Source organism: Duganella levis, from assembly GCF_009857605.1.
In the GTDB taxonomy this organism is placed as follows: Bacteria; Pseudomonadota; Gammaproteobacteria; order Burkholderiales; family Burkholderiaceae_D; genus Rugamonas; species Rugamonas levis.
The window spans coordinates 115,344-158,866 of record NZ_WWCT01000020.1 but is presented as its reverse complement, the minus strand read 5'-3'; the positions used below and the strand labels follow the sequence as shown (position 1 = coordinate 158,866).

General features: G+C 63.2%; 44 protein-coding genes (1 of these 44 only partly in view). 25 read left to right on the top strand and 19 right to left on the bottom strand.

Going from position 1 to position 43,523, the window contains the following annotated elements:
- Positions 1-38 precede the first annotated feature (38 nt).
- Together GTP69_RS22305 and GTP69_RS22300 are read right to left on the bottom strand one after the other, a co-directional pair.
- Positions 39-1,031, bottom strand: a complete 993-nt coding sequence (locus GTP69_RS22305) for a DUF58 domain-containing protein (protein ID WP_161056914.1) — start codon at positions 1,029-1,031, stop codon at positions 39-41.
- Positions 1,032-1,952: an AAA family ATPase gene (locus GTP69_RS22300; RefSeq protein ID WP_161056913.1), complete on the bottom strand. Its 921-nt coding sequence runs from the start codon at positions 1,950-1,952 to the stop codon at positions 1,032-1,034.
- A gap of 84 nt (positions 1,953-2,036) precedes the next feature.
- Here GTP69_RS22300 and GTP69_RS22295 point away from each other — a divergent pair, with 84 nt between their 5' ends.
- A complete protein-coding gene (locus tag GTP69_RS22295; RefSeq protein WP_161056912.1) occupies positions 2,037-2,963 on the top strand; it encodes a histone deacetylase family protein in 927 nt (308 codons plus the stop codon).
- A gap of 52 nt (positions 2,964-3,015) precedes the next feature.
- Here the strand turns inward: GTP69_RS22295 and GTP69_RS22290 are convergent, their stop codons facing one another.
- Positions 3,016-5,004: an OPT family oligopeptide transporter gene (locus tag GTP69_RS22290; RefSeq protein ID WP_161056911.1), complete on the bottom strand. Its 1,989-nt coding sequence runs from the start codon at positions 5,002-5,004 to the stop codon at positions 3,016-3,018.
- Between the two features lie 122 nt (positions 5,005-5,126).
- On the opposite strand from GTP69_RS22290, the gene ylqF reads away from it, so the two are divergent.
- A complete protein-coding gene (gene ylqF / locus GTP69_RS22285; RefSeq protein ID WP_161056910.1) occupies positions 5,127-6,077 on the top strand; it encodes a ribosome biogenesis GTPase YlqF in 951 nt (316 codons plus the stop codon).
- Here ylqF and GTP69_RS22280 read toward each other — a convergent pair whose 3' ends face one another.
- Positions 6,078-6,884: a DODA-type extradiol aromatic ring-opening family dioxygenase gene (locus GTP69_RS22280; protein WP_202424526.1), complete on the bottom strand. Its 807-nt coding sequence runs from the start codon at positions 6,882-6,884 to the stop codon at positions 6,078-6,080.
- A 148-nt stretch (positions 6,885-7,032) separates the two neighbouring features.
- Between GTP69_RS22280 and GTP69_RS22275 the strand changes: the two genes are divergently transcribed.
- The 4 genes from GTP69_RS22275 (at position 7,033) to GTP69_RS22260 (ending at position 10,824) form a co-directional block, all read left to right on the top strand.
- Positions 7,033-8,964 (top strand): TonB-dependent receptor, encoded by a 1,932-nt coding sequence (locus GTP69_RS22275; RefSeq protein WP_161056908.1) that lies wholly within the window; start codon positions 7,033-7,035, stop codon positions 8,962-8,964.
- Positions 8,965-9,059: 95 nt separating this feature from the next.
- The gene (locus tag GTP69_RS22270; protein ID WP_161056907.1) at positions 9,060-9,722 is read left to right on the top strand and encodes a thiol:disulfide interchange protein DsbA/DsbL; all 663 of its coding nucleotides are present in this window, start codon (positions 9,060-9,062) and stop codon (positions 9,720-9,722) included.
- 22 nt (positions 9,723-9,744) lie between these two features.
- Entirely contained in the window at positions 9,745-10,077 is a 333-nt protein-coding gene (locus GTP69_RS22265) for a hypothetical protein (RefSeq protein WP_161056906.1), read from the top strand.
- Entirely contained in the window at positions 10,078-10,824 is a 747-nt protein-coding gene (locus GTP69_RS22260; RefSeq protein ID WP_161056905.1) for an SDR family oxidoreductase, read from the top strand.
- On the opposite strand, the gene GTP69_RS22255 is transcribed toward GTP69_RS22260, so the two are convergent.
- Genes GTP69_RS22255 through GTP69_RS22225 form a run of 7 tightly spaced genes read right to left on the bottom strand, consistent with a single transcriptional unit; the run spans position 10,821 to position 17,226 of the window.
- Positions 10,821-11,720, bottom strand: a complete 900-nt coding sequence (locus GTP69_RS22255) for a LysR family transcriptional regulator (RefSeq protein ID WP_161056904.1) — start codon at positions 11,718-11,720, stop codon at positions 10,821-10,823. The genes GTP69_RS22260 and GTP69_RS22255 overlap by 4 nt on opposite strands.
- A complete protein-coding gene (locus GTP69_RS22250; RefSeq protein ID WP_161056903.1) occupies positions 11,713-12,573 on the bottom strand; it encodes an efflux RND transporter periplasmic adaptor subunit in 861 nt (286 codons plus the stop codon). The genes GTP69_RS22255 and GTP69_RS22250 overlap by 8 nt, the downstream gene beginning before the upstream one ends.
- 28 nt (positions 12,574-12,601) lie before the next feature.
- Positions 12,602-12,814 (bottom strand): DUF1656 domain-containing protein, encoded by a 213-nt coding sequence (locus GTP69_RS22245; RefSeq protein WP_229261092.1) that lies wholly within the window; start codon positions 12,812-12,814, stop codon positions 12,602-12,604.
- On the bottom strand, positions 12,792-14,933 hold the full coding sequence (locus GTP69_RS22240; protein ID WP_161056902.1) for an FUSC family protein: 2,142 nt from the start codon (positions 14,931-14,933) through the stop codon (positions 12,792-12,794). The genes GTP69_RS22245 and GTP69_RS22240 overlap by 23 nt, the downstream gene beginning before the upstream one ends.
- A gap of 16 nt (positions 14,934-14,949) precedes the next feature.
- Positions 14,950-15,447, bottom strand: a complete 498-nt coding sequence (locus GTP69_RS22235) for a MarR family winged helix-turn-helix transcriptional regulator (protein WP_161056901.1) — start codon at positions 15,445-15,447, stop codon at positions 14,950-14,952.
- Between the two features lie 56 nt (positions 15,448-15,503).
- Complete coding sequence (locus GTP69_RS22230; protein WP_371868061.1) at positions 15,504-16,943, bottom strand: efflux transporter outer membrane subunit; 1,440 nt, start codon at positions 16,941-16,943, stop codon at positions 15,504-15,506.
- A gap of 10 nt (positions 16,944-16,953) precedes the next feature.
- Positions 16,954-17,226: a DUF4148 domain-containing protein gene (locus tag GTP69_RS22225; protein ID WP_161056900.1), complete on the bottom strand. Its 273-nt coding sequence runs from the start codon at positions 17,224-17,226 to the stop codon at positions 16,954-16,956.
- 168 nt (positions 17,227-17,394) lie between these two features.
- Between GTP69_RS22225 and GTP69_RS22220 the strand changes: the two genes are divergently transcribed.
- Positions 17,395-17,748, top strand: a complete 354-nt coding sequence (locus GTP69_RS22220) for a hypothetical protein (RefSeq protein ID WP_229261091.1) — start codon at positions 17,395-17,397, stop codon at positions 17,746-17,748.
- 8 nt (positions 17,749-17,756) lie between these two features.
- Here GTP69_RS22220 and GTP69_RS22215 read toward each other — a convergent pair whose 3' ends face one another.
- The 7 genes from GTP69_RS22215 to GTP69_RS22185 form a co-directional block, all read right to left on the bottom strand.
- Positions 17,757-18,659, bottom strand: coding sequence for a LysR family transcriptional regulator (locus GTP69_RS22215; protein WP_161056899.1), 903 nt, complete (start codon positions 18,657-18,659; stop codon positions 17,757-17,759).
- Positions 18,660-19,700: an L-glyceraldehyde 3-phosphate reductase gene (mgrA, locus tag GTP69_RS22210; protein WP_161056898.1), complete on the bottom strand. Its 1,041-nt coding sequence runs from the start codon at positions 19,698-19,700 to the stop codon at positions 18,660-18,662.
- A 54-nt stretch (positions 19,701-19,754) separates the two neighbouring features.
- Entirely contained in the window at positions 19,755-20,069 is a 315-nt protein-coding gene (locus GTP69_RS22205; protein ID WP_161056897.1) for a hypothetical protein, read from the bottom strand.
- Positions 20,050-20,256, bottom strand: coding sequence for a hypothetical protein (locus tag GTP69_RS22200; protein ID WP_161056896.1), 207 nt, complete (start codon positions 20,254-20,256; stop codon positions 20,050-20,052). Before GTP69_RS22200 ends, GTP69_RS22205 begins: the two co-directional genes overlap by 20 nt.
- A gap of 66 nt (positions 20,257-20,322) precedes the next feature.
- A complete protein-coding gene (locus GTP69_RS31130) occupies positions 20,323-20,859 on the bottom strand; it encodes an alpha/beta fold hydrolase (protein WP_202424525.1) in 537 nt (178 codons plus the stop codon).
- 62 nt (positions 20,860-20,921) lie between these two features.
- Positions 20,922-21,500: a superoxide dismutase [Fe] gene (gene sodB / locus GTP69_RS22190; protein WP_110846821.1), complete on the bottom strand. Its 579-nt coding sequence runs from the start codon at positions 21,498-21,500 to the stop codon at positions 20,922-20,924.
- A 121-nt stretch (positions 21,501-21,621) separates the two neighbouring features.
- Positions 21,622-22,599 carry a LacI family DNA-binding transcriptional regulator gene (locus tag GTP69_RS22185; protein ID WP_110846820.1) on the bottom strand — a complete coding sequence of 326 codons (978 nt, stop codon included), beginning with the start codon at positions 22,597-22,599 and terminating at the stop codon, positions 21,622-21,624.
- 252 nt (positions 22,600-22,851) lie between these two features.
- Here GTP69_RS22185 and glk point away from each other — a divergent pair, with 252 nt between their 5' ends.
- Complete coding sequence (gene glk / locus GTP69_RS22180; RefSeq protein ID WP_110846819.1) at positions 22,852-23,844, top strand: glucokinase; 993 nt, start codon at positions 22,852-22,854, stop codon at positions 23,842-23,844.
- Here the strand turns inward: glk and xseA are convergent.
- A complete protein-coding gene (gene xseA / locus GTP69_RS22175; RefSeq protein WP_161056895.1) occupies positions 23,841-25,190 on the bottom strand; it encodes an exodeoxyribonuclease VII large subunit in 1,350 nt (449 codons plus the stop codon). The genes glk and xseA overlap by 4 nt on opposite strands.
- Positions 25,191-26,282: 1,092 nt before the next feature.
- On the opposite strand from xseA, the gene GTP69_RS22170 reads away from it, so the two are divergent.
- From GTP69_RS22170 to GTP69_RS22090, 17 genes are all read left to right on the top strand, one after another.
- Positions 26,283-26,888 carry a MotA/TolQ/ExbB proton channel family protein gene (locus tag GTP69_RS22170; protein WP_161056894.1) on the top strand — a complete coding sequence of 202 codons (606 nt, stop codon included), beginning with the start codon at positions 26,283-26,285 and terminating at the stop codon, positions 26,886-26,888.
- A 9-nt stretch (positions 26,889-26,897) separates the two neighbouring features.
- Positions 26,898-27,332: an ExbD/TolR family protein gene (locus tag GTP69_RS22165; protein WP_161056893.1), complete on the top strand. Its 435-nt coding sequence runs from the start codon at positions 26,898-26,900 to the stop codon at positions 27,330-27,332.
- A gap of 79 nt (positions 27,333-27,411) precedes the next feature.
- Complete coding sequence (lpxK, locus tag GTP69_RS22160; RefSeq protein ID WP_308494453.1) at positions 27,412-28,398, top strand: tetraacyldisaccharide 4'-kinase; 987 nt, start codon at positions 27,412-27,414, stop codon at positions 28,396-28,398.
- Positions 28,379-28,555: a Trm112 family protein gene (locus GTP69_RS22155; RefSeq protein WP_008446346.1), complete on the top strand. Its 177-nt coding sequence runs from the start codon at positions 28,379-28,381 to the stop codon at positions 28,553-28,555. Before lpxK ends, GTP69_RS22155 begins: the two co-directional genes overlap by 20 nt.
- 1 nt (position 28,556) lies before the next feature.
- Positions 28,557-29,303, top strand: coding sequence for a 3-deoxy-manno-octulosonate cytidylyltransferase (kdsB, locus tag GTP69_RS22150; RefSeq protein WP_161056892.1), 747 nt, complete (start codon positions 28,557-28,559; stop codon positions 29,301-29,303).
- Positions 29,304-29,479: 176 nt separating this feature from the next.
- Positions 29,480-30,136, top strand: a complete 657-nt coding sequence (gene adk, locus GTP69_RS22145) for an adenylate kinase (protein WP_161056891.1) — start codon at positions 29,480-29,482, stop codon at positions 30,134-30,136.
- A gap of 126 nt (positions 30,137-30,262) precedes the next feature.
- A complete protein-coding gene (locus GTP69_RS22140) occupies positions 30,263-32,383 on the top strand; it encodes a sodium-translocating pyrophosphatase (RefSeq protein WP_161056890.1) in 2,121 nt (706 codons plus the stop codon).
- Between the two features lie 70 nt (positions 32,384-32,453).
- Entirely contained in the window at positions 32,454-32,894 is a 441-nt protein-coding gene (locus GTP69_RS22135) for a hypothetical protein (protein ID WP_161056889.1), read from the top strand.
- Between the two features lie 215 nt (positions 32,895-33,109).
- Positions 33,110-33,883, top strand: a complete 774-nt coding sequence (locus GTP69_RS22130; RefSeq protein ID WP_161056888.1) for an FxDxF family PEP-CTERM protein — start codon at positions 33,110-33,112, stop codon at positions 33,881-33,883.
- Between the two features lie 46 nt (positions 33,884-33,929).
- Positions 33,930-34,742, top strand: a complete 813-nt coding sequence (locus GTP69_RS22125; RefSeq protein WP_161056887.1) for a sterol desaturase family protein — start codon at positions 33,930-33,932, stop codon at positions 34,740-34,742.
- 78 nt (positions 34,743-34,820) lie between these two features.
- Positions 34,821-35,579 carry a 3-hydroxyacyl-CoA dehydrogenase gene (locus GTP69_RS22120; protein WP_161056886.1) on the top strand — a complete coding sequence of 253 codons (759 nt, stop codon included), beginning with the start codon at positions 34,821-34,823 and terminating at the stop codon, positions 35,577-35,579.
- A gap of 91 nt (positions 35,580-35,670) precedes the next feature.
- Positions 35,671-37,461: a gamma-glutamyltransferase gene (ggt, locus tag GTP69_RS22115; protein WP_161056885.1), complete on the top strand. Its 1,791-nt coding sequence runs from the start codon at positions 35,671-35,673 to the stop codon at positions 37,459-37,461.
- Positions 37,462-37,553: 92 nt separating this feature from the next.
- The gene (locus GTP69_RS22110) at positions 37,554-39,143 is read left to right on the top strand and encodes an ArnT family glycosyltransferase (protein ID WP_161056884.1); all 1,590 of its coding nucleotides are present in this window, start codon (positions 37,554-37,556) and stop codon (positions 39,141-39,143) included.
- Between the two features lie 13 nt (positions 39,144-39,156).
- Positions 39,157-40,140, top strand: coding sequence for a UbiA family prenyltransferase (locus tag GTP69_RS22105; RefSeq protein WP_161056883.1), 984 nt, complete (start codon positions 39,157-39,159; stop codon positions 40,138-40,140).
- 1 nt (position 40,141) lies between these two features.
- On the top strand, positions 40,142-40,807 hold the full coding sequence (locus GTP69_RS22100; protein ID WP_161056882.1) for an HAD family hydrolase: 666 nt from the start codon (positions 40,142-40,144) through the stop codon (positions 40,805-40,807).
- A 30-nt stretch (positions 40,808-40,837) separates the two neighbouring features.
- Positions 40,838-42,013, top strand: a complete 1,176-nt coding sequence (locus tag GTP69_RS22095) for a patatin-like phospholipase family protein (RefSeq protein ID WP_110846802.1) — start codon at positions 40,838-40,840, stop codon at positions 42,011-42,013.
- Between the two features lie 4 nt (positions 42,014-42,017).
- Positions 42,018-43,523, top strand: partial view of a two-component regulator propeller domain-containing protein gene (locus tag GTP69_RS22090; RefSeq protein ID WP_161056881.1) — the 5' portion only. The gene runs 3,429 nt beyond the window's last position; only the first 1,506 of its 4,935 coding nucleotides appear in the window; its start codon is at positions 42,018-42,020; the stop codon falls past the right edge of the window.

Below are 43,523 nucleotides of genomic sequence, written 5' to 3'. Positions count from 1 at the left end.
GCCAGCGGCGGATGGGCTGCCGGGCGGGCGCGCGCTGCTCATCGTTGGTCCTGGCCGAACAGCGCCAGCGCGTGCAGGCAGGCGGCGCGGTGGGCTTCGCCGAGCGCCGGGCCGTAGTCATGCTGGGCGAGGCGGAAGCGGTAGGGCAGCGCGCGCTGTTCGGCCTCCAGCACCCAGCTGGTCATGCGCGACAGCTTCTGCTCCAGATCCATCTGCAACGGCAGCGCGGCAAAATCCAGCGCCAGCTCGGCCACCGCGCCGCCCTCGAAATGCTTGGTCACCAGCTGCCCGCCCAGCGCCGGATCGTGGCGCGCAATCTGCCGCCAGGCCAGGTGCCGCATCGGATCGCCGGCCTGATACGGCCGGATGCCGGCAAAATTATCCAGTCCCACCGTGCCATGCCCGTCCTCGCTGGCCGCACCCGACGACGGCAGCGCCACCGCCGGCCACTCCGGCACCGGATACACCAGCACCCGCGCGTCCGGTTGCCAGTAGCTCCACGCCTTGAACAGCCCAAGCGGAAAGCGCGTCACCAGCCGCACGCGTGGCGCGACCAACCAGCCACGTTCCTGCGCCGATGTGGACAAACTCACCGCACTGTCGCCACCCGCCACCACATCGACCGCCTGGCGCGGTTCGCCGTCAGCCTGAAAGCCTAGCCACACCGCATAACGGTCGCGCCGGCTGCGGTTGCGCAGATATAGTTCGAATTGCGCCTCCTCGCCGGCAAACACCGGCGGCACGCGGCCCGGCAGCAGTTGTAGCATCGCCAGGTTGCGCGCGGTGAGCACCATATCGGCCACCGCGCAGGCGCCGGCGAAGAAGGTCAGCGCAAAGCCCAGACCCAGGTTGTAATTCAGCGCGCCGACCAGCATCACCAGCAGCAGCAAGGCAAACATCATCCCGGCGCGGGTCGGCACGATGAACACGCGGCGCATGGTGAGCGTCACCGTGCCCGGTTCACTGTCGCGCAACTGGAACAGCCACTGGTCGCGGCCTTTTCGATACAGCGCGTGCAGCACGCCGGCCATTTACACCGGCACCGACGCTTGCAGTTGCAGCACCAGGTCGCGGCTGGCCAAGGCCACGCCGTGCGCCGATTTCAACGGTCGCAGACGGTGCGCGCAGACCGGCACCAGCACCGCCTGCACATCCTCCGGCAGCACATGATCGCGGCCTTCCAGCGCCGCCCACGCGCGTGCCGCCTGTAACAGCGCGATCGCCGCGCGCGGACTCAGTCCCTCTGCAAACATGCCGTTCTGGCGCGAGGCCGCCGCCAGCGCCTGCACATAATCGATCAGCGCCGCCGACGCGTGAATCTGGCGCAGCGCTAGCTGCGCCTGCATCAGCTCATCCGCCGTCATCGCCGCCGGCAGGGTTTTCAGCAGCGCGCGCCGGTCCTCGCCCATCAGCAGCGCGCGCTCGGCGGCGGCATCCGGATAACCCAGCGACAGGCACATTAAAAAGCGGTCGAGCTGCGATTCCGGCAGCGGGAAGGTGCCCACCTGGTGGGCTGGATTCTGGGTGGCGATGACGAAGAACGGCTCCGGCAGTGCGCGCGTGACACCGTCGGCGCTGACCTGGCGCTCCTCCATCGCTTCCAGCAAGCCCGATTGGGTCTTGGGCGTGGCGCGGTTGATTTCGTCGGCCAGCAACACCTGCGTGAAGACCGGCCCCGGATGAAACACAAAGCCGTTGCGCTCACGCTCGAAAATCGAAATGCCATTGACATCGGCCGGCAGCAAATCGCTGGTGAACTGGATGCGGTTGAAGCGCAGACCGAGCGAAATGGCCAGCGCGTGCGCCAGCGTGGTCTTGCCCACGCCCGGCACGTCCTCCACCAGCAAATGGCCGCCGGCCAGCAGGCAGGCCAGGGCCTGGCGGATCTGCAAATCCTTGCCGACGATGATGCTGCCCACCTGGCGGGCTACCGCATGCAATTTTGTGGTCATGATATGTATGGTAGATTAGCGCCTAGAAGCGATTCTATGCGAGAAACCGCTTGTCGCAGCAAAAAAACGAGACACCAAAGTCACATGAGCACAGCCATTTACACGCATCCCGACTGCCAGCGCCACGACATGGGCGACTGGCATCCCGAATCCCCGGCGCGCCTGCAAGCCATCGCCGACCAGTTGATTGGCTCGCACATCAGCGACCTGCTGGATCACCGCGAAGCACCGCTGGTCGATCCGGACGACCTGGCGCGCAACCACACTGCCAACGCCATCGCCATCGTGCGCGACAACGTGCCGGCCGAAGGCGACACCTACCCGATCGACGGTGACACCTCGCTCAACGCCTGGAGCTGGCGCGCCGCCCAGCGCGCGGCCGGGGCGGCGGTGGCGGCCACCAATGCTGTCATCGACGGTGAAATCGACAACGCGTTTTGCTCGGTGCGTCCGCCCGGCCACCACGCGCGGCCGGTTGAGCCGATGGGCTTCTGCCTGTTCAACAACGTCGCCATCGCCGCCAAGCACGCGCTGGACGTGCGTGGCTTGCAGCGGGTGGCCATCGTCGACTTCGACGTCCACCACGGCAACGGCACCGAAGAAGCGTTCAAGAACGAGCCGCGCGCGCTGATGGTCAGCTTCTTCCAGCATCCGCTGTATCCATATTGCGATCCGCAGCCGATCACCGACCACCAGGTCAACGTGCCGGTGCCGGCCCACACCAAGGGCGACGTGGTGCGCCAGATCGTGACGGAAAAATGGCTGCCGGCGCTGCACGCCTTCCAGCCGGAGATGATCTTCATCTCGGCCGGCTTCGACGCCCACCGCGAGGATGACATCGGCGGCATGGGGCTGGTGGAGGCGGATTACGCGTGGATCACGGAGCAGATGATGGACGTGGCCAGGCTATACGCCAAGGGCCGCATCGTCAGTTGCCTGGAAGGTGGCTACAACCTGTCGGCGCTAGGCCGCAGCGTGGTCGCCCATTTGAAGGCGCTGGCCGAGATTTAAGCCAGCGCCGGCACCGGCCGCCTCCATCGCATGATGTCGGCGACCGAACGCATTATTGCTGATGCACTGCCTGGCCGTTCTTGGCCGACCAGCGGTACAGGCTCCAGACGATGGCGGTGCCGACTACCAGCGCGATGGTCATGGTGGTGCCTTCGCTCATGCTGTTGGCGACGGCCAGCGGCTCACCTTTGCCGGACAGCACGATGAGGCCGGCCAGCGCGACGTTGAACAAGCTCTCGCCGACGATGAAGCCGGACATCACCAGCACGCCGATGCGCTTGGCCGACTCGCCGCCGGCACGCTTCTCGACCGCGCGGTCGAACACCCAGCCGGCGACGGCGCCGATCACCACCGGGGTGATGACTGCGCTCGGCAGGTAAATGGCCAGGCCCACGCCCAGCGGCGGCAGGCTGTATTTGTCGTTGCTGGATTTTTTCAGCACGAAGTTAATCAGTACCAGCACCAGGCCGATCAGCACGCCATAGCCCAGCAGATTCCATTGCAGGTTGCCGCCGATGACGCCTTTGGCCAGCGTCGAAATCAGCAGCGCCTGCGGCGCGGCGAGCGGTTCGTTGGAGATCGCATCCAGATTCGGCGCGCCGACGAAACCGTTGGCGTGGTTCAGCAGCTCCAGCACCGGCGGCACCACGCACGAACCGGCGGCAACGCCGATCAGCAGGCCGACCTGTTGCTTCCATGGGGTCGCGTTGACCAATTGACCGGTCTTCAGATCCTGCAGGTTGTCGTTGCCGATCACGGCCACGGCCAGCACCACGGTGGTGACGAACAGCGCGAAGGCGATCAGCGCCTGCGCCACTTCCGGACCCATCACGCTGCGGCCGACGAAGCCCACGCTCAGCGCGGCGCCGAGAATGGTCAGGATGGCGATGCCGGATACCGGCGAATTCGACGAACCGATCAGGCCCGCCATGTAGCCGCAGACGGCAGCGGCAAAGATACCGGCGATCAGGATGTAGCCCACGCCCACCGCCACCAGCGGCACGGCCAGCGACATCAGCGGGCCACCTTGCAGGAAGCTGGCCAGCAGCCAGCCAGCCGGCACCAGCGCGATCAGCGTCACCAGACCGACGACGAAGATCGGCATATCCATTTCGGTGCGATCCAGTACCGCGCCTTCCAGCTTGGCTTTGCGCGCGGTGTCCATGGCCGACTTCAGGCCGCCCAGGATAGGCTTGGCCAGGCCGGCCAGCGTGATGATGGCGGCGATGCCGATCACGCCGGCGCCGATCATGCGCACTTCCTTGGACCACACGCCCAGCGCGTGGCCGGCGGCGTCGACACCGGCAGCAGCCGGCGTCAGAGACGTCATCAGCGGCACCAGCACGCCCCAGGCGATGATGGTGCCGACACCCATGGCGACACCGACGGTGATGCCCATCAGGTGGCCGGCGCCGATCAGCGCCAGCGAGCTCGATGCGCCGATGCCGGTGGCTCCGGTGCCGGTACGGAAGTAGATCGACACTTCGGCGGCCAGCAGCTTGGCGGCGGCGCCGGCGGCGAACAGCGCCGACGTCAGCGCGCCCCAGATCACGGCGCGCAGGCCGGCCTTGCCTTCAGCAGCGCCGGCACGCGAAGCCATGCCGACTTTCAGCACCTCAGCAGCGGCCACGCCTTCCGGATACGGCAGGTTCGATTGCGATACCAGCGCGCGGCGCAGCGGCACCGTGTACATCACGCCCAGCACGCCGCCGATGGCGCAGGCGCCAAAGGTCGGCCAGAACGGAACGTGGGCCCACCAGCCGATCATCAACAGGCCGGGCAGCACGAAAATCACCGACGCCAGCGTGCCGGCGGCCGAGGCGATCGTCTGCACGATGTTGTTTTCCTGGATGGTGGCATCCTTGAATGCGCTCAGCAGGGCCATCGAGATCACGGCGGCCGGGATCGAGGTGGCGAAGGTCAGGCCGACCTTCAGGCCCAGGTAGACCTGGGCTGCGGTAAATACCAGCGTAATCAGAATGCCCAGAATAATGCCGCGAAGGGTGATTTCCTTCGGGTTGGACGGTGCAGCTATGCTCATCTTCAGCACTCCGGAGTTGTTGTTTGTATAATTTTGAAAGTAAGGCGCCCCATGATAAACGAATACCGGGCTGGTTAGCAGGTAAAATAGCGGGTTGTCAGAACGTTTTTGAAGGTCAGAGCATGTCGATACAATGGTACCCAGGGCATATGAACGCCGCCAAGAAGAAGGCGGCGGAACAGATGGAAAACACCGATCTGGTGATCGAAGTGGTCGACGCGCGCCTGCCGGAAGCCAGCACCAACCCCATGGTGGAGGAGCTGCGCAAGTTCCGCCAGCGTCCATGCCTGAAGATCCTCAACAAGATCGACCTGGCCGATCCGGCCGCCACGGCGGCCTGGGTGGCGTACTACAACGCCCAGGAAGGCGTGACCGCGTATGCGATGACCACCAAGAAGCCGGCCGACGTGGCCCGCATTCCGGACCTGGCCAAGCAGCTGGCGCCGCATCGCGGCGTGCCGACCAAGCCGCTGCGCATCATGATCATGGGGATACCCAACGTCGGCAAGTCGACGCTGATGAACGCGCTGCTGAAAAAACGCGTTGCCAAGGTGGGCGACGAGCCGGCCGTGACCAAGCAGCAGCAGAAGCTGTACCTGGACAAGAACACGGTGCTGGTCGATACGCCCGGCATGCTGTGGCCGAAGATCGCGCTGCCGAGCGATGGTTTGATGCTGGCGGCCAGCCACGCGATCGGCTCGAACGCGCTGATTGAAGAAGAAGTGGCGGAGTTCCTGGCCGGCGAGCTGCTGGTGCACTACCCGGAACTGCTGGTGGCGCGCTATGGCTTTAAAGACATCGAAACGTTTGATGCGATCGGCGTGGTGGAAGGTGTCGGCATGAAGCGCGGCTTCCGTCAGAAGGGCGGCGACCTGGATTACGAAAAGGCGGCGCACACCTTCCTGGGCGACTACCGCAGCGGCATCCTGGGCCGGATCTCGCTGGAGACGCCGGAGACGCGCCGCGTGCGGCTGGAGCTGCACGAAGCTGAAATGGCAGCGAAGGCAGCTGAAAAAGCCGCCATCGCCGCCGAAAAAGCCAAAGCCGCCGCCAACGGCAAGCGCGGTACCTGATTACGCGGCAGCCTGGCCGAAGCGGAAACTGCTGACGGCCAGTCCGCCCATAAACGCATCTTCGTGATACGGCATGGCGGCGGCTTCCTGCTCCGCCGCACCCAGCACCACCATCAGCGGCAGCAGATGCTCTTCACGCGGATGCGCCATGCGCGCAGCCGGCGCTTGTTCCCACTGCATCAACTGCGCCGCGCGCTCCTGTGGCGGCAAGGCCATGGTCTGCTGCAGCCACGCATCAAACGCATGCGAGGCCGACGCCCCGGCCGCATTGAACGCGCGCAGATTGTGGAAACTCAGCCCGCTGCCGATAATCAGCACACCCTGGTCGCGCAATGGCGCCAGCAAACGGCCGATCTCCAGATGCTCCTTCGGATCGAGGCCATAGCGCAGCGACAGCTGCACCACCGGCACATCGGCCTGCGGATAAATCGGATACAGCGCGCTGAAAGTGCCATGGTCGAAACCACGCTGTGCATCCAGCACCGCCGTGTGGCCGCCGGCTTCCAGCAAGTCCTTCACCTGCGCCGCCAGCTCCGGCGACCCTGGCGCGGCATACTGCACCTCATAGGTATGCGGCGGAAAACCGCCGTAGTCGTAAATCATCGGCGGCTTCGGCGAGGACGACAGCATGAAATCGCGGCCCTCCCAGTGCGCAGTAATCACCAGCAGCGCTTTCGGCGTGACGCCGATCTGGCGTGGAATGTCGCGCAGCGAAGCATCCAGTTTGGCGTACAGATGGCCAACCTGGTCCATCATGAATGGCCATGGGCCGCCGCCGTGGGACAGGAAATAAGTAGGGAGTGTCATAGGAGTTCCTTTCATCCTTCACTATAAGTACGCCAGCCTCCCGTATCAATGGGGTAAATATAGATGGATCGTATCGAAATCCTGAATGATCGATGGCGCGCCTTGTCAGGCGTATAATGCCGGCTCCCCCATATTGAAGACCCATATCATGCTCCGTCCTTGCCTGCTTGCCGCCGCCGTTTCCCTGTGCTTTAGCGCGATGGCGGAAAATGTCGATACCGTGGTCGTCACCGGCGCCCGTTTCGACGCCGAGCCGTCGCTGGCGCCGATCGGCGCCACCATCATCAGCGCCGACGAGATCCGCCGCGCCGGCTCCAGCGACGTCAACGCGGCGATCCGCAAGATCGGCGGCGTGTATGGCCGCCAGAGCCTGGACGGCAGCCCGGATTACGGCCTCGATCTGCGCGGCTTCGGCACCAACAGCAGCCAGAATATGGTGATCGTGGTGGACGGCGTGCGCCTGTCGGAAAATGAACTGAGCAACGCCATCCTGTCGACCATCCCGATCGACACCGTGGAGCGCATCGAAATCCTGCGCGGCGGCGCCAGCGTGTTGTACGGCGACGGCGCCACCGCCGGCGTGATCAACATCGTCACCAAGCGTCCGGGCCAATATAGCAGCCGTGGCAGCGTGTTCCTGCAGGGCGGCCAGTTCCACGCGGGCGAGGCGCGCATTTCCGCCGCCCAGGCCTGGAACGGCTTCGCCGCCGACGCCACGCTGGACCACCAGCGCACTGACAACTACCGCGACAACAATGAATTCAAGCAGACCAACTTCAGCGGCGGCGCGCAGTGGTACGCCAATGAATTCGACCGCATCGGTTTCCGCTACGAAGGCGCGCGCCAGGACATGCGCTTTGCCGGTTCGCTGAAAGAAACGCAGTACATCGCCAACCCGCGCCAGACCAACACCCCGGACGACAACGGCTCGCTCGACAGCGACCGCCTGACCGTGTCCGGCCAATACCGCCTGTTCGGCCACGATGTCGCGGCCGACCTGTCGTACCGCAAGAAGACCGTGGATTCGGTCTACATCGCCGATGGCTACCCCTACGCCACCACTGCGGAGAGCAAGCAGTTGCAGTTCTCCCCGCGCGTGCGCAAGCTGGGGGCGATCAACGGCATGGTCAATGAGCTGGTGGCCGGCGTCGACTTCATCAAATGGGAACGCAGCACGTCCGGCTCCGCGGTGGCCGAGGCCAACCAGAAATCCAAAGCCATTTACGTGCGCGATGAACTGCGCTTCGATCCGGTCCATGAAGGCCGCGTCTCGGCCGGCGTGCGCCGCGAGATCTTTGACAAGGACTTTTCCTCACCGCTCAACTACGCCAGTACCGGCTACGATGTGGTGCAGGGCCTGAACGCATGGGAACTGCAAGCCAGCTACATGCCGGTGACCAGCGTGACCGTGTTCGGCAAGCTGGGTCAGAGCTACCGCGTGGCCAACGCGGATGAAAACGCCGTGACGCCGGTGTTCAACAAGGCGCTGGCGGCGCAACAGTCGCATGATGCGGAAGTCGGCGCCAGCTACGCCAACGCCACGCAGAAAGTCACCGCGCGCGTGTTCCGCAACAACCTGACCAACGAGATCTTCTACGATCCAACGTTGAACGGCTTTGGCGCCAACACCAACCTGGACCCGACCCGTCGCCAGGGCTTCGAGCTGAATGCCGAGCAGCGCATCGCCGCCGCCTGGACCATCAATGGCCACTACCAGCACGTGCAGGCCAAGTTCCGCGCAGGCGTCAACAACGGCCGCGAAATGGTGCTGGTGCCGAAGAACGTGCTGACCGCGCGCCTGAGCTGGACCCCGGGCAGCGGCCAGACCGCCGATGTCGGCGCGCAGTGGGTCGATAAACAGCGCTATGGTTCGGACTTCGACAACAGCTGCTCGGGCGAGATGCCGTCGTTCACCACGCTGGACGCCCGCTATGCGCGCAAGTTCGGCCAGTGGGAGTGGGCGGTGTCGGGCCAGAACCTGGCGGACAAGCACTACTTCTCGCAGGCGTTCGACTGCAAGGGCAGCATTTATCCAGCCGATGGCCGCCAGTTGAAACTGTCGGCCCGCTACGAGTTCTAAGCAGGGCTTAAGGCTGGCTTAATACCCCGGCCGAAGCCTTGGAAAAGTGGTAATCTCCCCGCGTTTGCCACTTATTTCACACTTGAAGGATAGTTATGCGTCTGCTCAATTTGCTGCGTCCACTGATTGCCACCGTTGCCTTTATGGCCGCTGCCGCCGGCGCATCCGCCGCCGACTTCAAGGATGGCCTGGATTACAACTCGGTCAACGGCCCGGCGCCGGACACCGGCAAGAAAGTTGAAGTGCTGGAGTTCTTCATGTACCACTGCCCGCACTGCAACGCGCTGGATCCGGATCTGGCCGCATGGGTCAAGAAGAACAGCGACAAGATCGTGTTCCGCCGCATGCACATGGGTGATGATCCGCAGGCCAAGGCGTTCTACACGCTGGAGTCGATGAACCTGCTGGGCAACGGCCTGCATGAAAAAATCCTGCGCGCCATCCACGTCGATCACAACCGCCTCAACACCGATCAGGCTTTGCTGGACTTCCTGGTCAAGAACGGTGTGGACAAGGCCAAGTATCTGGAGACCTTCAACTCCTTCGGCGTGCAGACCAAATTGAAACGCGGCCAGCAAGTGGCAAACCAGTATAAACTCGATAGCGTGCCGGCAGTGGTCATCGACGGCCGTTACACCACCTCGCCAGCGGTAGCAGGCCATGGCCTGACTTCGGCGGCCGCGGCACATACGGCGATGTTTGCGGTGATGGATAGCCTGGTGGCGAAGTCGCTGCAGGAACGCGCCGGCAAAAAGTAATCAAGGAAGGACGGGTAGGGCAATGAAATTTCCACGCAACGATCGTGAAGAGGCCGAGCAGCAGGTCATGAAGATTTACAAGGAATCTTCGCCTGCGTTGGAGACCTTGTTTGAATGGTCCTACGTCAACCACGTGGCGTGGAGCCTGGTGATTGTGTTCCTGGGGCTGATCCTGTGGATGAGCGTGGCCCTGGTGAACGCCGAGAACCAGCGCAATGCGCTGATCACCAAGCAGTGCCGCGACCCGGTCTTCAAAACTGAGCTGGATAAAAAGTGCCTGCGCAGCGTGCAGTCGCGCGATCACTGGTGGGAACATCTGACGTATGCGATGTCCCACCTCAGCCCTGAGAAGTAAATGAAGCAAGTGCTCCTGGTGACCGGCAGCAGCCGTGGCATCGGCGCCGCGACCGCGCTGCTGGCCAGCCGGCGCGGCTATGCGGTGTGCATCAACTACGTCAGCAACGCCGCCGCCGCCGAGCGCCTGCGCGCGCAGATCGTGGCGGAGGGCGGCGAGGCCATCGCGGTGCAGGCGGACGTCGGCATTGAGGCCGATGTGCTGCGCCTGTTCGCCGCCATCGACGCTGAACTGGGAACGTTGACGGCGCTGGTCAACAACGTCGGCGTACTGGAACAGCAGGGCAAGCTGGCCGATATGTCGGCCGAACGCCTGCAGCGCGTGTTGAATACCAATGTTCTGAGCTACTTCCTGTGCAGCCGCGAGGCGGTGCGGCGCATGTCCACCGCGCGCGGCGGTCAGGGCGGCGGCATCGTCAACGTGTCGTCGGGCGCGTCGCGCCATGGCGGCGGCAATGTGTACGTCGACTACGCGGCGTCCAAAGGCGCGGTGGATGTGCTGACGCTCGGCTTGTCCAAAGAAGTCGGCCCGGAAGGCATCCGCGTCAACTGCGTGCGGCCGGGGATTATCTACACCGAGATCCACGCCAGCGGCGGCGATGCGGACCGCGTCGACAAGCTGGCCTCCAGCGTGCCGCTCGGACGCGGCGGCCAGCCGGAAGAAATCGCCGAAACCATCCTGTGGCTGCTCAGCGAGCAGTCTTCCTACGTCAGCGGCGCCATCATCGACGCCGGCGGCGCGCGCTAGGCCAGGTCCGCAAAGCGCTGCATCAAAAACGCAATGAGCAGGGCGATGCGCGGAGGTTGATAGCGGTTGCGGTGGTAGAGAATATTCAGCGGCGCGCTGTCGGTGAAGTATTCGTCCAGCACCGTCGCCAGCCGTCCGCAGCGCAGGTCATCCGAAATATCCAGGATCGATTTGTAGGCATAGCCCTGGCCCGCAATTGCCCACTTGCGGATGATTTCACCGTCATTACTCTGCTGCGTGCGGCGCACGCGTACCGACAGGCGCTCGTCGGCGTCGTCGTTGCTGCAATAGCGCCAGTCCTGCATCGGGCCGAGCGCTGTTACCAGCACCAGCGTCGGCAGGTCGGCCAGGTCTTCCGGCAGGACCGGGCCGCCGGTCTGCGCGATCAGCGCCGGCGCCGCGCATACCACGCGCCGGCTCGGCGCCAGCACGCGCGCCACCATTTCACTGTCGGCCAGCTGGCCATAGCGCAGCGCCAGGTCGATATCGTCCTGCACCATGTTCGAGGTATTGTCGCTCAGCGTCAGCGCGTACTGCACTTCGGGATACTGCGCGCGGAACGCGTCCAGCATCGGCATCAGCACATTGCGGCCCAAGTCCGATGGCGCCGAAATCTTCACCATGCCGCGCACACTGTCGGTGCCGGCGTGCAGGCTGGATTCCGCCTCCGCCATCAGCGCCATCGCCTGTTCGCTGAAGTGGCGATACAGCCTGCCTTCCTCGGTCAGCCGCAGCTGGCGCGTGGTGCGCTCGAACAGCTTGACCTGCAACGATGCTTCCAGCCGCTGGATGCTGGCGCTGGCCGCCGCCGGCGACATGCCTTGCTTGCGGCCCGCAGCGGAAAAGCTGCCCAGCTGCGCGGCGTCGAGGAACAGACGTATTACCTGGCTATCCATGGATGACTACCGTGCAGGTGGTGCCTGCCACCAGGTCGAGGTCTTTCGGTTTGGCATCGATGTGGATGCGCACCGGCACGCGCTGCGCCAGCCGCACCCAGTTGAAGGTCGGGTTCACGTCGGCCAGCAGTTCGCGGCCCAGGTTCGCATCGCGGTCGGTAATGCCGCGCGCGATGCTTTCGATATGGCCTTGCAGCACGGCCTGGCCACTCATCATATGGATTTCCACTTTGTCGTTCACCTTCAGCAGCGGCAGTTTGGTCTCTTCGAAGTAGCCTACCACGTAGAACGACGACGCGTTGATCAGCGCCAGCTTGGCGGCGCCGATGGCGGCGAAATCGCCCGCGTACACATTCAGGTTGGTGACGTAGCCGGTCACCGGCGCCCGCACCTCCGTGCGTTCCACATTCAGCTGCGCCAGGTCGCGCGCGGAGACGGCGGCCTGGTATTGCGCCGACGCGGTGCCAACGGCCGCCTGCGCGGTCTCCTTGCTTTCGGCCGAGACGATCGAGCTGTCCAGGTCCGCGCGGCGTTTGGCTTCGCTGGTGCGGCGGCCTTTTTCCACTTGCTGCGACGCCAGCAGCGCCTTCGATTGCAGCAGCGCGTTTTCATAGCGTGCCTTGTCGATCACGAACAGCACATCGCCTTTTTGCACCAGCTGGTTGTCGTGCACCAGCACTTCGGTGACGATGCCGGAGACATCGGCGCTGATGGTGATGACGTCGGCCTTGACGCGGCCGTCGCGGGTCCAGGCCGATTCCATGTAATGGTCCCAGGCGGTGCGGCCGGCAAACAGCGCGGCGCCCAGCAACAGCATGGTCAGACAAAAACGGAAGATTTTAGATGCGCTCACAGAAGGCTCTCACGGAAAAATGAAGGTGTTATTTGTACAGCGTGACCAGCAAGGTGCTGAAGATGCAGACGAACATGCAGAGCCGCACCAGCGCCGGGTGCCAGCTGTTGCGGTAGGCGCCGACGTGGCTCAGCACCGCGTCCAGCACCAGTTGCAGCACGGCGCTGAGGAGGAATACCGGCAGCACGCCGGGCAGCAGCACGCCGAAAAAATCGACTTCACGCGGCAGATGTTGGAACATGCGGTTCTCCTGAAAGCTGGTCCAGCAAGGAAGTGTAAATGGAATGCAGGTCGGTGAGGGCCATATGCAGCCGCGCGCGGCGCTCGGGATGGGCGTCCGGCAGCGCGGCGCGCACCGCCGTCCCGGCTTGCAGCACGGCGTCCAGCGTGGCCTGGCCGGTGGCGGCCGATGGCGCGTCGAGATAGGCGGCCAGCTGGCGCAGCACCGTTTCCAGACTGTCGCGCGCATTGCCGGCATGCGAGGCGGCGATCAGCTGGCGCAGTTCGATGGCGGCGTGGCCAAGCTCCAGCAAGGTCAAACCTTGGCGCACTACGGCGCGGGTGGCGGCATCCGGCACCGGGCCGGCGGTGGCGTTCAATTGGCTCAGCAAGTCGCGCACGCGGTTGTCGAAGCGGCGCTTGAGGCGGTGCAGGCGCGCGCGGCAGGCGTTCTGCGCCTCGCGCCACAACGCCGCCGCCACGTGGCCGCGATGGCCCATCGTGTGCTCCGGCAGCACCACCTTGAACATCAGGAAGGCCACCACCACGCCCATGGTCAGCGCCAGTTCGTTGCTGATGAAGGATTCGACGTCGTAGTGCATTAGATTGGCCGGCACCACCAGTGTGGCGGAGAACATGCCCATGCCGATGCCCACGCCGGACCAGCGCGAACTGCTGGTCAGCCAGGCCGCCAGTGAAAACAGCGGCAGCGCGGCCAGCACCATCGGCCAGTAGCTGTCGGCCTTGGACACCATGAAGAATTCGGTGATGAAGGCCAGCGGCATGGCGATGATGAAGCCGATCGCCACCTGCTGCACCAGCGCGGTCGGGCGCGGTGACGACGACGCCAGCGCGCAGAAAATGGTCGCCATCAGAATGGCGTTGACGGTGGCCGGCCACGCCAGCCAGTACCACATGGCGGCCGTCACCAGCAGCGTGGCGCCGGCGCGGAAACCGCTGGCGACGATGATGGCGGGCGGCGTCTTGGGCGAATAGGCGCCGGGATCGCTGACCTGCTGGCGCTTCTGCTGCGCCAGGCCGTGATACAGCGCGGCGAAATCGGCCAGGTCGCCGGCGAAGCGCTGCAGCAGTTCCACCGCCGTGTCGAAGTCGATCTGCTGCGCGCGTTCCAGCTCGGGGCCGGCGGCCAGCTGCGCGCGCGCGGCGGTACTGTCGTCGGCCAGCTTGTTGCGCATCTGCGCCAGCCGGGCCGGCGTCAGTTCCTCGCTCATGGCCTGCGCCAGATGGGCGTACATCGGTTCCACCAGCGCCAGCACCGGGCCTGCGCCGGCTGCGCGCAGGCGGTCGCTCAGGCGATGCAAGGTGTAGAAGGTGGTCAGCGCCGTCATGAAGGCGGCATTGAAGGCATGCAGCTGGCGCGTTTGCGAGCGCGAATGACCGGCTTCAAAGAAGGCTGCGGCGCGGCCCGATTCCAGCGCGGCGATATCGGCGGCGAACTTCAGGTGGCTCAGCTCCGCGTCGGCCGGTGTGATACGGTGCTCCAGCACCTGGCGGCAAAAGCCGATGAAGCCGGCGTAGCGCGCCTGCACGGTGCGCATCACGGCGCCCGAGTGACGGCGCGGGAAGAATACGTCGTGCACCACCGCCGAGCAAATGATGCCGAGGCTAACCTCGGTCACGCGGGTGACGGCCAGCGTGAACACGCCGGACGGCGCATCGACCGACGGCACGGCGATCATCACGGCGGTGTAGCCGGCCAATACAAAACTGTACGACTGCTGGTTGCGGTGCATGGCGGCGCCGCCGGTGCACAGCGCCACCCACAGCGCCAGGCCGAGGAACAGCACCGGCGGCGATTGCGGGAACAGCGCCACCAGCGCCAGCGCGGCCGAACAGCCGACCAGCGTGCCGAGAAAACGGTGCAGGGCTTTTTCCAGCACCATGCCGCTGCTGGGCAGGGCCAGCACGATGGTGGTGGCGAGGGCGGTGTAAGGAGCATCCAGACCGAGGCGGAAGGCCAGCCACAGGGCCGAGAAGGAGGCCAGCATGGCCTTGGCGACGAACATCCAGCGCTGGCCATCGGTGCCGGCCCAGGCGCTGGTTTCGGCTTTGAGCCAGTTGAACGCTCTGCGCGCCGCGCTGTGGTCCGGAGAGGGCGAGGCGGCGGGAGAGGCGTTCATGTGGTCTGGAGATCTACTAGGTAATTGCTTCTAAATTATCGAGCTGCCGTTTCAGCAGGCCTTCCAACAGTTTCACTTCTTCCGCGCTATAGCCATCATAGGCGCGGGTGGTGGTGCTCCAGACTTCCGGCAGCACTTTCTCGGCCAGCGCACGGCCGGCGTCCGTCAGCGAGATCATCACGCAACGGCGATCGCCGGGCCGGTTGCCGCGCGTGATCAGGCCCTGGGCTTCCAGGTCATTGCAGACGCGCGTCAGGTTGGCCGGCTTTTCCATGCAAGCCTCACCCAGCGTGGACGCGGTCGAGGTCTCATTGTCCGAACCGTATAGCACCGCCAGCACCATGTAGCTGGCGTCTACCAGCTCATATTTGCGCAGTGCGGCGTTACTTAAATCTTTCATCCGTTTCTGGATGTGGTAAGTCATGCGCAACAGCCGCATCAACTCCTCAGGGAACTCCGGTATTCGGCCATGGATATTTTTAAGGCGCTTTTTAGTCGCTTCAAAACTACTCATTGCCACTCCTATGATATTTTTTTAGAAAGGACTGATTGTACTATTTAAAGTGTCAATCAAAAATCCAGTTTAATGCCTCCGCCGAGCGCCGACATCAATAAAGCGTAATTATCCAGCTGTTTGCTGGCCACTTGCGCCACCTGCTGCTGCTCGTTCAACAATGTCAGTTGAGCGTTGATCACGTTCAGCGTATCGGTCAGGCCGGCGCGGTAGGCCTGCTCGGACAGATGCTGCTGACGGCGTGCCGATTCCAGCGCGCGTTGCGCCAGTTTATCCTGCTCTTTGACCGATTCAATTTTCACCACCGCGTTGGCGACGTCCGACATGGCCTGGATTACGGTGGCGTTGTACTGCTCGACCGCGCCGTCGTACACGGCGGTCTGGTTACCCAGCTGGCTGCGCAGGCGGCCGCCTTCAAACACCGGCAGGCTGATGGCCGGGGTGATGCCGCGCATGCGCGAGCCGGCGTCGAGGAAGTGGCCAAAGCCCAGCGACTGCATGCCGACAAACGCCGCCAGGTTGATGTTCGGGTAAAAATCCTTCTTGGCGCCGTCGATGCGGGCGCCGGCCGCTTCCACGCGCCAGCGCTGCGCCACGATGTCGGGACGGCGGCCCACCAGTTCCGCCGGCAGTGTCGATGGCACGGTGGCGCCGTGGCCTTCCTTGAGGGCCAGCGTCGGCCGGGCGATCGTGTCACCGTCGCCCGGTCCTTTGCCGATCAGGGCCGCCAGCTGGTTGCGCAGCAGGGCAATGGCTTCGCCGTATTGCTCATGCTCGCGCCGGCCGGCCGGCAGCGTGGTCTCTATGCTCGTTACATCGATATCGCTGGCCAGACCGGCGGCCTTGCGGCGGCGCGTGATCTCCAGGATGCGCTGGCGCTGCGCCAGGTTGTCGGCCACGCTGTCCTGCAACGCGTACTCCAGCGACAGCTGGATGTAGCTGCGGACGATCGAGGTCTCCAGCGTCAGGCGCGCCATTTGCGACTCGGCGGCGGCCATGTGGACGTCGTCCAGCGCAGCGGCCAGCGCATCGCGATTGCGACCCCACAGATCCAGATCGTAGGAACCGGATAGCGTGGCTGTGTTCTTCCACGCGTAGTTCCCGGCCAGTGGCGCGGGGATCGTACTGTGCGCCGAGTACAACTCGCGGTCGGCCGAAGCCGAGGCGTCCACGCGCGGCAGCGTTGCGGCTTTGGCGACACCGGCCAGGGCTTCGGCCTGACGCACGCGGGCCAGCGTGGCGCGCAGATTCGGGTTGTCGCTCAGCGCGGCGTTCACCAGTTGATTCAGCTGCTCGTCGTGCAGCGCTTCCCACCAGCGCTCGTCCGGCCAGGCGATGTTTTCGCTGGCGGCGGCGATGGCCCGGCCCGGATTCAGTTCGGCGGGCTTGAGCTGGGTGGCTTGCGGCTTGATGTTACCCATGTCGGCGCAGCCGGCTAGTACGGCCAGCGCGCAGGCAAGCATGGGAACAGCAAAGCGGGACGAGAGCTGGTTCACGGTCGGATGCTTAGTGTTTTACAACCTGTTTGCGGGTCTGGGCGACGTCGAAGTCGGCTTCGGTTTCCAGCAGCGTGCCGTTTTTGCGTGCTTCCAGGTATTCGGCCTGCACTTCGGCGCGGGTTTTGCCCACAGGGGCTTCGGCCTTGGCGGTTTTGGCGACTGGCGCGGCCGGTGCCGCTGGTTCTTCGGCAAAGGCGTTGGTGACGGTGGTCGCGGTGGCGGCGATCGCAAAGGCGGCGGTAGCGGCGGCGCTCAGCAGGTGTTTGATGGTTGTGCTCATGATGTTCTCCGTTTTCGATAAATATAACTATAGAGATGAATATTACATTTGTAAAGTAAAAAATTCCTATGGGCACGATAGCGTTTATGCGCAGCCTTATGCGGTGCGGCGCACCGAACTGGGGCACGAACTGTGTTGTAATGTGATTTTTATGGCAAGGAGGCGATCATGGCTGACAGCACTTTGGACCCGGACAACATTCCCGCAGGCACCGACCGTGTATTAGGACGCGGCCACGGCACGCGCGCTTTGGGCCCGAGCGACAACTCCGACAGCGGCAGCGATGTGACCGGCGAACCGGATAGCGAACTCGATAGCGATACCGATGCCGAAGGCACCGGCGAGCGCGCCGGCGTCGGCATGGGCGAAGAGGGCAGTGATATCGGCTTCGACCGGGTCGAGACGATGCCCCTGGTGGACGGAGAATTCCACGAGGCCGTGCCGGAAGACGAAGATCTTGAGCGCGACGTGCCGCCGCAGCCGCCACGCGAAGAGCGCCGCGACTGGTCGCGCATCACCTGACTAGCTCATTAGGTAGCGACGCTCATCACGTCGCTCAGCCAGTCGACAAACACCCGCACGCGCGGCGACAGCTGGCGTTGTTGTGGGTACAGCACCGATACCGGCATCGGCCGCGGACGCCATTGCGCCAGCACTTCGCGCAAGGCGCCGCTGCGCAGTTGCTGGTCGAGGTGGTAGCGTGGCGCTTGCACCAGGCCGAGGTCGTGCGTGCAGCAGGCCGCATACGCCTCGGCGCTGGCAACCGACACGTTACCGGGCAGGGTGATGCTGCGCTCTTCGCCGTCGACGATGAAATCGAATGGGAACAGTTTGCCGGTGCTGGACGAGAAGAAGTTCACCGCGCGGTGGCCTTGCGTCTGCAGGTCGTCCAGCGTGAGCGGCGTGCCGTATTGTTCAAAATAAGCGGCGCTGCCGCAGGTGACCTGCTGCAGGCTGGCGACGCGCCGGCCCACCATGCTGGAGTCGCGCAACTCGCCTACCCGCAGCACGCAGTCGACGCCATCGCGCACCAGGTCGACCAGGCGGTCGCCCATGCCGATTTCCAGTTCCATCTCCGGATAGCGCGCGAAGAATTCCTTCAATCGCGGCAGCACATAATGCTGCGCCAGCGTCCCCTGTAAATCCACGCGCAGCTTGCCGCGCGGCGCCACGCCGCTGTTGCCGAAACCCGCCTCGGTTTCCTCCACGTCGGCCAGGATGCGCACGCAGCGCTGGTAATAAGCCTGGCCGTCCAGCGTGGTGCTGACGTGGCGCGTGGTCCGTTGCAACAAGCGCACACCCAGCCGCGCCTCCAGCTGCTTGATGGTGTAGGTGGCGGTGGCGGCGGGTATCTGCAAATCCTCCGCCGCCTTGCTGAAACTTTCCAGCTCGACGATGCGGGTGAAAATGCGCATGGCATTGAAACGGTCCATTTATTTATGCGACGACGAACCGGCCCACAAGTTGATGGCGCCTTCCTGTGCCTGCGCATCGATCTGCGCCAGCTCTTCCGCGCTGAAGGACAGGTTCTGCAGCGCCGCCACGTTCTCGCGGATTTGCGTGGCATTGCTGGCGCCGATCAGCGTCGAGGTGATGCGTTCGTCGCGCAGCACCCAGGCCAGCGCCATTTGCGCCAGCGTCTGGCCGCGCCGTTTGGCGATTTCGTTCAGGCCGCGCACGCGTTCCAGATTGGCTTCGCTCAGGTGCGACGGCAGCAGCGAACCGCCGCCGGGACGGTTGACGCGCGCATCGGCCGGCACGCCGTTCAGGTATTTGTCGCTGAGGATGCCCTGCGCCAGCGCGGTGAAGGTGATGCAGCCGATGCCTTCCTGGCCGAGCGTATCGAGCAGACCTTCGGTCTCGATCCAGCGGTTCAGCATATTGTAGGACGGCTGGTGGATCAGGCATGGTACCTTCCACTCCTTCAGCAGACGCGCAGCTTCGGCGGTCTTCTCGGCCGAGTAGGACGACACGCCCACATACAGCGCCTTGCCCTGCTGGACCGCATGCGCCAGCGCGCCCATGGTTTCTTCCAGCGGCGTGTCCGGGTCGAAGCGGTGCGAGTAGAAGATATCGACGTAATCGAGACCCATGCGGTGCAGCGACTGATCGAGGCTAGCTAGCACGTACTTGCGCGAACCGCCGCCCTGGCCGTAAGGGCCGGGCCACATATCCCAGCCGGCCTTGGTGGAGATGATCAGCTCATCGCGGTAAGGTTTGAAATCCTGCTTGAAGTGGTGGCCGAAATTGGCTTCGGCGGAGCCGTACGGCGGGCCGTAGTTGTTGGCCAGGTCGAAGTGGGTGATGCCGAGGTCAAACGCCGTGCGCAGCATTTCGCGCTGGGAGGCGAGGGTATTGGTGTCGCCAAAGTTGTGCCACAACCCGAGCGACATCGCCGGCAATTTCAGCCCGCTGCGGCCGCAGGTGCGGTACAGCATGTCATCGTAACGGTGCGGCGCGGCGAGATAGGTCATCGAAGGTCTCCGGGTTAGGTTGAGTCCAACGATTATAGTCGCGCCGCGACAACTTCACACCAGCCTGGTTACGCGCGCCAGGACGCACACCACTTCAGGCGGCGCATAATTGTGAGCGACGATTTCATAAGCCTCATCGGGTGAGAAGTAGAGAACGAAGCTAAACAAACGATTGCCACCCGGGAAGCCGTCTGTCGGGGCGAGGACAATTTCATGCCAGCGATACTCCCGCAGCATTGCAGTCCACGGGACGCAATCGTTCATCTGCTTAAGCTTCAGCAGAACACGCGTTGCTGACGCAGTGCCAAGATCCTTAACTGAGTCTAGAAATCGTCCGTCGCTTTCCACATCAAACTTTACCCTGCTCATTTCTGAGCTCGGCTATGATGCGGTCAAAGTCCTCAGGCGTTGCGGCCTTGAATGCGCGGGTCTCTAACAGCTTGCGATGGAGTTCCCAATCGATATCGTGCGCATGGATTGGACGGCGCTCAAAAACGGCGCCCTTCGGCGGCTTGCCGAGGTTGGGATCAATTTCGTGGTCAGGTAGCTTTTTCATGACGTCCTCCGTCTTGCGAAGATATCCTAGCACGCTGTCCAAGCTTTGTCGCCGCGCAAACCAAGGTTAAAAGCCACTGTCCAGCAGGAAGCCGGAGACATCCTTGACGAAGTGGCTGCTGTCAGCGGAGATCACCAGCGTGCGGGGTTTGATGAGTGGCCGGCTGTCGACCAGCACCAGTTTTCGCACGCGGTCTGGATAACGGGAGGCGTAGGCGATGGCCAGTTCGCTGCCTTGCGCATAGCCGAGTAAGTCGATCTGTTCGCGCTTCAGGTAACGGCGCAGTGCTTCGAGGTGATCGGCAGTCGGCTGGTCGCCGCTGGCCGGCACGTCGTACGCTACCAGCGTGAAGCTTTTCGACAGCTCGGCCGAAACGGTTTCCCATGATGGCGACAGCATCACCAGCAGCGGCCCTTCGCCGCTCACCTGGTAATGGGTGGGGATGCCGTTGAGGCTGACCTGATGGCTTCCCGGCAGCAGCGGCGAGATATACGCGCCGCGCGCAGCACCCCCGGCGGGTCCGGCATCGGTCTGCGCCGTGGCGGTTGTGACCAGCAGGGCGAGTGTGGCGGCCAGGCATTTACAGTGACTGAGCGTGTTCATCATGTTCTCCCCAAAAAAAAGCCCGCATCAAAGCGGGCTCTTCATTACGCTGCCGGAATCGCTCAGGCGAAGTTGGCGGCAGCGAAGTCCCAGTTGGCCAGCTTGAAGAAGGTTTCCAGGAATTTTGGACGCGCGTTGCGGTAGTCGATGTAGTAAGCGTGTTCCCACAGGTCGACGGTGATCAGCGCTTTGGCATCGGTGGTCAGCGGGGTAGCGGCGTTCGAGGTGTTGACGATGTCCAGCGAACCGTCGGCTTTTTTCACCAGCCAGGTCCAGCTCGAACCGAAGTTGCCAACGGCCGACTTGGTGAACTCTTCCTTGAACTTGTCGAACGAACCCCACTTGGCGTTGATGGCGTCAGCCAGCGCGCCGTCTGGTGCGCCTTTGCCGGTTGGGGTCAGGCTGTTCCAGAAGAAGGTGTGGTTCCATACCTGGGCCGAATTGTTGAAGATGCCGCCCGACGATTTCTTGACGATTTCTTCCAGCGACAGGTTTTCGAACTCGGTACCTTTGATCAGGTTGTTCAGGTTGGTGACATACGTTTGATGATGCTTACCGTAGTGGTATTCCAGCGTTTCTTGCGAGATGGCAGGCGCCAGGGCGTCGATGGCATATGGCAGAGGTGGCAGAGTATGTTCCATTGTTCTTCCTTTGGTGTGAGTTGGTTTTTGAAAACCGGGTATTTTTGGCGAAACGATCATTATTGTAAAGCGGTTACGCCGTCCCTGCTGAAATCACCCCGGATTCGTGTGGATACTTTACTTAGCGGCGGCGCGTGGTTTCGCGCACGATCAGCTCCAGCGGCGGCACTTCGCCGCGCGCTTCCTCGCCGTTGATGATGCGCAGCAAGGCCTGGGTGGCGATGCGGCCGATGTCGTACAGTGGTTGGCGGATGGTGGTCAGCGGCGGCGTGGTGTACGACGAGCCGGGCAAATCATCGAAGCCGACCAGCGAGATATCGTCCGGCACGCGGATGCCCTTGCGGTACAGGGCCAGCCGCGCACCATAGGCGCTCAGGTCATTGGCGGCAAACACGGCGGTAAATTGCTGATGCGTATCGAACAGGCGGTTCATGGCCAGCATGCCGCTGGCCTCGTGGTAATTGCCCTCGACGATCAGGTTCGGATCGACCGCGATCCCGGCTTCCTGCAAGGCGCGCTGATAGCCGGCCAGACGCTCGTTGGCGTCGATATTGTTGGCGGGGCCGGAAATGAAGGCGATCTCGCGGTGGCCCAGTTCGATCAGGTGGTGCACCGCCAGATAGGCGCCGTATTCATTGTCCATCTTGAAGCCGAGCGCGCTGCGGGTATGCAGCGCGCGGCCGGTGGAGACGATCGGCCGCTGGCCGGAAAACGCCAGCACCGCCTCGTCGCCGATGCGGCCCGACAGCAAGATGATGCCGTCAACCTTGCGCGCCAGCAGCAGGCGGATGCGGTCGGTTTCCTCTTCCGCATTCCAGTGACCGCTGACGATCACCGAGGCGTAGCCGGTGCCTTTCAGGCCGTCATCGACGCCGCGCAGTGTTTCGTCAAAGAATGGCGAGGAGATATCCTGCACCACGATGCCGATGGTCATCGAGCAGCCTTTTTTCAGGCCCTGTGCCATCTGGTTGGGGGCGAAATTCATCTGCGCGATGGCGGCCAGCACCGCCTGGCGCTTGTCGTCCGACACCTTGGCGGTGCCGTTCAGAATCCGGGAAACCGTACTGGGCGACACTCCCGCCTGGCGTGCAACATCCATCAAGGTTGATGGGCCGGAGGAGTGGGAAGTGTCTGCCAAAGTATTACCTGTCGATGTAGTTATGAAAACCTTTTCGCAGAAGGTTACCATAAATTCTCCACCTGTCAGGCAATTTGAATACTCCTGGCAGATTGACTTTCTGCAGGTGGCGGTATTTAATGAAAAAAGCGGCTTGAAATCGTTTTCATAACAACACGTGACATATAATTAAGCCGCCAGAGCTAGAACACAAGAGACAGAACGGGAAGAGACATGAAACGCGATTCATTTTCGCACCTCGCGCACGGCCCGCGCATCCTGGCCGACATTGGCGGCAGCAGCGCCAGCTTTGGATTGGAAACGGCGCCCAACCAGATTGAGGCAATCTGGATCGCCGAGTGCGCCGCCTATCCGACGTTGGGCGCGGCCATGGTGGCCTACCTGTCGCAGCCGGCCACGGTGGCGGCGGGCGGCTACCAGGCGCGTTTCGCCGGCATCGCTATCGCCAACCCGATCGACGGCGACTGGGTCACCATGACCAACCACCACTGGTCGTTCTCGATTGAGGCGGTGTGTTCGCAATTCAGTCTGAAATCGCTGGTGGTGGTGAACGACTTCACCGCGCTGGCCAGCGCCTTGCCCTACCTGGCGCCGGAGCACAAGCACCAGGTTGGCGGTGGCATCATCCGCAGTGGCGCCACCATCGGCCTGGTGGGGGCGGATGCGGGGCTGGGCGTGTCCGGCCTGGTGCCGGCCGGCGACCGCTGGATCGCCATCGATAGCGAGGGCGGCCACGCCACTTTCGCACCGATGAACGAGCGCGAGATCGATATCCTGCGCTATGCGCGGCGTTATCACGAGCATGTGTCGAGCGAGCGGCTGGTGTCCGGCATCGGGCTGGCGCTGGTGTACCGGGCGCTGTGCGAACGGGCGCGGGTTGAGCCGCAGAATCTGGGCACGGCCGAGATCATGGAGCGCGGCGTGCACCGGCTCGATCCGGTGTGCGAGGAGACCTTGCTGGCGTTCTGCGAGATGCTGGGCACGGTGGCCGGCAACGTCGCGCTGACCCTGGGCGCCAAAGGCGGTATCTACATCGGCGGCCGCACGGTGCTGAAGATGAGCGAGTTCTTCGAACGCTCAGGTTTCCGCGCACGCTTCGAGCAGAAGGGCCGCTTTTCCGATTACCTGGCGCATATCCCCACCTATGTCATCACCGAACAATACCCTGTGCTGATCGGCATGTCGGCGATGTTGTCCGCCGCCTAGCTGACGGAGTCGATGCCGATCTGTGCGCTGCCTTCGGCCAGGCGCACGGTGACGGTGCTGCTTGGTTTCAGTTGCGACGGTGCGCGCATGACGGTGCCTTTGTCGTCTGTGATGATGGCGTAGCCACGCTCCAGCGTGCGCTGGGGATTCAACAGTTCCAGTTGCGACGCCAATGCCGCCAGCGCATCGCGCTGCTGGCTGACGCGTGTCTGGATGCTGATCGCTGCCCGATGCTGCAAGCTGGTCAGTACCGAGCGCGCGGCCGTCACCTCCGGCCTGCGCGCGCCCAGACGGCCGCTCAAACGATCCAGCTGATGCCGCGCCTGCGACAGGGGGGCGCGGTTGGCGTGCGTCATTGCCGTGGCCAGCGCACGCAGCTTGTGGCGCTGCTGTTCGATCTGCGCGCTCGGGTTCAGCAGGCGGCGCGTGTAGCCGTCCAGCGTCTGCTCCGCATCGTTGACCGCGCGGCGCATGGCGCGGCGCAGATCGATCACGTCGGCCTTCAGCGAACCGATCCAGTCCGCGCGCGGCGTCACCGCCAGTTCCGCCGCTGCGGTCGGCGTGGCGGCGCGCAAGTCGGCGGCAAAATCGCAGATCGTAAAATCGGTCTCGTGGCCGACGCCGGAAATCACCGGCATGCGGCAATTGGCCACCGCGTACGCCACTTCCTCGTCATTGAACGACCACAAATCCTCGATACTGCCGCCGCCCCGGCACACAATCAGCACATCGCACTCGCCGCGCAGCGAGGCCGTATCGATGGCCGCCGCAATCTTCTCGGCCGCCAACTGGCCCTGCACCGGCGTTGGATACAGCACCACCTGCACATGCGGCGCGCGCCGTTTCAGCGCCGTCAGCACATCGCGCAGCGCCGCCGCCTGCGGGCTGGTGACGATGCCCACCGTGCGTGGAAACATCGGCAGCGCGCGCTTGCGGTCCGCATGGAACAGGCCGGCCGCATCGAGCTTTTCCTTCAGCCGCTGGAAGGCCTCGAACAGCGAACCGACACCGGCGCGGCGGATGCCTTCCACATTGATCTGGTAATCGCCGCGCGCGCCATACAACGTGACCAGCGCCCGCACCTCAACCTTGTCGCCCTCGCGCGGTATGAAATTGGCGTACTGCGCGCGGCCGCGAAACATCACCGCCCGCACTTGCGCGCCGTCATCCTTCAGCGTGAAGTACCAGTGGCCCGATGCCGCCTTGGTGAAGTTGGACACTTCACCGGAAATCCACGTCAGTGGAAAAGAGCGTTCCAGCAGCCGCGCCACCGCATGGTTCAGCGCGCTGACGGTGATGACCGGAGCGCCGGTCGGGGCGGAATCGTTACTGTCGTCGAGGTTCATAGATTTCAAAAAAGGAAACTATCCACACTATGTGCGTTTGGTCACACAGCGGTCACAGAGCATCTAAAGCGGTAGGTATTATAGATAAATGACTGATTTTAAAGGGTAAACATTTCTGCCGTATTTGCGTGCACAGAGGAAAAACCCTTATGGATCAAGCACTTTGCCATTACCCATGGTGGTTACACACAAAGTTATCCACAAAAGATGTGTGAAACTTCAGTGAGCGATAGCCTTTTTCTTGTTGTTGATTTTATCATGCTTAAAATTTGCGCACGGAAATTATATTGTGACGAATCAATGACTTAAGGTGGGCTATGCATGGTTTCACACACTTTTATCCACAGAATTTGTGCAAAACTCTGAAGTTGTCCCGGATTTGCGTGGGGAAGTGAATATCCCGAACGGATAGGTGACAGGCGTTTCCGGCCCATTGGACCTGCACCAAATGCCGTGCTAGATTTTTACGCATGGCAATAAAATTATTACAAATCAATGACTTGGATTTGTAACTTGCGCCTTGCTAACAATCTTATCCACATAAAATGTGCAGAAGTGCACAGTTGGCGGCGATAGTTGAAAGCGATTGATCGCTTTCCGGCCCGGACCGGTGGATAAGCCCGTTTTCGCCCCGAAAACAGGCCGAAAACAGCCTGCTGCCACATTTTTACTCAATGTAAAAAATTCCTTTGAAATCAACGACATTTCACGTTATGGGAAGGCTTGCGCACAATCTTTTCCACAGTTAATGTGAGGAAGTGCACAGGCTGTTTTACCGGCCAAAAGCATGCGTTATTTTTGCGCAGGATAAAAATATCCTTATAAATCAATTGCTTAGTCATAGTTGGTGTTCTTTGCTCACAACGTTGTCCACAGAATGTGGGCATAACTGTGATTAACTGTGCTTGCCTGCGTGATTTTTAAGCGTGGTAACTATTTCCTTGTGGATCAACCACTTAGGAAGTAAGCGATGGTCTTGCACACATCATTGTCCACAGAAAATGTTGAGAACTCCGCCAGACACTTGCTGAGTTTCGCCCAACACGATACATTGCGCCATTCAAGTATCGATTTTCTACACAGGAGTTCGTTTTGCTCGCCATATTCCAAGCTGCAGGTTGGCCTATCTGGTTACTGTTGATTGCTTCCATCGTCGCAACCGCCCTGATCATCGAACGCTTGCTGTATCTGCGCCGCAGCAAGATCCTGCCGAAGAAGCTGCTGGACGAGGTGGTGCAGGTCTACCGCAGCAACCACATCACCCCCGACATCATCGACAAGCTGGAAAAAAGTTCGCCGCTGGGCATCGTGCTGTCGTCGGCGCTGCGCAATGTGGACGCGCCGCGCGATGTGATGAAGGAATCCATCGAAGAGGCGGGCAGCGGCGTGGCGCACACGCTGGAGCGTTTCCTGACCACGCTGGGCACCATCGCCACGCTGGCGCCGCTGATGGGCCTGTTCGGTACGGTGGTCGGCATGATCGAGATCTTCGGTTCGCAGAACGCGGCCGGTTCCAATCCGGCGGCGCTGGCGCACGGCATCTCGGTGGCCTTGTACAACACCGGCTTCGGCCTGGCGATCGCGATGCCGACGCTGGTGTTCTACCGCCACTTCCGCGCGCTGGTGGACAGCTTCATCATCGACATGGAACAGCAGGCGGTGAAGTTTGTCGACATCGTTCACAGCAAGCGCAAGTAAGGACGGATCATGAACTTCCGCAAAGGCCAGCGCCGCGAGGATCCGGAGATCAACCTGATCCCGTTTATCGACGTGCTGCTGGTGATCCTGATTTTCCTGATGGTCAGCACAACCTACAGCAAGTTCACCGAATTGCAGATCACGCTGCCGACTGCCGACGCGCAGAAGGCCACCGACAAGCCGTTCGAGCTGAACGTGACGGTGGACGCCAAGGGCAACTACACCATCAACGGCGAGCCGGTCTCGTTCCGTGATGTGAACGGTTTTGCGCAGGCGATGCGCGAGGCGGCGGGCAAGGGCGGCGACGCCGGCAAATCGCCGGTGGTGATCGTCAATGCCGACCAGTTCGCCATGCACCAGATGGTCATCAACGTGATGGAAGCCGCGCGCATTGCCGGCTACGAAAAACTGACTTTTGCGGCGCAAACCGGTGGCGGCAAATAAGGTGTCGGCGCAGAAGGAATCTGGACTGGAGGCGACGCTGACCCGTAACTGGCTGCGGCGCGGGCCGCTGGCTTGTGCGTTGTGGCCGATGTCGCTGGTGTTTCGGGCGCTGAGCGGGCTGCGCATGGCGTTGTTTCGCGCTGGCGTGCTGAAGTCGTCGCGGTTGCCGGTGCCGGTGGTGGTGGTGGGGAACATCTACATCGGCGGCACGGGCAAAACGCCGCTGACGATCTGGCTGGTGCAGGCGCTGCAAGCGGCGGGCATGCGGCCGGGGGTGATTTCGCGTGGCTTTGGCAGTTCGGAAGAGGGCGCGCGCGAAGTAAGCGCAGCCTCGACGCCGGCGCAGGTGGGCGATGAACCCTTGCTGATCAAGCAGCGCACCGGTGCGCCGGTAATGGTGGGACGCGATCGTGCCGCCACCGGCCTGGCGCTGCTGGCCGCGCATCCCGATGTGAACATCCTGTTGACCGACGACGGCTTGCAGCACTACAAGCTGCAACGCGATGTGGAAATCATCCTGTTTGACGGCCGTGGGGCGGGCAATGGCTGGCTGCTGCCGGCCGGGCCGTTGCGCGAACCGGTCAGCCGCCGGCGCGACTTTACAGTCATTAACACGCCGCAGCTGACGGCTGGTTTGACCGCCGCAGTAGGCGCGGACCGCGCTCCGGTGCAGATGACGCTGGCCGGCGACGTCGCCGAGCAACTACGCGATCGCGCCCAGCGCCGCACCCTGTCCGAACTGGCGGCGGACGCCGGGCGTGACGGCCTGCGTATCGCCGCAGCGGCCGGCATCGGCAACCCGGCGCGCTTTTTCGGCATGCTGAAGGCCGCCGGCCTGCACGTCATTGAACTGCCACTCCCCGACCATCACGACTTCCAGGACCGTCCATTTGCCGCACTCAATGCCGACCTGATCTTGATGACGGAGAAGGATGCAGTAAAATGTGCGCAAATTGAAGAACTCAGAGACGATCCCCGCTTGTGGGTCGTCCCGGTAACAGCGCGCATCGACCGCGCGCTGGCCGACCAAATTGTGGAGAAATGTCGTGGACGCTCGATTGCTTGATATCCTGGTATGCCCGGTCTGCAAAGGCCCTCTGGAGTACGATAAAAAAGCCCAGGAAATGATTTGCAAAGGCGACCGCCTGGCTTATCCGATCCGTGACGGCATCCCCATCATGTGGGCCGACGAGGCGCGCACCTTGCAGGACAAGGCCGAATAAAGTGTCTTTCATCGTCATCATTCCGGCCCGCCTGGCCTCGACCCGGCTGCCGAACAAGCCGCTGGCCGACCTCGGCGGCAAGCCGATGGTGGTGCGCGTCGCCGAGCGCGCCCAGCAGTCCGGCGCCACGCGCATCATTGTCGCCACCGACCATCCCGACATCCAGGCCGCCTGTGAGCAGCACGGCGTGGAAGTGTGCATGACCCGCTCCGACCATCCGTCCGGCACCGACCGCATCGCCGAAGTGGCGCGCGCGCTCAACCTGCCGGCCGACGCCGTCATAGTCAACCTGCAAGGGGATGAACCGCTGATCGACCCGGCGCTGCTGCAAGCTGCCGCCGCCCGCATCGGCGCCGAGGTGCCGATGTCGACCTGCGCCCATCCGCTGCACGACGTTGCCGACGCCTTCAACCCCAATGTGGTGAAAGTAGTGCTGGACAAGGCTGGCCGGGCTTTGTATTTCTCGCGCGCGACCATACCGTGGAACCGCGACGCCTTTGCGCAGTCCAAGGAAACGCTGCCGACCGGTTACGTGCCGCTGCGTCACATCGGGCTGTACGCCTACCGCAACGACTTCCTGCAAGCCTACCCGGCGCTGCAAGTGTCGCCGCTGGAATCGATCGAAGCGCTGGAGCAGTTGCGCGTGTTGTGGCACGGTTATCCGATCGCCGTCCACGTGACCGATGCCGCCCCGGCGCCCGGAGTTGATACGCCGGAAGACCTGGAGCGCGTGCGTCAGTACTATTGATTTATATCAAAAGAACGTCAGCCGCCCGTCAGCTACCCCTGATATAACGACTGTAACTGTGCGATATTCATACGGTATATCGGCTCTAAATTGGCGTTCAAACTAAGTTTTGTGGTAAGTTTCGTACGATCCGATACTTACTAACCATACCCATATCTGTTTTTTAGGAATTTTTCATGCGTCTTATTCTTTTAGGAGCACCAGGTGCCGGCAAAGGCACTCAGGCTAACTTCATCAAAGAAAAATATAACATCCCGCAAATCTCCACCGGCGACATGCTGCGCGCGGCCATCAAGGCTGGCACGGAGCTGGGCCTGGCGGCCAAAAAGGTGATGGATACTGGTGGTCTGGTATCGGATGACATCATCATCGGCCTGGTCAAGGACCGTCTGACGCAGCCTGACTGCGCGCACGGCTACCTGTTCGACGGCTTCCCGCGCACCATCGCGCAGGCTGACGCCATGAAAGACAGTGGCGTCGCTGTGGACTACGTGCTGGAAATCGCCGTGCCGGACGAATCGATCATCGAGCGTATCGACGGCCGCCGTTGCCACCCAGGCTCGGGCCGCGTCTACCACGTCAAATTCAACCCGCCTAAAGTCGAAGGCAAGGACGATGTCACCGGCGAAGACCTGGTGCAACGTGACGACGACAAGGCGGAAGTGGTCAAGAAACGTCTGGACGTGTATCACAACCAGACCGAAGTGCTGCTGGGTTACTACAATGACTGGGCCCAATCGGGCCAGGCTGGCGCACCGAAATATCGCCGCATCGAGGGCGTCGGCCCCGTTGAGGAAATTCGCGATGCAGCGTTTGCCGCGCTGTCGAAATAAGCTGTAAAGTAGAGCGGACCGATGGTCCGCTTTTTTTCGCCAGTGCCATCCTGAATTTTTGAAGTTTTGCAGTTCGCACGTGAAGTGTGGTTTGTAGGCTTACTAAACAAAAATAAAGGGGACAATATGGCAGCCAGCTTATGGTTTGCAGTGGCCTGCGGCATTCTCGCCGTGGTGTATGGACTCTGGTCGCGCAGCTGGATTTTGCGACAGGATGCGGGCAATCCGCGCATGCAGGAAATCGCGCTGGCTATCCAGCAAGGCGCCGCCGCCTACCTGGCGCGCCAATATCGCACCATCGCCATCGTCGGCGTGGTGCTGCTCATCCTCCTGGGAGTTTTTCGAGACGTGAATACCGCGATCGGTTTCCTGATCGGCGCGGTGCTGTCCGGCGCCTGCGGCTTTATCGGCATGAACGTCTCGGTGCGCGCAAATGTGCGCACCGCGCAGGCGGCGACCAAGGGCATGAACGAGGCGCTTAACGTTGCCTTCAAGGGCGGCGCCATCACCGGCATGCTGGTGGTGGGACTGGGCTTGCTCGGCGTGGTGCTGTTCTATCTGTTTTTGGTGGCGGGCCTGACGCCTGGCTACGATCTGCACAAGATTATTGAGCCGTTGATCGGGCTGGCGTTTGGCGCGTCGCTGATTTCGATCTTTGCGCGACTGGGTGGCGGCATCTTTACCAAAGGCGCCGACGTCGGCGCCGATCTGGTTGGCAAGGTGGAGGCCGGGATTCCCGAGGACGATCCGCGCAACCCGGCGGTGATTGCCGATAACGTCGGCGATAACGTCGGCGATTGCGCCGGCATGGCGGCCGATCTGTTCGAAACCTATGTGGTGACCTTGATCGCCACCATGCTGCTCGGCGCGCTGCTGATGGGTTCGGCCGGGACCACGGCGGTGGTGTATCCGCTGCTGCTGGGAGCTGTGTCCATCATCGCCTCCATCATCGGCTGCTCGATGGTCAAGGCCAGGCCGGGCAAGAAGATCATGTCGGCGCTGTACACCGGACTGTGGTGGGCGGCCGGGCTGTCGCTGATCGGCTTCGTGGTGGTGACCTGGCAGTTATGGCCGGACGAGACCATGCGCATCCGGATGATTGGCTGCACCGTGGTCGGCATCGTGCTGACCGGGCTGATGGTCTACATCACCGAATATTACACCGGCACTGACTTCCACCCGGTCAAGCACATCGCCGAAGCCTCGACCACCGGCCACGGCACCAACATCATTGCCGGCCTGGGCGTGTCGATGAAGTCGACAGCGTGGCCGGTGCTGGCGGTGTGCGCGGCGATTCTGGTGTCTTACCAGCTGGGGCAGTTGTACGGGGTGGCGATTGCCGCCACGGCCATGTTGTCGATGGCCGGTATTGTGGTGGCGCTGGACGCCTACGGCCCGATCACCGATAACGCTGGCGGCATCGCCGAAATGGCGGGCATGCCGGAATCGGTGCGCGCGATTACCGATCCGCTGGATGCGGTCGGCAATACCACCAAGGCCGTCACCAAGGGTTATGCGATCGGCTCGGCCGGGCTGGCGGCGCTGGTGCTGTTTGCCGATTACACGCATGCGCTGGAGTCGGCCGGACGCGCGATTACGTTCGATCTGTCGAATCCGATGGTGATCGTCGGCCTGATCATCGGCGGCCTGATTCCGTATCTGTTCGGCGCCATGGCGATGGAAGCGGTGGGGCGCGCGGCCGGCGCGGTGGTGGTGGAAGTGCGCCGCCAGTTCCGCGACATCAAGGGCATCATGGAAGGCACGGCCAAGCCGGAGTACGACAAGGCGGTCGATATGCTGACCGCGTCGGCGATCAAGGAAATGATCGTGCCGTCGCTGCTGCCGGTGGTGGTGCCAATCCTGGTCGGCATGCTGCTGGGTTCGGCCGCATTGGGCGGCATGCTGATGGGGACCATCGTCACCGGCCTGTTCGTGGCGATTTCCATGACCACCGGCGGCGGCGCCTGGGACAACGCCAAGAAATACATCGAAGACGGCCACCACGGCGGCAAGGGGTCGGATGCGCACAAGGCAGCCGTGACCGGCGACACGGTCGGCGACCCGTACAAGGACACGGCTGGGCCGGCGGTCAATCCGCTGATCAAGATCATCAATATCGTGGCCTTGCTGCTGGTGCCGCTGTTGCCGGCGTCCGGCTGGCTGGCGGTGTCGGTCCCGGCGCCGATACCGGTGATTGTGCCGGCGCCGAACGAGATGCCGGCACCACCGCCACCAGCGCCTCAGTAACGTTACGAATTGTTTCCGTGCCTTCCCTCCAATCGTGCGTCTGCTAATAATAGAGGCAGGAGGGAAGACCATGAGCCTCATCAAACCAGCGGTACTGACCGCCGCATTCCTGCTCGGCATGCTGGTGTGCGAAGTCGCGTGGGCTGACCCAGCTAGCGACGAGTACGCCAAACTGCCGGTCTGCACGCTGAACGCCGACGGCACCAAGCTGGCCGTCGAGCCGTGCCGCACCGCACCGGCCCAGAAACCGATGCCGCGCCGTCCCGTTCCGCAAACCATCGAACGCATGCCGCAGGCCCAGCGCGTGCAGTCGCTGGCGATGCCGGCTGTCTCGCCCTCGCCCTCGGGGCCGAGCTCGACCGCGCCTTCCCGTGCCGTCGTGCCCACCACCAGTTGTGACGCGGCTGGCTGCTTCGGCGCCAATGGCGTGCGTTATAACAACGTCGGCAAGGGCGTGATGGGGCCGTCAGGCAAGGCGTGCACCCGTGCGGGTGGTGCTATTCAATGTTAGAAAAGTATGCTTAAAAGCAACCTAAATTGTTTTTGAGATATTTTGATCTTTTCTGCTTGCATTCTGATAGAATGACTGCAATGCAACTGAAATTGATGCGCTTCAATGAGAGCGCTTCCACTGATTCGACCCGCCACGTCCCGGTCGAATTATCGTCGGCCCCAAAATCGCCGGCAGTTACCTAACACTACCCGTCATTTACTGGAGCTGCGTCTATGCGCATCAAATCTATTCTGCTGTCCCTGTCCGCCATCGTCGCCCTGAGTGCAGGCGTTGCCAATGCGTCGACCAACCTGATCACCAACGGCGATTTCAGCCAGACCACCAACGGCAACAACAACCAGGTCGGCTACAAAGCGGGTGTGGCTGACGAAACCATGCTGACCGGCTGGACCAGCTACAACGGCAACAACGGCGGCTACAACTTCGTGCTGAACAACACCCAGGCGACCACCGACCAATCGGTCAAGTGGCTGAAAAGCAGTTTCACCCCGCTGACCAACGGCGGGAACTTCTTCGCATCCGACCCGGTCTACCACCCAGGCGTACTGTCGCAGACCGTCGGCGGCCTGACCAGTGGCGACAAATACACGCTGACCTTCAACTACGCGCTGGCCCAGCAAGTTGGCTTTACTGGCGCCAACACCAGCTACTGGAACGTATTGTTCGGCGACGCAGTGACCGTGAAGCAGATTGAAACCAACAAGGTTTCGGCTGGTACCGTGTCGCAAAGCACCCAGTCGCTGAGCATCGCCGACGGCGGCTTCAGCGGCTGGCAGAGCGCCAGCATGACCTTCACCGCGAAAAGCGCCAGCCAGGTGCTGTCGTTCTTCGCAGAAGGCACCGCGCCGGGCGCGCCACCGTTCATGTTGCTGGACAACGTCTCGCTGGCCGCTGCTGTACCTGAGCCGTCGACCTGGGGCATGCTGCTGGGCGGTCTGGGCCTGATGGGTTTCATGGCGCGCCGTCGCGCCGCCAACCGCGCCTGATCATGCCGTCACCGGCGCGCCCTGATGGGGGTGCCGGCCCTGCGCCATGCACCTTTCCCTGCACGAATTTGCCGCTGCCGTCCTGCGCCTCAGCCTTTGGCTGGTGCTGCTGACGGCAGTTTTCGTTCCGCTGGAACGCTGGTTTGGTGCGCAGCACGCGTCACGCCCGCGCCCGCGCCGCGAATTCTTCCACAATATCGTCTATTACGTCATCAGCAGCCTGGTGCCGATCGTCGTGCTGAGCGTGCCGACGGCGCTGCTGGCGGTCGCCGCCCAGCACCTGGTGCCGGACGCGCTGACATCGGCGCTGCAGACGCTGCCGCTGTGGGCGCGGCTGGTGCTGGTGTTCGTCGTCGGCGAAACCGGTTTCTACTGGGGTCACCGGCTTAGCCATGAATTGCCGTGGCTGTGGCGCTTCCATGCGCTACATCACAGCACTGAGCACATGAGCTTCCTCGCCAACACCCGCACCCATCCAGTCGATATGGTGGTGACGCGGCTGTTCGGCCTGGTTCCGCTGTATCTGCTGGGCTTGGCTGGTCCGAACGTGGCGGGCAGCGGCGCGCCGGTATTGTTACTGCTCGTCGGCATGGTGTGGGGTTTCTTCATCCATTCCAACCTGCGCTGGCGGCTCGGCCCGCTGGAGTGGCTGGTGGTGACGCCGGCTTTCCACCACTGGCACCACAGCCGTCACGACCATATCAACCGCAACTACGCGTCCACGCTGCCGGTCCTCGACCGGTTGTTTGGCAGCCACTACCTGCCGCGCCACTGGCCAGCCGAGTACGGCACGGACACGCCGCAGGCGCCCACCCTGAGCGGCCAACTGCTCGATCCATTGCTTCCAGCTAAAAAATAACCTTGCATGCTCCCGCGCGCCATCGGTGCGCTACAATGCTTACGTTTACGTAAACGTCAAATGGAATGGGAGACAGGCATGCAAATTCAAGATAGCGTATTCATCATCACCGGCGGCGCTTCGGGACTGGGTGCAGCCACAGCGCGCATGGTGGTAGCACAGGGCGGCAAAGTGGTGCTGGCCGACGTGCAGGCCGAAACCGGCCAGACGCTGGCGGCCGAGTTGGGCGGCATATTCGTCAAGTGCGACGTCACCTCGGAGGCTGACGGCCAGGCCGTGGTCGCGGCGGCAGTGGCGCAAGGCACGCTGCGCGGCATCGTCAACTGCGCCGGCGTTGCACCGGCCGCCAAGACCGTCGGCAAGGAAGGCCCGCATCCGCTGGAACTGTTCCAGCGCGTCATTTCCATCAACCTGATCGGTACCTTCAACATGGCGCGGCTGGCGGCAGACGCCATGAGCAAGAACGCGCCGCAAGCCACTGGCGAACGCGGCGTCATCATCAACACCGCCTCGGTGGCGGCGTTTGACGGTCAGATCGGCCAGGCTGCTTACGCCTCATCCAAAGCCGCCGTCGCCGGCCTGACCTTGCCGATGGCGCGTGACCTGTCGCGTAACGGCATTCGCGTGATGACCATCGCGCCGGGTATTTTCGAAACGCCAATGTTGATGGGCATGCCGCAGGAAGTGCAGGACGCGCTGGGCGCCATGGTGCCGTTCCCGCCGCGTCTCGGCAAGCCGGATGAGTATGCGTTGCTGGCTAAAGCCATCATCGAGAACCCTATGCTGAACGGTGAAACCATCCGTCTCGACGGCGCGATCCGCATGCAGCCAAAGTAGTACACAAATAAAACGATCTAAACGATTTCGTGTAGGATGCAACGTGATAGTGCGCGCGGCGCAGGCCGCGCGCTTTCATTTTGGAGAGTCCATGAACCGTATGAAGATCCTGGCGCTGAGCGTCGCAATGATCGGCGCACTCCACGCGCCAGCCCACGCCCAACGCGCCACGACCGCTGCCAAGACCGATGCTGCGCCGGAAATCGCCACCGGCTACGCTGACAAGGTCGGCAAGTCCTCACAAAAATTCATGGTGGCTGCAGCCAATCCGCTGGCCACGCAAGCCGGTTATCAGGTGCTGAAGCAGTGCGGCGCTGCGATCGACGCCGCCATCGCCGTGCAGCTGGTATTAACGCTGGTGGAGCCGCAATCGTCCGGCATCGGCGGTGGTTCGTTCATGGTCTACGCCGACGGCAAACACGTGCAATCCTACGACGGCCGCGAAACCGCGCCAGCCGCTGCGGACGAACATCTGTTCCAGGACAAGGACGGCAAGCCGCTGTCGCGTGAAGCCGGCATCGTCGGCGGCCGCTCGGTGGGGGCGCCGGGCGTGCTGCGCATGCTGGAGCTGGCGCACAAACAGCACGGCAAGCTGCCGTGGAAAACGCTGTTCCAGCCGGCCATCCAGCTGGCGGAGAACGGCTTTGCAGTCAGCCCGCGCTTGAACGCGCTGATCTCGCACGACCGATTCCTGGCGCGCGATCCGGTGGCGCGCGCTTACTTCTTCGACGCCGACGGCAAGCCGCGCGCGGTCGGCTATATCCTGAAGAATCCCGAACTGGCGCGCACGCTGCGCGAAATCGCCGATGGCGGCGCGGACGCTTTCTACAAAGGCCGCATCGCCAACGACATCGCCGCCAAGGTGGCCGCGCATCCGACCAATCCGGGCAAGCTCACCGCCGCCGATATCGCCGGCTACCAGGCCAAGGAACGCGCGCCGATCTGCAGCGACTACAAGCAATGGACGGTGTGTGGCGCGCCGCCGCCATCGTCCGGCGGTATCGCCATTGCACAGATGCTGGGCATACTGTCGTACAAGGACATCAGCCCTTACAAGCCGGTCAATGGGCAGTTGACGGCGGAGGGCATTCACCTGTTCACGGAAGCAGGCCGGCTGGCGTTTGCCGACCGTAACCGCTACGTGGCCGATACCGACTTCATTCCGCTGCCCGGCAAAGGTGTCAGCGCCATGCTGGACAAGGGCTACCTGAAACAGCGCGCATCGCTGATCGGCCAGCAGTCGATGGGCACCGCGCCATACGGCACGCCGGCCACCATGCAAGTAGCATGGGGCACCGACAACGCGATCCAGACGCCTTCGACGTCGCACTTTGTGGCGGTGGACCAGTTTGGCGGCGCGCTGTCGATGACGACGTCGGTGGAAGACGCTTTCGGTTCGCGCCAGATGGTCGATGGCTTCATCCTGAATAACCAGCTGACCGACTTCTCCTTCGATTCGCAGGATGCGGACGGCCCGATCGCCAATCGCGTGCAGGCGGGCAAACGGCCGCGCAGCGCGATGTCGCCGACGCTGGTGTTCGAGAAGGGCACGCAGAAGCTGGTGCTGGCCACCGGTTCGCCGGGCGGTTCGGCCATCATCAACTACGTGGCCAAGGTGTTGGTCGGTACGCTGGACTGGGGGCTGGATGTGCAGCAGGCGATCAGTCTGCCCAACATCGGCAGCCGCAATGGACCGACCGAGCTGGAAGCAGGGCGCGTCAGCCGTGCGGTGGTGGCTGAGCTGAAGGCACGTGGCCACGATATCCGCGAATATGACCAGAACTCTGGCTTGCAGGGCATTCAGCGTCGTACCGTCAACGGCAAGCAGGAGTGGTTCGGCGGCGCCGATCCGCGTCGTGAAGGTGTGGTGCTGGGCGACTGATCTGGCGCAAACAATCATTATTTGATAAATAAGATTAAGTTTTAATTAAGTAGACTTGGAACCGTCTGCAACCCTGCATCGACGGTGCCAAGATGAAGTTCCTCCCACTGCTGTTTCTGGCGGAAGCGCTGCTGTTGCAGTGGCTTGGCGGCGCCTATGCCAGCGGCTTTGGTGGCCACCCTGACGAGGCGGCGCATTTCGTCTCGTCGGTGATGGTGCATGATTTCCTGGTCCATCCCGGCGCCGGCCAGCCGATGGCGTTTGCGCAGCAGTTCTATCTTCACTATCCCAAAGTCGCTATCGGTAACTGGCCGCCGCTACTGCATGGACTGCTGGCGGTTTGGTATTTGCTGTTTGGCGTCTCGCGCGCGTCGGCGCTGGTGTTGATGGCGGTGTTTGCCGCCGCCACCGCAGGGCTGATGGCGGCTGCGGCGTGGCGCTTGCTGTCGCCGGTGGCGGGCGTGTTTGCCGGTGCGGTGTATCTGGCGCTGCCGCTGGTGCAGGAGTCCAGTGCGGTCGTCATGACCGAGCATCTGGTGACGCTGCTGATCCTGGTCAGCACGCTGGCGTTTGCGCGGTTCGCGCGCCGCCGCACGACGGTTGATGCGCTACTGTTCGGCGGCCTGGCCTCGGCGGCGATACTCACGCGCGGCAGCGCATGGGCGTTGGCCGTGGTGCCGCCGATTGTGATTGGGCTGACAGGGGAGTGGCGTCTGCTGACCAACTGGCGGCTTTGGCTGGCGGCGCTGATGGTCGGCGCACTGTGCGTGCCCTGGTACGTGGCCACGCGCGGCATGTCGCCCAACGCCATGGTCGGCATCGACGCCACCGCACCCGCCGCGTTCTTCCAACAGGCCATGGCCTACTTCCCGCTAGCCGCACTGCGCGCCACCGGCCCCGCGCTAACGCTACTGGCCGCGCTGGGCGTGTGGCACACCATGCTGTGCCGCCAGCCATCGCCACGCCCGGCGGAGTGGCCGGCGCTGGCTGCGATGGCGATTGGCGTGCTGCTGATCCAGTGCGTGGTCCCTGCCGGCATCGAGCAGCGCTACATGCTGCAACTGCTGCCGGCACTGGTGTTGTTTGCCGCCGCCGGCCTGCACTGGCTGGCGACGCTCGGCGCACCGGCCATCGCCTGGAGCGCCGCCACCATCATCGTCCTGCTGACGATGTTCCATCTGCCCGACACCATGCGCAACAGCGGCTACGACCAAATCGCCGCCGATCTGGCCAGCCAGCCCACGCCAACGCTGCTACTTATCTCGGACGCCCGCGGCGAAGGCAGCATGGTCGCCGCCATCGCGCTGCGCGACCGCCGTCCGCACTCGCTGGCCCTGCGCGGCAGCAAACTGCTGGTCAGTGAAGACTGGCTAGGCCGCGCCAGCCACCCGCGCTTCGCCACCGATGACGCCATGCGCGCCATGCTGGATGCCATCCCCGTCAACGCCGTCGTGATCGATCACACGATCGAATCCAATCAGGCACGCCCCTACCACCAGCAAATCGAACAACTGCTCCAAGCCGATCCCGAACACTGGCAACGCCGCGCCAGCTACGACATCACCCGCTACGGCCAGCAGCACCCGCACGCCGTCGACGTCTACCTGCGCCGTCCGCGCGACAGCAACACCACGCAAACCGTCAACCTGGCCTACCTCGGCCAGCTCATGCAACGCCAATGAAAGGGGACACGCCATGCAAGCCGACACCCTGTCGCCCAGCCTGACGCGGCAACCTGGCCGCTTCCGCGACTACCTCGCCATCGCCCGCTTCGACCACAGCACGAAACACATCTTCATCCTGCCCGGCGTCATGTTGGCCTACCTGCTGCGCGGCGTGCACACTACCCAACTAGGTCTGGACCTGCTCTTCGGCCTGGTGACCGCCATCGCCATCGCCTCCGCCAACTACTGCATCAACGAATGGCTGGACAGCGCCTTCGACCGCCACCACCCAACCAAATCCCAGCGCCCCTCGGTGCAACGCGAACTCAAAGGCAAATGGGTCTTCCTCGAATGGCTGGTGTTCCTCGGCGCCGGCCTGTTATGCGCCTCGCGTTCCAGCGCCACCTTGACGCTGGTGGCGGTGTTGTTCGCACTACAGGGCGTGGTGTACAACGTCCAGCCGCTGCGGACCAAGGACAAAGCCTATCTAGACGTGCTGTCCGAATCCGTCAACAACCCACTGCGCCTGCTGATCGGCTGGATCATCATCGATCCGACCTCGCTGCCGCCATCGTCGGTGATCCTGGCCTACTGGTTCGGCGGCGCTTTCCTGATGGCCGCCAAGCGCTATTCCGAATACCGCGAAATCACCGCCACCCACGGCCGCGCGCTGCTGGTGCGTTACCGCGCCAGCTTCGCCGGCTATAGTGAAACCTCGCTCAACGTCTCGTGCTTCACCTACGGCCTGCTGTCGAACTTCTTCCTGGCCGTATTCCTGATCAAATACCGCATCGAGTACCTGCTACTGATGCCCTTCATCACCGCGCTGTTCGCGCAGTACCTGGCGCTGGCCATGCAGGCCGGATCGTCGGCGCAGGCGCCGGAGAAGCTGTTCCGCGAACGTGGCCTGATCCTGATCGTCGCCGCAGTCGCTATCAGCTTCGGCGTCGCCACCTTTATCGACATCCCGGCTTTCGAATGGCTAGCCGGACAACGCTTCATCGGCCTGCCGTAGCATGGACTGGAACGCAGTCACACTGGCTGTATTCGACGTCGACGGCACGCTGTACAACCAGCGGCGCCTGCGCCTGAAGATGGCTTACGAACTGCTGCTGCACGCGCTGCGCAGTCGCAGCCTGCGCACACCGCGCCTGCTGGCAGCCTACCGCCGCTTGCGCGAGCAACTGGCCGACGACGAAGTTCAGGACTTTGAGCAGGTGCTGCTGATGCAAACGGCCGGCCGTTGCAGACTGCCGCCGGCCACCGTGGCGGCGCTGGCCACCGAATGGCTGGAACAACGCCCACTGCGGCACATCGCTGCCTGCCGCTACGACGGCCTGCCGGAGCTGTTCCAGCGCCTGCGCGCACGCGGCAAGCGTATCGCCATCCTGTCCGACTACCCGGCGCAGGCCAAATTGCAAGCCACCGGGCTGGCGGCCGATATCATCGTTTGCGCCGGCGATGTCGGCGTCCTCAAACCTCATCCGCGCGGCTTGCAGCTGGCAATGGCGCTGGCCGGCGCCGCCCCAGCGTCCACCGTGATGATTGGGGATCGTCCGGAACGCGACGGCGCCGCCGCCCGCCGTAGCGGCGCCCATGCGCTGATCAAGTCGCGCCGCCCGTTGCCGGGCTGGCAAACCTTTGCCACATACCGTGACCCGCTGTTCACCGTGCAGCTATGAAAACCGCGTAGACCCTGATAACCTTGCAAGATGGGACTACAAAAGAAAACAGGCTTGATCCTTTCCGGCGGCGGCGCGCGGGCTGCCTACCAGGTCGGCGTGCTGCAAGCGATTTCAGAGATTCTATGGGAAGAGGGCTGGCCTCCGGCCCGTAATCCTTTTGATATCATCTGCGGCACCTCGGCCGGCGCCATCAACGCCACCGCCCTGGCTTGTCGCGCCGATAACTTCGGCGAAGGCGTGCAAAAGCTGCTCGACGTCTGGCAGCATATCGAAGTCGAACAGGTGTACCGTGCCGATTCACTGGGTGTGATCCGTTCCGGTGCGCGCTGGCTGTCGCTGTTGTCGTTCGGCTGGCTGCTGCGCAAATGGCGCGCCGCGCCGCCGGCGTCCCTGCTGGACAATACGCCGCTGGTCGGCCTGCTGCACCGCATGCTCGACCTGCCGCGTCTCGACAGCGTGCTGTCCGAGGGCCTGTTGCACGCGCTGGCCGTCACCGCCTCGTCCTACACCGCCGGCAATCACCTGACCTTTTACCAGACCGCCGCCGACATCGCGCCGTGGATCCGCATGCAGCGCGTGGCCTTGCAAGACCAGATCGGCGTCGAGCACTTGCTGGCATCGTCGGCGATCCCGTTCATCTTCCCGGCCACGCCGCTGTACATGGGCGGCCACCGCGAATACTGCGGTGACGGTTCGATGCGCCAGCTGGCGCCGATCTCGCCGGCCATCCATCTCGGCGCCAGCAAGGTGCTGGTGGTGGGCGCCGGCCGCCTGACCGAACCGGCGCGTAGCGCCGCCGAAAAGAACGCCGCCCGCTATCCGAGTCTGGCGCAGATCGCCGGCCACGCCATGTCGTCGATCTTCCTCGACGGCCTGGCGGTCGATATCGAGCGGCTGGAACGCATCAACAAAACCCTGGCGATGCTGCCGCCCGAGCTGCTGGAAAAGACCCCGCTCAAACCGGTCAAGCTGCTGGTGATCGCGCCGTCCGAACGGCTGGACGATATCGCCACCCGCCACATCGGCAGCCTGCCGGCGCCGATCCGCACCATGTTGTCCAGCATCGGCGCCACCGAAGCGCGCGGCGCGGCGCTGGCGTCCTACCTGTTGTTTGAGTCTACCTATACCTGTGAGTTGATACGCCTCGGCCAGCGCGACACCTTTGCGCGCAAGAGCGACGTGCTGGCCTTCTTCGAATCCTGATTGCATGTCGAGTTTTAAACGTCTTTGCTGCTGCCTGCTACTGCCGGCCTTGATGCTGTGGGAAGCCACGGCATGGGCCGGCGCGCCGCCGCGCACCTTGCGTTTCGAGCAGCTCAGCGTGGAACATGGCCTGGCGCAGGAAACGGTGCTGGCCATCGCCCAGGACCGGCAAGGCTTCATGTGGCTCGGCACCCAGGCCGGCCTGACGCGCTTCGACGGCTACCGCACCATCACCTACAAGAGTGCCGTCTCCGATCCGCGCAGCCTGGTCGACAACTGGGTGCGCGTGCTGCACCTCGATCCCACCGGCCAGCTGTGGATCGGCACCGACGGCGGGCTGGATCGCTACGATTCCGCTACCCGCACCTTCACCCACTTTCTGCCGCGCGAATCGCCGCAGCGCGGCAACGGCAACCGTCACGTGCGCGCGATTGCCGATGATGGCGCCGGCGGCCTGTGGGTGGCCAGCGCCGACGGCCTGCATCACTTCGACCCGACTACCAGGCGCTTCACCAGCTGGCACCACGATCCGGCGGATGCCGGCAGCCTGTCCAACGACCACGTGGCGGCGCTGGCGCGCGATGCCGCCGGCCGCCTGTGGGTGGGCACTGCATCGGGGCTGGACATGCTGTCGCCCGGCGCTACGCGCTTCCAGCACTACGACGTCGACGCCAGCGGCGACAGCAAATTCAACTCGGTGACGGCGCTCCAGGTGGACAACGCGCAGACGCTGTGGGTCGGCACGCAGGGTGGGCTGGAACAATGGCGGCTGCTGGCCGCCGAACCGCAGCGCCGCCGCCTCGGCGCGCGCGAGGGGCTGAATGCTGGCGTCAGCGTCACCTCGCTGTACCAGGATGCCGAGGCCAATCTGTGGATAGGGTCACTGGCCGATGGCCTGTTCCGTTGGCTGCCGGCGGAAGAGCGCATGGTGCCGTACCGTCACCAGATCGGCGATCCGCACAGCGTGGCGGACAACCAGATTTCCGCGCTGTTCCGCGACCGCGTGGGGACCATGTGGGTCGGCACCTGGAATGATGGCGTCAGCCGCGTCGACATGGGCAGCGGCGGTTTCGCGCGTATCGTGCGCCAGGCGGAACAGCCCAACTCCCTGTCCGACAACAAGGTGCGCGCCATCCTGTCCGATGGTCACGGCAAGCTGTGGCTGGGCAGCAGCGGCGGTTTGAATCTGTATGACCCGGTCAGCGGCGAGAGCAAGGTCTGGCGCCATGATCCCAAGCGCGCCAACAGCATCAGCGACGACCAGGTCACCGCGCTGTGGCGCGAGAAGAATGGCAACCTGTGGCTGGGCGGTCCGGCCGGCATCAACCACCTCAATCTGACCACCGGCTCGATCCGCGCCGTCTCCTTCGTGCGCGGCGATCCATCCAGCGACACTATCCGCAACATCGTCCAGGACCGCAGCGGCATGTTGTGGATCGCCTCGCGCGGCGGCTTGCACCGGCTCGACCCGCAAACGCTGGAAGTACGCACCTACCGCCACGATCCGGCT

Coding starts and splice junctions, on each gene's coding strand:
- GTP69_RS22305 (WP_161056914.1), bottom strand. CDS start 1,031: ATGGCCGGCGTGCTGCACGCGCTGTATCGAAAAGGCCGCGACCAGTGG.
- GTP69_RS22300 (WP_161056913.1), bottom strand. CDS start 1,952: ATGACCACAAAATTGCATGCGGTAGCCCGCCAGGTGGGCAGCATCATC.
- GTP69_RS22295 (WP_161056912.1), top strand. CDS start 2,037: ATGAGCACAGCCATTTACACGCATCCCGACTGCCAGCGCCACGACATG.
- GTP69_RS22290 (WP_161056911.1), bottom strand. CDS start 5,004: ATGAGCATAGCTGCACCGTCCAACCCGAAGGAAATCACCCTTCGCGGC.
- ylqF (WP_161056910.1), top strand. CDS start 5,127: ATGTCGATACAATGGTACCCAGGGCATATGAACGCCGCCAAGAAGAAG.
- GTP69_RS22280 (WP_202424526.1), bottom strand. CDS start 6,884: ATGACACTCCCTACTTATTTCCTGTCCCACGGCGGCGGCCCATGGCCA.
- GTP69_RS22275 (WP_161056908.1), top strand. CDS start 7,033: ATGCTCCGTCCTTGCCTGCTTGCCGCCGCCGTTTCCCTGTGCTTTAGC.
- GTP69_RS22270 (WP_161056907.1), top strand. CDS start 9,060: ATGCGTCTGCTCAATTTGCTGCGTCCACTGATTGCCACCGTTGCCTTT.
- GTP69_RS22265 (WP_161056906.1), top strand. CDS start 9,745: ATGAAATTTCCACGCAACGATCGTGAAGAGGCCGAGCAGCAGGTCATG.
- GTP69_RS22260 (WP_161056905.1), top strand. CDS start 10,078: ATGAAGCAAGTGCTCCTGGTGACCGGCAGCAGCCGTGGCATCGGCGCC.
- GTP69_RS22255 (WP_161056904.1), bottom strand. CDS start 11,720: ATGGATAGCCAGGTAATACGTCTGTTCCTCGACGCCGCGCAGCTGGGC.
- GTP69_RS22245 (WP_229261092.1), bottom strand. CDS start 12,814: ATGTTCCAACATCTGCCGCGTGAAGTCGATTTTTTCGGCGTGCTGCTG.
- GTP69_RS22240 (WP_161056902.1), bottom strand. CDS start 14,933: ATGAACGCCTCTCCCGCCGCCTCGCCCTCTCCGGACCACAGCGCGGCG.
- GTP69_RS22235 (WP_161056901.1), bottom strand. CDS start 15,447: ATGAGTAGTTTTGAAGCGACTAAAAAGCGCCTTAAAAATATCCATGGC.
- GTP69_RS22225 (WP_161056900.1), bottom strand. CDS start 17,226: ATGAGCACAACCATCAAACACCTGCTGAGCGCCGCCGCTACCGCCGCC.
- GTP69_RS22220 (WP_229261091.1), top strand. CDS start 17,395: ATGGCTGACAGCACTTTGGACCCGGACAACATTCCCGCAGGCACCGAC.
- GTP69_RS22215 (WP_161056899.1), bottom strand. CDS start 18,659: ATGGACCGTTTCAATGCCATGCGCATTTTCACCCGCATCGTCGAGCTG.
- mgrA (WP_161056898.1), bottom strand. CDS start 19,700: ATGACCTATCTCGCCGCGCCGCACCGTTACGATGACATGCTGTACCGC.
- GTP69_RS22205 (WP_161056897.1), bottom strand. CDS start 20,069: ATGAGCAGGGTAAAGTTTGATGTGGAAAGCGACGGACGATTTCTAGAC.
- GTP69_RS22200 (WP_161056896.1), bottom strand. CDS start 20,256: ATGAAAAAGCTACCTGACCACGAAATTGATCCCAACCTCGGCAAGCCG.
- GTP69_RS31130 (WP_202424525.1), bottom strand. CDS start 20,859: ATGAACACGCTCAGTCACTGTAAATGCCTGGCCGCCACACTCGCCCTG.
- sodB (WP_110846821.1), bottom strand. CDS start 21,500: ATGGAACATACTCTGCCACCTCTGCCATATGCCATCGACGCCCTGGCG.
- GTP69_RS22185 (WP_110846820.1), bottom strand. CDS start 22,599: ATGGATGTTGCACGCCAGGCGGGAGTGTCGCCCAGTACGGTTTCCCGG.
- glk (WP_110846819.1), top strand. CDS start 22,852: ATGAAACGCGATTCATTTTCGCACCTCGCGCACGGCCCGCGCATCCTG.
- xseA (WP_161056895.1), bottom strand. CDS start 25,190: ATGAACCTCGACGACAGTAACGATTCCGCCCCGACCGGCGCTCCGGTC.
- GTP69_RS22165 (WP_161056893.1), top strand. CDS start 26,898: ATGAACTTCCGCAAAGGCCAGCGCCGCGAGGATCCGGAGATCAACCTG.
- adk (WP_161056891.1), top strand. CDS start 29,480: ATGCGTCTTATTCTTTTAGGAGCACCAGGTGCCGGCAAAGGCACTCAG.
- GTP69_RS22140 (WP_161056890.1), top strand. CDS start 30,263: ATGGCAGCCAGCTTATGGTTTGCAGTGGCCTGCGGCATTCTCGCCGTG.
- GTP69_RS22135 (WP_161056889.1), top strand. CDS start 32,454: ATGAGCCTCATCAAACCAGCGGTACTGACCGCCGCATTCCTGCTCGGC.
- GTP69_RS22130 (WP_161056888.1), top strand. CDS start 33,110: ATGCGCATCAAATCTATTCTGCTGTCCCTGTCCGCCATCGTCGCCCTG.
- GTP69_RS22125 (WP_161056887.1), top strand. CDS start 33,930: ATGCACCTTTCCCTGCACGAATTTGCCGCTGCCGTCCTGCGCCTCAGC.
- GTP69_RS22120 (WP_161056886.1), top strand. CDS start 34,821: ATGCAAATTCAAGATAGCGTATTCATCATCACCGGCGGCGCTTCGGGA.
- ggt (WP_161056885.1), top strand. CDS start 35,671: ATGAACCGTATGAAGATCCTGGCGCTGAGCGTCGCAATGATCGGCGCA.
- GTP69_RS22110 (WP_161056884.1), top strand. CDS start 37,554: ATGAAGTTCCTCCCACTGCTGTTTCTGGCGGAAGCGCTGCTGTTGCAG.
- GTP69_RS22105 (WP_161056883.1), top strand. CDS start 39,157: ATGCAAGCCGACACCCTGTCGCCCAGCCTGACGCGGCAACCTGGCCGC.
- GTP69_RS22100 (WP_161056882.1), top strand. CDS start 40,142: ATGGACTGGAACGCAGTCACACTGGCTGTATTCGACGTCGACGGCACG.
- GTP69_RS22095 (WP_110846802.1), top strand. CDS start 40,838: ATGGGACTACAAAAGAAAACAGGCTTGATCCTTTCCGGCGGCGGCGCG.